34 protein-coding genes (2 of these 34 cut by a window edge) are annotated in these 57,671 nt (G+C 34.1%); 33 read left to right on the top strand and 1 reads right to left on the bottom strand.

The window, feature by feature from the left end:
- From AC2DZ0_RS08370 to AC2DZ0_RS08295, 16 genes are all read left to right on the top strand, one after another.
- Positions 1-126: the end of an AraC family transcriptional regulator gene (locus AC2DZ0_RS08370; protein WP_484489632.1), read on the top strand. It extends 747 nt beyond the left edge of the window; only the last 126 of its 873 coding nucleotides appear in the window; the start codon falls outside the window, past its left edge; the stop codon is at positions 124-126.
- Between the two features lie 26 nt (positions 127-152).
- Positions 153-1,535, top strand: coding sequence for an arylsulfatase (locus tag AC2DZ0_RS08365; protein WP_484641225.1), 1,383 nt, complete (start codon positions 153-155; stop codon positions 1,533-1,535).
- A 156-nt stretch (positions 1,536-1,691) separates the two neighbouring features.
- Entirely contained in the window at positions 1,692-3,500 is a 1,809-nt protein-coding gene (locus tag AC2DZ0_RS08360) for an alpha-1,3-galactosidase-related protein (RefSeq protein WP_484641224.1), read from the top strand.
- Positions 3,501-3,848: 348 nt separating this feature from the next.
- A complete protein-coding gene (locus tag AC2DZ0_RS08355; protein ID WP_484641223.1) occupies positions 3,849-5,363 on the top strand; it encodes a T9SS type A sorting domain-containing protein in 1,515 nt (504 codons plus the stop codon).
- 208 nt (positions 5,364-5,571) lie between these two features.
- The gene (locus AC2DZ0_RS08350) at positions 5,572-7,530 is read left to right on the top strand and encodes an FAD-dependent oxidoreductase (protein ID WP_484641222.1); all 1,959 of its coding nucleotides are present in this window, start codon (positions 5,572-5,574) and stop codon (positions 7,528-7,530) included.
- A complete protein-coding gene (locus tag AC2DZ0_RS08345) occupies positions 7,530-8,657 on the top strand; it encodes a hypothetical protein (RefSeq protein WP_484641221.1) in 1,128 nt (375 codons plus the stop codon). The genes AC2DZ0_RS08350 and AC2DZ0_RS08345 overlap by 1 nt, the downstream gene beginning before the upstream one ends.
- Positions 8,658-8,914: 257 nt before the next feature.
- On the top strand, positions 8,915-9,787 hold the full coding sequence (locus AC2DZ0_RS08340) for an AraC family transcriptional regulator (protein WP_484641220.1): 873 nt from the start codon (positions 8,915-8,917) through the stop codon (positions 9,785-9,787).
- Positions 9,788-9,903: 116 nt separating this feature from the next.
- Positions 9,904-10,224, top strand: a complete 321-nt coding sequence (locus AC2DZ0_RS08335) for a VOC family protein (protein WP_484641219.1) — start codon at positions 9,904-9,906, stop codon at positions 10,222-10,224.
- A gap of 147 nt (positions 10,225-10,371) precedes the next feature.
- Positions 10,372-10,725, top strand: coding sequence for a hypothetical protein (locus AC2DZ0_RS08330; RefSeq protein WP_484641218.1), 354 nt, complete (start codon positions 10,372-10,374; stop codon positions 10,723-10,725).
- Positions 10,726-10,906: 181 nt separating this feature from the next.
- Positions 10,907-14,146, top strand: a complete 3,240-nt coding sequence (locus AC2DZ0_RS08325) for a glycoside hydrolase family 2 TIM barrel-domain containing protein (RefSeq protein WP_484641217.1) — start codon at positions 10,907-10,909, stop codon at positions 14,144-14,146.
- A 110-nt stretch (positions 14,147-14,256) separates the two neighbouring features.
- Entirely contained in the window at positions 14,257-18,372 is a 4,116-nt protein-coding gene (locus tag AC2DZ0_RS08320; protein ID WP_484641216.1) for a hybrid sensor histidine kinase/response regulator transcription factor, read from the top strand.
- 359 nt (positions 18,373-18,731) lie between these two features.
- The gene (locus AC2DZ0_RS08315) at positions 18,732-19,589 is read left to right on the top strand and encodes a helix-turn-helix domain-containing protein (protein ID WP_484641215.1); all 858 of its coding nucleotides are present in this window, start codon (positions 18,732-18,734) and stop codon (positions 19,587-19,589) included.
- A gap of 260 nt (positions 19,590-19,849) precedes the next feature.
- The gene (locus AC2DZ0_RS08310) at positions 19,850-21,916 is read left to right on the top strand and encodes a glycoside hydrolase family 127 protein (RefSeq protein WP_484641214.1); all 2,067 of its coding nucleotides are present in this window, start codon (positions 19,850-19,852) and stop codon (positions 21,914-21,916) included.
- A 183-nt stretch (positions 21,917-22,099) separates the two neighbouring features.
- Positions 22,100-23,077: a family 16 glycosylhydrolase gene (locus AC2DZ0_RS08305; protein WP_484641213.1), complete on the top strand. Its 978-nt coding sequence runs from the start codon at positions 22,100-22,102 to the stop codon at positions 23,075-23,077.
- Between the two features lie 183 nt (positions 23,078-23,260).
- A complete protein-coding gene (locus AC2DZ0_RS08300; RefSeq protein WP_484641212.1) occupies positions 23,261-25,288 on the top strand; it encodes a glycoside hydrolase family 127 protein in 2,028 nt (675 codons plus the stop codon).
- A 143-nt stretch (positions 25,289-25,431) separates the two neighbouring features.
- Complete coding sequence (locus AC2DZ0_RS08295; RefSeq protein WP_484641211.1) at positions 25,432-26,925, top strand: sulfatase-like hydrolase/transferase; 1,494 nt, start codon at positions 25,432-25,434, stop codon at positions 26,923-26,925.
- A gap of 29 nt (positions 26,926-26,954) precedes the next feature.
- Here AC2DZ0_RS08295 and AC2DZ0_RS08290 read toward each other — a convergent pair whose 3' ends face one another.
- The gene (locus tag AC2DZ0_RS08290; RefSeq protein WP_484641210.1) at positions 26,955-28,493 is read right to left on the bottom strand and encodes a helix-turn-helix transcriptional regulator; all 1,539 of its coding nucleotides are present in this window, start codon (positions 28,491-28,493) and stop codon (positions 26,955-26,957) included.
- Between the two features lie 199 nt (positions 28,494-28,692).
- Between AC2DZ0_RS08290 and AC2DZ0_RS08285 the strand changes: the two genes are divergently transcribed.
- The 17 genes from AC2DZ0_RS08285 to AC2DZ0_RS08205 all read left to right on the top strand — a co-directional run.
- Positions 28,693-30,612, top strand: coding sequence for an FAD-dependent oxidoreductase (locus AC2DZ0_RS08285; protein ID WP_484641209.1), 1,920 nt, complete (start codon positions 28,693-28,695; stop codon positions 30,610-30,612).
- Positions 30,605-32,227, top strand: coding sequence for a sulfatase (locus AC2DZ0_RS08280; protein WP_484641208.1), 1,623 nt, complete (start codon positions 30,605-30,607; stop codon positions 32,225-32,227). The genes AC2DZ0_RS08285 and AC2DZ0_RS08280 overlap by 8 nt, the downstream gene beginning before the upstream one ends.
- A 381-nt stretch (positions 32,228-32,608) precedes the next feature.
- A complete protein-coding gene (locus AC2DZ0_RS08275; protein ID WP_484641207.1) occupies positions 32,609-35,716 on the top strand; it encodes a SusC/RagA family TonB-linked outer membrane protein in 3,108 nt (1,035 codons plus the stop codon).
- A gap of 14 nt (positions 35,717-35,730) precedes the next feature.
- Positions 35,731-37,491, top strand: a complete 1,761-nt coding sequence (locus AC2DZ0_RS08270; protein ID WP_484641206.1) for a RagB/SusD family nutrient uptake outer membrane protein — start codon at positions 35,731-35,733, stop codon at positions 37,489-37,491.
- 12 nt (positions 37,492-37,503) lie between these two features.
- On the top strand, positions 37,504-39,210 hold the full coding sequence (locus AC2DZ0_RS08265) for a SwmB domain-containing protein (RefSeq protein WP_484641205.1): 1,707 nt from the start codon (positions 37,504-37,506) through the stop codon (positions 39,208-39,210).
- 57 nt (positions 39,211-39,267) lie between these two features.
- Entirely contained in the window at positions 39,268-39,681 is a 414-nt protein-coding gene (locus tag AC2DZ0_RS08260) for a hypothetical protein (RefSeq protein ID WP_484489610.1), read from the top strand.
- 286 nt (positions 39,682-39,967) lie between these two features.
- Positions 39,968-41,128 carry a mandelate racemase/muconate lactonizing enzyme family protein gene (locus AC2DZ0_RS08255; RefSeq protein WP_484641204.1) on the top strand — a complete coding sequence of 387 codons (1,161 nt, stop codon included), beginning with the start codon at positions 39,968-39,970 and terminating at the stop codon, positions 41,126-41,128.
- 11 nt (positions 41,129-41,139) lie between these two features.
- Positions 41,140-42,594, top strand: a complete 1,455-nt coding sequence (locus AC2DZ0_RS08250) for an NAD-dependent succinate-semialdehyde dehydrogenase (protein WP_484641203.1) — start codon at positions 41,140-41,142, stop codon at positions 42,592-42,594.
- A gap of 2 nt (positions 42,595-42,596) precedes the next feature.
- On the top strand, positions 42,597-43,358 hold the full coding sequence (locus AC2DZ0_RS08245) for an HpcH/HpaI aldolase family protein (protein WP_484489607.1): 762 nt from the start codon (positions 42,597-42,599) through the stop codon (positions 43,356-43,358).
- Positions 43,359-43,390: 32 nt separating this feature from the next.
- A complete protein-coding gene (locus AC2DZ0_RS08240; protein WP_484641202.1) occupies positions 43,391-44,386 on the top strand; it encodes an L-rhamnose/proton symporter RhaT in 996 nt (331 codons plus the stop codon).
- Positions 44,387-44,539: 153 nt separating this feature from the next.
- Positions 44,540-46,297, top strand: coding sequence for a sulfatase-like hydrolase/transferase (locus AC2DZ0_RS08235; RefSeq protein WP_484641201.1), 1,758 nt, complete (start codon positions 44,540-44,542; stop codon positions 46,295-46,297).
- Positions 46,298-46,495: 198 nt separating this feature from the next.
- Positions 46,496-47,848, top strand: a complete 1,353-nt coding sequence (locus tag AC2DZ0_RS08230; protein WP_484641200.1) for a sulfatase — start codon at positions 46,496-46,498, stop codon at positions 47,846-47,848.
- A 4-nt stretch (positions 47,849-47,852) separates the two neighbouring features.
- A complete protein-coding gene (locus tag AC2DZ0_RS08225) occupies positions 47,853-49,253 on the top strand; it encodes an arylsulfatase (protein WP_484641199.1) in 1,401 nt (466 codons plus the stop codon).
- A 6-nt stretch (positions 49,254-49,259) separates the two neighbouring features.
- Complete coding sequence (locus AC2DZ0_RS08220) at positions 49,260-50,735, top strand: sulfatase family protein (protein WP_484641198.1); 1,476 nt, start codon at positions 49,260-49,262, stop codon at positions 50,733-50,735.
- A 182-nt stretch (positions 50,736-50,917) separates the two neighbouring features.
- A complete protein-coding gene (locus AC2DZ0_RS08215) occupies positions 50,918-53,266 on the top strand; it encodes a glycoside hydrolase family 2 protein (RefSeq protein ID WP_484641197.1) in 2,349 nt (782 codons plus the stop codon).
- A 9-nt stretch (positions 53,267-53,275) separates the two neighbouring features.
- A complete protein-coding gene (locus AC2DZ0_RS08210) occupies positions 53,276-56,305 on the top strand; it encodes a glycoside hydrolase family 2 TIM barrel-domain containing protein (RefSeq protein ID WP_484641195.1) in 3,030 nt (1,009 codons plus the stop codon).
- A gap of 34 nt (positions 56,306-56,339) precedes the next feature.
- Positions 56,340-57,671: the 5' portion of a carbon starvation CstA family protein gene (locus AC2DZ0_RS08205; RefSeq protein ID WP_484641194.1), read on the top strand. The gene runs 102 nt beyond the window's last position; only the first 1,332 of its 1,434 coding nucleotides appear in the window; its start codon is at positions 56,340-56,342; its stop codon lies off the right edge, out of view.

The raw sequence follows: 57,671 nt of genomic DNA, 5'->3' as shown, positions 1-57,671 counted from the left end.
ATTTCTGAAATAGCTATAGAGGTAGGGTTTCCATCGATCACAAATTTTAACAAGCAGTTCAAATTAGTACAAAATGAAACTCCAAAAATATATAGAGAGAGAATTGCGTACGAAAAAAAAATATAACGCATTTTTAAAAATAAATAAGATTAATGAATTTAAATTCTTCAAAAAAAATAATTTTCTTAACAGTACTACTAGTTTCTATATTGCTACAGTCGCAATCGAAAAAAACGAATGTGATTTATATATTGGCAGATGACCTTGGTATTGGGGATTTAGGAATATATGGTCAAAAATTATTAAAAACGCCAAATATTGATAGACTGGGTTATGAAGGAATTAAATTTACGGATCATTATTCCGGAAACGCAGTATGCAGTCCTTCTAGAGCAGTTTTAATGTCAGGGCAACATCCTGGTCATAACCATATTATTGGTAATTCTCCAAATGAGACCCCATTAAAACCGGAAATGACTGTGTTACCAGAGCTTTTTAAAAATGCGGGTTATGCGACGGGAGCCTTCGGGAAATGGGGATTGGGCTATACTTATTTAGATACAGAGGCCAACCCATTACAAAATGGATTTGATGAGTTTTATGGATGGAAAACACAATATGCAGCACATACCTACTATCCAACAAGCATGGTTCATAATGGGAAAAAGGTCATGATGAAACCTGGTACGTATGTTCACGATGAAATTATGAAAAATGCCTTCAGTTTTATAGAAAAGAACGCGAAGCATAATAAGCCTTTTTTCTGTTATATTCCTACAGCAATTCCTCATGCAGCGATGCATGCTCCGAAGGATTTACATAATAAATGGCGCAAAAAACTCCCTCAGTTTGAAGATAAAATAGGAGTGTATAGTGCGAAGGACGAGCCATGTCCAGATGTTGTAAATCCAGTTGCTGCCTTTGCGGCTATGGTAGAGCACTTGGATAATCAAGTGGGGGAAATAGTAAACATTTTGAAAAAAACAGGTCAGTTGGAAAACACGTTGATCATATTTACAAGTGATAATGGAGCTCATAATGTGGGAGGCCATGATCCAAAATTTTGGAATTCTACCGGGGTGTTTAGAGGAATGAAAAGAGATATGTATGAAGGTGGTATAAGAACCCCTATGTTGGCGTATTGGCCTGGCGTTATCAAGCCTGGTTCTGTAACAAATCTACCAAGTGCTTTTTGGGATGTTATGGCTACTGCGTCTGATATATTGGATGTAGAAGTTCCGGAGCAATGCGATGGGATTTCTTTTTTGCCAACTTTAAAGGGGGATATTAAAAATCAAAAACAACACGACTATTTATTTTGGAGAATCGAGTCTCATAAAATATACCATCAAGCCATAAGAATAGGGAATTGGAAAGGGGTTTTGAATACCTATAAAAAAACAAAGAAAACAACTGAAAGAAAAATGCCTCTAGAATTGTATGATTTGTCAAGTGATATTTCAGAAGAACATAACCTAGCAGGCCAAAATCCAACAATGGTGGGCAAAATGATGAAAATAATTACAGAAATGTAAGTTTAGGCAGAAAATGTACTAATAGTAACAGGTATTATACTTGAACCTACATGGAAGCAATTAAGAATGGGTTAATTTGTTTTTATTCGGAGGTAGTATTGATGTATTTTGATTCAGATAAAGCCTGTATTTTTATAAAACAAATAATTGAAGAAAATGAGACTTAAATTTTTAGCACATATATTTTTCTTACTGGGGTTGGTAGTAACTGCTGAGGCAAAAGAAATAATAAATATTAAGAATGAAAAGGGTGATATGACCCAAATTCTTAGAGATAAATTAAATGGTATTGTCGATAAGGAAGTAAAAATAATTTTTGAACAAGGAACTTATCTTTTTCTTCCTACCTATGCCATGGATAAATATTGCTTTATTACAAATCATGGAAATGGATTGAAAAAAATTATTTTCAGATTTGATGGGTTTGAATCCGTGGAAATTGAAGGAAATGGATCAAATTTTATGTTTCATGGTCAAGAAGCTCCCTTTCAATTTGAAAATTGTAAAAAGGTATCGGTTAGGGATTTAACTATTGACTGGGATGTGCCATTCTCTTTTCAAGGAGATGTGCTGCAAGTTGATAAAGATGCAGAATGGATTGATATCAAGCCTTATAAACAAGGTTTTTCTTGGAAGTTGATGAACGGAAGAATCATGTTTCCAAATATTGATGGTTTTCATTTTGAGGAATTAGGAAGTACATTGGAGTTTGATAAAAAAACAAAAGCAGTAGGCCATGGTGCTTGGGATTTCGGAAGTAGACCAAGATGGGTGGAAAAAAGACCGAATGGAGTTTTAAGAATTCACGAAAAAAGAAAGTTTTATCCTGCTGTAGGAACTGTGTTGCACTCAAAAGGAGGGCATGGACAGAATAGATATGCTCCTGCTTTTCAGGTAACTACTTCGTCTCATATAAACTTTGATAATATTACAATTCATCATGCTTTGGGAATGGGGTTTCTGTTTGAAAGAAGTGAACATATTTCCATTTTAAATTCTAAGATTGTATTGCCAGAAAATTCGGATCGAGTTGTTTCTACCATTGCAGATGCTACTCATTTTGCTAATTGTAAGGGGCAAATTCTAATAGAAAACTGTCGTTTTGAAAATATGTTGGATGATGGGACTAATGTACATGGGACTTATGTGAGTGTAGATCAAATAATCAATTCAAAAACGATTAGAGTAAAACTACAGCATTTTGAACAAATGGGCTTTGTATTCGCAGAAGCAAATGATGAAGTTTGGTTTATTCAAAACCCCGATCCTTCAAGAGGAATTGTAAACAAAGTAACAAAAGTAGCATACGTAAATGATAGATATTCTGATCTTACTTTTGAAAATGAAATACCTGAAAGTTTAGCTAAGGGAGATATTGTTGAGAATAAAACATGGAATCCTGAGTTTACGATGAGAGGATGTACGATAAGAAATCACAGAGCTAGAAATATTATTTTTAAAACTCCTCTTAAGGTGGTGATAGAAAATAATAATTTGTCCTCTATGATGTCTTCTATATTGTTAAGAGGAGAATCCTACTTTTGGTATGAATCAGGTGCGGTAGGAGATGTTTTGATCCAGAATAATAAATTTAAATACTGCGCTTATAGTGGGTCTGAGCATGCTGTACTGCGTGTTACCCCTAGGTTAGGAAGAACATTTGACCAGACAATTACGTACGATAAAAATATTAGATTTATAAATAATACTATTGAGAACTTTGACAACAGAGTTGTTTGGGCAGACAGAGCAGAAGGTTTGTTAATTGAAGGGAACACGATTACAAAAACAAAAGATGCTGAGGCTTTATATCCCGATGCTCCGGTTTTTGAATTTGAAAATTGTAAAGATGTAAAGGTTTATAAAAATAAGTATATAGGCAAAGCTAAAAATACTGAGATGGTGAAGGTAGATGCCGCATCTGAAGAAAATATTGTTGTCAAAAGGAATAAAGGGTTTAAATAAAATTACAAATTGTTGAAATTTGTAAGTTAATTAGTTTGTTAGATTAAGGACCTCACCATTTTGGTGAGGTTTTTTGTTTTTGGTAGACTGAGAACTACATGTTATATGTAAATGGTAATAAATTCAGGCTGTATGGTTAAGTATTCTTTTTTTACTACAGAGGACATGCCTTTTTGTTAAGGGGATTATATTTAACACATTCAATCCTACCTCTTATGATTAAAACGAATACATATCAATTTATTTTAGAAAGCAGAATTTTTGAAATCAAATTGAAAATAATTGGAGCCACCTAGCTGTGCAATTGTTTATAAGATTACAAGTACCAACCAACTTAAAAACCAAAGAATGATTAAACTAATTAAACCAAGTATTTTGGCTTTGTTTCTATGCGCAGGATTTATAGGGAAAAGTCAGAAAATAAAAGATTTTTATACCGAAACAAACCATCTAGGAGTTACCAAAGATTTTATTGAAGATTACGGGGCAACTCCGAATGATGGAAATGATGATAGTGCTGATTTACAGTCGGCTATTGAGGATATGAAGAAAGAACCCAATGGAGGAGTGATCAAAATTCCAGCGGGTAATTATGTATTATCTGGAATTGTAATGAAATCTAATGTGCATTTAGAAATAGATTCCAATGTGAAAATTTATCCAACGCCAAGAACAGATACCAAGAACTATTCAATTTTTGCTTTTGGAGGTGATTTTGGAACCGTTTTAAATACCAGTATTAGAGGTATTGGAGGCAAGTTTATAGTTGATTTACGAAATCTTCAAAATAAAAATGTAGCCGTTTTTAATTTTAAAAATGTTAAGAATTTTTACTTAGCCAAATTCAATGTACTGGATGATAACACAAAGTTTTCTGCCGTTACTTTTGGGTATTCTGAACATAATGGAAACTATTTTGTTCCACGTCATGGTGTTATCTTAAGTGGTAAAGTTTCAAATGCCCATTATGGTTATGGGTTGGTACAAATGCAAGCCGGAAAAAACATTTTATTAAAATATCTAAATGGTACTGGAGGAGTTACGCTAAGACTTGAAACAGGCTATGATAAAATGAACTTATTGCAAGTAGGTGGGCTTGATAGGATATACGGAAGAACTGTTAAATGTACGAATGGGAATGCTGCCGTAATGATTTCTCCGCATGCTATTCAGAATGGACATGTAGATGTGTCTGATGTCACTAGTGTAAGTTGTGGGTTTGCCGTGAGAGTAGGTGCTGGTTATACAAAATCTGACCAAGAAGCTGCCGGTTTGGTGCCTGGAATGTTTAAGAGTACTTCAGTGGTTAGTGATATTCATGCAACTTTTGGTACCAATGCACAATTAAAGGCGAAACATATTAAATACATGCCTTGCAATTTACTTGATGACATTGCCACTGAATACAATGTAGATGGAGAAAGTTATAAATCTCCTTCAGTGGCTGCAGTAATAGATGGTTCCAAAGGAACTGGGCCTGGGTATTTTAATATTAATATAGAAGAAGCAGATGTAACAGCTGTTGGATTTGCTAGTCAGCCTAAATTAATTTTACATGATGAAGATGCAGATCAGTGTTCAAACAATGCATCAAAAAATATTGAAAAAAGAACTGTAGAAGTTGATTCTGTAATAGAGGGAGTATACCCAAACCCGGCGAATGATAAGTTGTCCGTAGTTCTTTCTGAAGATTTTAAAGGGGGAGCATTGACGCTTGTAAATGCATTTGGAGCAATTGTGTATCAAAAAAATGTAGAGGTTAATACGGGTAAAAAGATTCTTATTGATGTGAGTTCACTGGCAAAAGGTGTCTATTATCTAAAATTAGGATATGGATATGCTCAAAAAATTATGATAGAATAAAATAAATAACAATTTGGTGCTTGTTAGAAAAAGTCTCCGATAAGGAGGCTTTTTTGCTTTTATGAATGGATTATGTACTGAAATATACATTTTATGGATTTACATATACAAATTAAGTTAGTTCCTTTCAGAACTTTGTGAATGTAGTTACTAATTATTCGGTGTTTCTTAGCGAATACCGTCAATCATAAAGATTCAATACAAAATTATGAAAAGAAGAAATTTTCTTAGAAATGTTGCTGGTGCTGCAGTAGCGACTAGTTTGTTGCCTATTGCGTGTAAATCTACTGACCAGGTTACAGGAAATTCTGCAGTAGGTTCTATTGGTGAAGGAAATGGTGGAGAGGAGCAATGGCATCAATTAGGAACAGGAAAAAAGGTTCCAACTCCTGTCCGTAAAAAGACCGTTGAGTATGACGTAGTGGTGATAGGAGCAGGGATGGCTGGAATTCCAGCTGCAGTAGCAGCTGCTAGAAATGGTGCAAAAACGGTTTTGGTGAATGACAGACCTATGTTAGGAGGAAATGCTTCAAGCGAAATAAGGGTAACAGTAAATGGAGTGAATAGATTATCCACGGGGTTAGCGGAACGCGAAACGGGGATTGTAGAAGAATTACTCTTAGAAAATAGACTTTTGAATGCACAGGAATCTTATCCTATGTGGGACCATATTGTTTATGATTATGTCACAAGAGAGCCAAATTTGACTGTAATGGTAAATACTTCTGCAATAGATGCAGAGATGGAAGGTGATAAAATTATTTCTGCTCGTTGTTGGCAGGTAACCACAGAAACAGAATTCACCTTAAAGGCAGATGTTTTTATTGATTGTTCAGGTGATGGTTTGATGGCGGCAAAAGCTGGTGCACTCTATAGAACGGGAAGAGAGGGAAAAGCAGAATTCAACGAGAAATATGCACCTGATGAGCCAGATGGGTGGCAAATGGGAGCTTCTATTTTGATGCAAGGAAGAGATTATGGAAGGCCTATGCCTTATACACCTCCTTCTTTTATGTTAGAATACAATGGAGATAGCACCAAACATAGAAAAATTAACAATTTTATAGATGGATATTGGTGGGTTGAATTAGGAGATGATTTTGATATTATTGATGTTCAAGATGTAAATCGCCATAAATTAATGGGGTATGCTCATGGGGTATGGAATTATATAAAAAATTCAGGGAAATTTCCTGAATCCGAAAATTATGCAATTGACTGGATCGGTTCTTTTCCAGGAAGAAGAGAGTCTAGAAGATTTATTGGAGATCATGTTTTGTCAGAAAGAGACTTAACCGAACATAAGCATTTTGAGGATGCGATTGGTTTTGGTGGTTGGTCTTTGGATGAACATAATCCAGGAGGAATTGAGGATTTGTCAAACGAGCCTAGTTTTTTTCATCAAAAATTTAAGACGGTATATCAAGTTCCTTTTAGATCACTTTATTCAAAAAATATTGCTAATTTGATGTTTGCGGGTAGAAATGCTAGTTTGACTCACATAGCTCTGTCTTCTACAAGAATTCAGGGAACCTGTGCTTTGATGGGGCAAGCTGTGGGAACAGCGGCTACTATTTGTGTTAAAAAAGGTGTTACACCAAGGGAAGTTGGGCAAAAATATATCAAAGAATTGCAAGAGCAATTGATGAGAGATGATGTTTATATTCCTAAGGTAGTTGCAAATGACCCTAATGATTTAGCAAAAAAAGCAAGTCAGATTTTCGGGTCCTCTACAAAAACAGGGGATGCCAAAAATGTGATTAATGGGATTTCAAGAGATATAGATGGTGAAATAAATCATTGGCAATCCGAAGGGTTAGGTGCTACTTTTCAAATGGAATGGGATGCTCCGATAAAGTTATCAAAGGTGGAAATTAAGTGTGATTCTAATTTGCATAAGAATATTACCATGAGAAAGCAACCTTTATCTGATCATCTTAGGAAAACATTTATTGATTATGTACCACCAGAATTAATGAAAGTTTTAGATGTAGAGGTAAGATTGGATGGATCTTGGGTTAAGGTAGCGGAAACTAAAAATAATATTGTACGTTTGATAAAGTTTGATTTTGAACAAGTGAAAACAACAGCTATTAGAATTAATTTAAAAGAGACCTATGGTCATCCGACGGCTAAATTATTTGAGGTGCGTTGTTACGAAGTTTAATGAAAAATAAAATAAACATATTAGTCGCTTTTTTGCTCCTTTTTAGTGTTACAGGAAAGGCAGTTGAAGGCAAGCTCCTTACAAATACAGAAATCACACATGTGATTTCTGTATTGCATCCAGGAATTAGTACTGAAAAACCTGTGGAGTGCAAGTTGATAGAATCTAAAAGTCCCTATTCGAATAATAGTAGTTTTTATATGGATGTAGAATCCGTTGTGTGCGGATCAAAAGAATGTAAAATTGTTACCGTTCGTGTTCATTGGGATGCATTAGGAGCCTATTCAAAAATAGAATTAAGAAATGGTGCCGAATTAGAAAAGAATGAAGGGAAACCTTTTTCTAAATCAGATTATGAAAAATTACAAACGATTTTAAAAGATAAAAGTTCACCTCTCCAAACATATTATAAATATGAATTAGTAAATAATTCTCATGCCAACGCTTTGGATGCTTTTTCAGGGGCAACGGTAGAAATAGATAAAACGGCTATTGTTGAAGGTGCGGTTTGGACTTGTTACACACTTTGGTATTGGGCAAATGGAGAAACCGTTTCTAAAATTAGAGAAATTACTGCAGAAAAATATTCCAACTCAAAACTAATAAGCTTATTAAAAGGCAGTAATAATGCGTACAAGAAATTTTCTATAGAAGAATTGGATAAAAGAAAGTTTTATTCAGTTGAAGCTCAAGAACAAGTTGTCATTGCCAGTTTAGTTTCTGATGCGTTAGGGAAAGAAGGGATTGCGTATTTTGAGAAATCAACCTCAGGAATTTATTATAAGGCTCTTGAGAAATTATATTATAATGATAATGAGAATTTAAGAAGAGCTGTCTTGAATTCAATGATAGAAACAAGATTTATTGCTCCGGTAGGGGTGTATGATCATTTTAGTGATAAAAATATTCTTTCTAATTCATATCAAGAGATTGATTTGTTTTTTACACTACTGCAAGCTAAAGATTATGTTTCTCAAAAAGTAATATCAAATTCAGTTGAATTATTGACGCATGATAATTTTATTATCGCAAGAAGGGCTTATTGGTATCTTAAAAATAAAAAATTATCAGAGTTAGAAAAGGAACGGCTGAATGTTTTTAAAGAGAGAAATTCTTATCGGTTATAGATTTGGAGTATAATATAACACTTCCAATTGGGTGTTTAATTTTGAATTAATTTTTTTCTGAATAGTTTTAGTTATGTTTCTTTAATTGTATTGGTATGATTGAGGTATTCATTTTGAAATTGAATGGCATCTTGTTTGGTGTTTGTAATCAGGTAACTAAAAAGTATTTTGGGTAAAATATTCCGTTCTTGGGGTAATTTTTATAAATAGATTTAGCTAAAAATAAGGTCTCTTTGTAGTAGACTAAGCTAAACTTTATGCAATTATTTTTAAAAAATTCAGAAGAAATCGTAAACCAGCGATTGAATGTAATTAAAAATGTTGTGCCATGCATTGACTCCTCTTGGCATTATCATTCTCAGTTTGAATTACTTTATGTAACTAAAAGCAGCGGGATTCGTTTTGTTGGTGAAAGTGTAGCCTCTTTTCATCCGGGTGATCTTGTGTTGGTGGGGGCTTATGTACCCCATTTATGGAGGAATGATATTTCATTTTATAAAAATAGGAATAGTTCTGAAGAGCAGGTTGAAACAACTGTTATTAAATTCAAAAAGGAATTTCTGAGTTCAGAAACTTTTAATCAGCCTGAATTTACCGAGGTAAAAGAATTACTAGAAGAATCAACTTTTGGAATTGTTTTTGGAAAGAAAGTAGCAGAAGAACTTCATGAAGCCTTAATGCAAATTGTAGATATGCCTAAGGCAAAACAAGCAATAAAATTAATGGATATTCTGTTAATTCTTGCAACTACTAGAGACAAACAGACCTTATCTGAGAAAGATATGAGGCAATTAACCACCAAGAAGGCGGATAAATTGGATGTGGTATTGAAATATATTTCAGATAACTATACAACTAATATTTCTTTGAAAGATGTGTCTGATTTAGCATGTATGACCCCAAATAGTTTTTGCAGATTTTTTAAAAAAATGACAAATAAATCTTTCACTCAGTTTTTGAATGAGGTTAGAGTGCGCAAAGCATTACGTTATTTGGTGCATCGAGAAAAATCCATTTCTGAGATTTGTTACTTAGTTGGGTATAACTCTATAAATAATTTTAACAAACAGTTCAAGCTAGCGATGGGGAGTACACCTAATGAGTATCGTTATTATAATATGGTGGATTAGATAGGGTAAAATAATGTAGTTCAAGGGTAAATTATATAAATGGTTGAGTAACATATTGTGCCAAATTTGTAAATAGAGCGTGACTGTTCATTAATTAAACTTAAAAATAAATTTAAATGGAATATAAATTTAGTCATATCGGTATACCAACAACAGAGGAAAAAAATTGGGACGGTTTTTATGAGCCTGGAAAAATTCATTATACTGATTTTAGTAAGGATGAATATGGTGTGGAATGGATAAAATTTGATGCAGATAGTCCAATGCCGGAAATGATGCAAAAATTGCCTCATGTTGCTTTTTTGGTTGATAATATTGAAGCTGCAATTGAAGGAAAAGAAATTTTGGTAGATACTTTCTCTCCAGGTGAAGGAGTGCGTGTGGCGTTTATTGTTCATAATGGTTCGCCTGTAGAATTTATGGAAGTAAAAGAGTAATATTTGGTTTGATTGGAATAGCACGCCTGCTTGGGTAGTTAAATTCGTTTTTTAATTTGGTTGGAATAAGCAGAATTTTAGATTAGTGCACAAGTAGGTTGCTATATTCATTAAAAAAGTTAATAGATAAAAGTAAAATAGAGTAGTATGAAGAAAATTATTTTAGTAGCAATTTTATTGTTTTCGGTAAAAGCAGCGGTTGCCCAAGGAAAGTATCAAATGAAAAAAATCAATCATTACGTAACTTCCGCAGCGGAGGAGTTTGGATTAAATGAAGCTGAAGAAAAAAGCTTGTTAGATGATAGAATCGCATATTTTAATGATTATATGGCAGTGGTTCAGAAAGCAAAAGCAGGTGATATTTCTACTGATGAAAAGAAATCACAGATCAATCAAGTTAACAAAGAGTTTAACAATAAATTAATCAAAGCAACAGGGAAAACGTATCCAGAGTTGGAGCCTTTCATGACAAGGATGAGAAAGGAGCTTAAAGAAATTTAAAAAAAAATATTTATTCAACGAGGGCATCCATAAAAAAAATATGGGTGCTTTTTTGATTTAAAGTGGTTGCTTTTCTTGGAGAAGTTAAAAATAGTTTACAATTAGATAAGTTAGTTATAGGAAAAATGTATTTTTTACGCTTTTTTTGTATACAGTGTCTTTATTAATTAAAAAAAGAAAAATGAAATTAAAATATCTATTACTAGGTTTTATGGGTGTCTTGTTTTTACAAGTAGCTCAGGCTCAAAATGATTGGGAGAATGGGTTTATGTTTGAACAAAACAAATTGAGAGCTCGTGTACCAAGTTATTCTTACTTGAACCATCAAGATGCTTTAGCCGGAAATAGGGATGTTTCTAGAGTTCAAAGTTTAAATGGAATTTGGAAATTTAATTTTGTTGAAAAATCAAGCGAAAGACCTGTAGATTTTATTGCAAACGATTTTGAAGGAGCAAATTGGAGTGATATGCCAGTACCTTCTAATTGGGAATTGCAAGGTTTTGGACAGCCAATATATTCTAATATAATTTATCCTTTTACTCCCGATATTGAAAACGGTGGGAAAAGAAACTTTAATTATATGGGGCCTCATCCTCCACAATTTCCATTTATTGAGAAGTATAGAGATAATCCTGTTGGGAGTTATTATAGAGACTTTACAGTACCTGCTGATTGGAAAAACCAATCCGTAATTCTACATTTTGGAGGTGTCTCTTCTGCTTTTTATGTATGGGTAAATGGTAAAAAAGTTGGGTACAGTCAGGGAAGTAGATTGGCCGCAGAATTTGATGTAACGGAGTATTTAAATGAAGGGAAAAACCGTGTTGCGGTGCAGGTGTTTCGTTGGAGTGATGGAAGTTATCTAGAAGATCAAGATATGTGGAGACTAAGTGGAATTCACAGAGAGGTGTTGTTGTTAGCACAACCTAAAATAGCTCTGAATGACTTTTTTGTAAGAACAAAGTTTGATGCTGAGTTAAACGATGCTAAAATTGAAGTACGTCCGCATATGTGGATGAAAGGAGACGAAGATGCTTTGAAAGGGTGGGAGCTTACAGCACAATTATACAACGCTCAAAATGAAAAGGTTTCTGGGGCTTCTATGACGGCTTCTATTGAAGATATTCATTACGAAAGATGGCCGCAAAGAGATATTACAAAGTTTGCATTTTTGGAGGCTAATATTAAGTCGCCTAATAAATGGTCTGTGGAAAAACCATATTTATATACCTTGGTTTTTGACGTAAAGGATCCTTCAGGGAAAATAGTAGAATCTAGAAGTCAGAAAGTTGGTTTTAGAAAAGTTAGTTTTAGTGATAAAAATGAATTATTGATTAATGGGAAGGTTGTTAAAATTATGGGGGTAAATCGCCATGATCACCACCCTGTTAGAGGAAAAGCCTTAACAAGAGAAGATCTAGAGGAAGATATCAAGGTGTTAAAAGCCTTTAATTTTAATGCCGTTAGAACCTCGCATTACCCAAATGATCCTTATTTTTATGAACTGTGTAACAAGTATGGTTTGTATGTTATGGATGAAGCGAATATAGAGACGCATCATTTAGGAAGCTATGCTCCACAGCAGCCAGAGTTTGCCATTCCAATTTTATCAAGAGTGATGAGAATGGTTGATAGAGATAAAAATAATCCATCAATTATTTCTTGGTCGTTAGGTAATGAAGCAGGAACAGGACCTGCCTTTGCCGCAGCTGCTTCATGGGTTAAAGATTATGATCCTTCGAGGTTTGTGCATTACGAAGGTGCTCAAGGAGATCCTACACATCCGGAATATAAAGAAGGAGAAGAAGGACAAAAATTATTTAGAGGACCTGCACATGCCAACCCAACAGATCCTAAGTATGTTGATGTGTTGAGTAGAATGTATCCTGAGGTGTATCAGTTGAAAGCCATGTCAGAGAGCAAATATATCAATAGACCAATTGTGATGTGTGAATATGCTCATGCAATGGGGAATTCTATTGGAGGTCTAGGCGAATATTGGGATTTAATCAATTCTAAGCCAAATTTAATCGGTGGGTTTATTTGGGATATGATTGACCAAGGATTAGAAGCCAAAGATAAAAACGGAAATATGTATTATGCCTATGGAGGTGATTTTGGCGATGTGCCAAATGCAGGAAACTTTTGTATCAATGGTGTTTTTGCACCAGACCATAAACCAAATCCGCATGCATGGGAGTGTAAGTATATTTTTCAACCGTTTAATTTTGCAGCTGCTGCAATTGAAACAGGAAAAATAAAAGCGATAAATCATTTAAATGATACTAATTTAAGTGCGTATGATGTAAAGTGGTCTGTTTCTGAAAACGGAAAACAAATTCAATCAGGTGTTTTAAAATCAACAGATGTTGCTGCAAATACTTCACAAGAATTAAAAATTCCTTTTAGAAGGATTAGATTTAAAGAAAATTCTGAATATTGGTTAGAAATTTCTGTTTTAGAAAAAGCGGATAATTTCTGGGCAAAGAAAGGTCATGTTGTAGCTAAAGAGCAATTATTAATTAGAGCGAAGAAAAATACAGTTGGAATAACTTCTTCTTCAAAATCTAAGTTAACGGTGAACAACTCTAATGAAAAAGTAGTTGTGAAAGGAAATAAGTTCTCGACAACGATTTCAAAAGAAACCGGAGATTTGATATCATTTATCATCGGAAAAAAAGAGCAAATAAAAAGTCCGTTAAGACCAGATTTTTATAGAGCTCCTGTAGATAATGATATTCGAGGGGCTAGTAGTAGAGACTTTAAGAAATCTAGAAACTATTGGAAAGGATTTGATAAAAAGTTAAAGGTTTCAGATGTAAAAGTAGTATCGGATAAAAACAATGAAACATCAATTGTGGTATCGAAAGAATATAAAGATGAGGTGAAGCTGACGATTACGTACAGAGTATTAAGTGATGCTAAAATTGAAGTATCTATGCAGATGGATGCTAAAGAATCTTTACCAAGTTTGATTAACTATGGAATGACTATGGGTGTACCTAAAACTTATAAGAATACTAAGTTTTACGGGAAAGGACCTTGGGAAAACTATATTGATAGGAAAAGAGGTACCATCGTGGATGAATTTACTTTTAGAACAGACGATTTATTTACGAATTATATATATCCGCAAGGAAATGGAAATAGATCGGACGTTCGTTGGTTGCAGCTTTCTGAGTCAAAAAAACCAGGAATAATTGTTACCGGAACGCCTGAGTTTGGCTTCTCAATATGGCCTTATAGTTCAGAGAATATTGAAAAAGCCAAACATCCATATGATTTGACTGAACAAGATTTTTATACACTTAATTTAAATTTAGTTCAAATGAGTGTTGGTGGAACTTTATCTGAAACCTTACCTCAGTTTGTAATTAAGACTGGTAAACATGATTTTACTTATGTATTAGAATTTAAATAAGATAAAAAAATAATTGATAAGCTGCTTTGTATGAGAATACAAAGCAGCTTTTTTATACATTCTATTTTGTTATAGTTGAAGGAAAAATAAAAATGTTGTAATATTATTCTATGTTTAGAAAATTCTGTTTTTGCGTTTTTTTATGTTTAGTTTCTATAAGTGTTTTCGCTGTTGAGAACAAACTTGAGCCTATTACACATATCTCTGTTCCTGATGGATTATCTGATAACAGCGTAACTTGTATGCTTGAAGATTCTAGCGGCTATATGTGGTTTGGTACTTTTAATGGACTTAATAGGTATGATGGTTACGAAATAAAAAAGTATAGAAATGCTACAGATAAAAAAATATTGGTCAGCAACAGGGTGCGATCTCTTTGTGAGGATTCTAAAGGTAGGATTTGGATCGGAACAGATAATGGAATTACGATCTATGATCCAAAATTGGAGAAATTTACAGCGTTATATTCTAATCAATTAAAGAATAAATTAGATAAAGGACCAGGTGTTTTAAAGGTCATTGAAGATAAAAAAAACAATAAAATCTATGCCATGACTTGGCAAGAGGGAATTCTTGTTTTTAATTCCGAGATGAGGTTTTTGGATAAATATATTATCCCAAAAAAAATGGAATTGGGAACGGTTCTGTTGTCAGATATGACCCTGTTGGATGATGAAAATTTATTGCTTACTTCAAATGTTGGATTGTTGCATTTTAATGCCAATAAGAATCAATATAAAATAATTGATAATCCTGTTTTTAAGGATGCGAGATCTGTTCAAGTGTTTGATAATGATAAGTTAATTTTCACCTTAGAGAATGGCGTAGCGGTATATTCTTATCATGTTTTAGACGATAGACTTTATTATTCTAGCCTGTTTTCGGGGTTTAAAAAGACGCGTTTTAATACAGCAAATGTGGATAAAGATGGTAATCTTTGGTTAGGGCATGTAGCAAACGGACTATATTTAGTGGATAATATTTTTAAACTGATTCACGGGAAAGGGACGGATACCGCAAGGTTTATAATTCCGTCGGAACATTGTCATATTACTTCCGTGTTAATCACAGAAAATAAAGGAACTTGGGTAGGGAGTTTTGATAGAGGGATTTTTAAATTTAAAACGGAAAAATCTCCTTTTAAACAAATGTCCATGGAAGGGGTAACTAGTGATGATGTAAATGCTTATCGAGTTATGAATATTACCGAGCTTGATGATGATCAGGCTTATGTAATTGCTAGAAATGGTAGAGTAGATTTAATAAATACTAGAACAGGAAAAAATAGTCCCTTTATTCAAAAGTTTAGAAAAATTAACAACAACAATGTTATTAAGATTTTTATAGATTCTAAAAAGAATACTTGGGTTTGGTATAGTGATAAGTCACTTTTTGTAATCGATGCAGACACGGATAAGGTTACTAAAATTGAAGAAAAAAAATTAGAAAATCTTATTTCATTTAAGTCCATAGAAGAGGATCAGTTTGGTGATATTTGGATTCATAGTGTCAATGCTGTTTTTAGATTGAAGTTTGATGAAAAGGGCGATTATAAAGGCTTTGAGGAACTTACGGAGAATTCCTTTTTTATCAAAGATAAACTCTATTATGTAAGGGACTTTTATGTAGATCCGATTTACAATTATTTATGGTTAGGAACTATTCATGATGGTTTGTATAGAGTAGAATTAGAAAAAAATAAGCCCTTAAAAGATTTAGTTATAACGCAATCTTTGTCCGATGTTTCCCTAGAAAATTCAATTCCTAGTAATTATGTAAGTGCCATTCAAAGAGGACCAGATAATATTCTTTGGATTGGTACCGTGGGTGGTGGAATTGCAAAAGTTTTAGAAAATGACAAAAAGTTGAAATTTCTTTCTTACACAGAAAAGGAGGGACTTTCTAATAACAATGTACAAGATATTTTTATTGATAAGAAAAACACTCTTTGGGTAGCTACGAACTATGGCTTGAATAAATTTGATCCAAAAAATGTAAATTTTGCCAAATTTTATAAAGAGGATGGATTACCCTTTGAAGAATTTCGAGACGTGAATGCTTTGTTTGCTAACGGTACTCTGTTACTATCTGGTTATAGAGATTATTTTTATTTTAAAAGTGAAGATTTAGAACTCTTTAAACCGCTCCCTCAATTAAGTTTTGGAAATTTAAAAATATTAAATAAGAAAATAAATCCAGAGGATGTTCTAGAGGATAGGATTGTATTAGAGTCTAGTATAGATGATATTGAGGAGTTGGTTTTAAAATACGATGAGAATATTTTTTCCATTGATTTAATTTCCTTGCATTTTTCGAATCCTAAAAAATATTACTTAAAATATCAATTACTTCCTAGTAATTCTGAATGGATTCAAGTACCGAGTGCTCAAAAAACAATCAATTATAGTAGTTTGCCTTCGGGTGAGTATAAATTAAAGGTGATGGCCTCTAATTCTCTAAATGAATGGACAAAACCGAAAGAATTGAAAATTACAATCCTTCAGCCTTGGTGGAATACAACCTTTGCCCGCATGGTATATATACTATTGATTGTGCTCGTCCTATATGGGATTGTAAATTATAGGCTCAGGTATATTCATTTAGAACATGATTTAGAAATTCAACAGTTTGAAAAGGATAAGGTAAATGAAATAAGTGCGGCTAAATTGAGGTATTTTTCTGATATCTCACATGAAATTAAAACGCCCTTAACTTTGATATCTGGACCTGTTTCTATATTGGCAGAAAAATTTAGCAAACAGACAGATATTTATGGTCATTTGGAAATGATTCAACGTCAAACTAAAAAAATTATTCAACTAGTAAATCAAGTGCACGATTTTCAGAAATCCGATGCCAATGCTTTAAAATTGAATAAATCCCATTTTTATGTACATGAATTGATGGAGGAGATTCAAAAGGATTATAGAATACATGTCATAAATCACAATAAAAAACTAGAAATAATTGCACCAGAAAAGCCAGTGTATGTTTTTGCTGATTATGACAAGCTAGAAAAAACCTTAAATAATTTATTAAGTAACTCTTTTAAATTTACAGAATCAGGTGATATTGTAACCATTCGTTATAAAAATGAAGGGAATATTTTGTCAGTTTCCGTTCAGGATTCGGGTAAAGGTATAGATGCAGAAGATTTACCATTTATTTTTGATCGTTTCTATCATTCCAATAAACAGAATAGTTTTGGAGTGGGAGGTTCAGGTATCGGATTGGCTTTCTCAAAACGTTTGGTAGAAATGCATTATGGAACCATTGCTGCAAAAAGTGAATTGACAGTAGGAACCGAGATTTCAATTTCAATGCCTATAGTAATTGAAGGTTTTGAGGAAGGGCAAATAGAAAAAGAAAAAGAACTATTATCTCTTGAGGAAAAGTATACACAAGAGAAATTTGTACCTACTCAAGATGAAATTGAAAATGTATCAGTAGCCTCAGAGTTAAGAGGAGCGAATTTGTTTTTAGCGGAAGACAACGATGATATGCGATTATTTATATCTAATGCACTAGGAGCTTATTTTAATATAACTTCTTTTAGCAATGGTAAAGCTTGTTTGGATGCATTGGATAATGAATGGCCCGACTTGATTATCAGTGATGTTTTGATGCCAGAAATGAATGGGTTTGAATTGTGTAGAAGTGTAAAAGCTGATATCAATACAAGTCATATTCCGATTGTATTATTAACGGCTTGTGCAGAAGTCGACGAGCAAGTTAAGGGATTGATGGAAGGGGCGGATAGCTATATAACCAAACCTTTTGATATGAAATTACTTATTTCAAAGATCGAATCAATTTTACAGAGTAGAAAGTTGTTAAGAGAAAGGTTCGAAGTTAATTTGCCTCTTACTCGAAAAAAAGATGAAATTGTAAGTACAGATGTTACTTTTTTAGAAAAGTTATATGCACTTATGGAAGAGAATCTTGATAATCAGGAAGTGGATATCAATTCCTTTGCTAAAGAATTGTTCTTAAGCAGAACGCATTTTTTTCAGAAAGTAAAAGCACTTACCGATCAAACACCTTATAGCTTGTTAAAAACCTATCGTTTGAAAAAGGCAGCCAGTATGTTAGTTCAGAAAAATATGTCTGTCAATGAGGTGTTTTTGTCTACAGGATTCAAAAATAGACCGCACTTTAATAAGGCTTTTAAAGAATACTTTAAGGTCTCTCCTTCCAATTATGTGTCAGAAAACGGGGTAAAATAGAGCTGTTTTTGTTAACAGAACATTATACCTCAGTACGGGAGTCTTTTCTTTTTTTGTCCAAATTTACCCTATGAAAGCAACATTTTACCTCGTTATAACGAGTTTTTACGTCTTATATCTGAGTGTTATTTCAATATAAGGTACTTTGAGATTGAAAAAAAAACCACATTAAACTTCTTCTGTATCCCAGGGTTTATATAGGGTTTTGATTGCTTTTGAACTAACAGTTAATGTAATTGTACTGATGTATAAGATATAATTTGGGTTCGTTGCTAAGTTTGTATATGTCTCTTGTGTGAAATTCTTTACATAAAGATAAAAAGAAACCAATTTTAACTTTCACTAAAACCTCTACAATTATGAAATTAGTTCTAAAAAATACAGATACGTTAGTAAATGATAGATTGGGTGTGACAAGAAAAGATGTTCCTTGTTTAGATGCCGCTTGGCATTATCATTCGCAATATGAGTTATTGTATATCACAAAAAGTACAGGTATTCGTTTTGTTGGAGATAGTGTGGAGCGTTTTGAAGCTGGTGATTTAGTATTAGTAGGTCCTTACTTACCTCATTTATGGAGAAATGATCCTTCATATTATACAGAAGGGGATTACAATAGCGTCAATACCATCGTAATTAAATTTAACAGTAATTTTTTGGGAGAAGGAGCTTTTGATAACCCTGAGTTTTCTGAAATAAAAAATTTATTAGCACAGTCTAAATATGGGGTTTCATTTAGCAAAAAAGTTAGTAAATCAATGCATAAAGACTTGATGTCAATGTATGATGCTACACGACCTGAGAAGTCTATTAAATTATTAGATATTCTGTATAAACTGTCTTTAACTAAACATAAAACAGTATTGTCTTCATCTGATATGCGACAATACACAACAAATAATTCAGATCGTATTGACACCGTTTTAAAATTTATTTCTGATAACTATTCTAGTTATATCACGTTAAATGATGTCGCGGATGTTGCCTGTATGACAACGAATTCTTTTTGTCGATTTTTTAAGAAAATGACAAACAAATCATTTACGAGATTTTTAAATGAAGTCCGAATTAGAAATGCGTCAAGGTTATTAGTTCAAGAAGATTTCCCTGTAAATGAGGTGTGTTATTTGGTGGGATATAAATCTGTAACCAATTTTAACAAGCAATTCAAACATGTTATGGGGTATACTCCAAAAGCATATAGAAGAGCTATCTAGTTTTTCTTATCGAACAAGTGGTATTTGTAAACTTCAAGTTGAAAGTGCGCGAATGATACATGGTGTATGTGTTTGATTTGTACAGTTCATTTTATATCAAAACATATATTTTTTTAACGAGGGTAAAATTATGCTTGTACGGGGTAAATTTTATAAATCATTTATTGTATTGTTCCGTTTAATTTGTGTTAGATAAATATGTGATTAACAAGGGTAACCGGTGATGTGGTTGCAAGAATCAAAAAATAAAATTCTAAAAAATGATTTTGAAAAACAAAACTCAAAAAATATCATTGCTAAAAGGAGCTGTTTTGTCTGCTGTAGCTATGGTATGCATGTCTTCTGCAAACGCCCAAAGCAAAGGGATTATTGATAATTCTAAAAGTGAGCATGTAAAGTTGAAAAGTATCAATATGGGTGACTGTCATTGGACGGAGGGATTTTGGGCTGAAAAGTTTAAAATTGCAGAGAAAACAATGATACCTTACATGCGTTCCGTTTTAACTGGAGATGTGGGCCATGCTTTAAATAATTTTAAGATTGCCGCTGGTTTACAAGAGGGGGAACATAAAGGAATGCGTTGGCATGATGGGGATTTTTATAAGTTTATGGAGTCTGAATGCTATCTATATTCTCAAAATGGTGATAAGAACCTATTAACTGAATTAGATGGTTATATTGAGATCATCAGAAAAGCACAAGCGAAAGACGGGTATTTGCAAACTCAGATTCAGTTAAATGATGATGTTGATCGTTACGAAAACAGAAAATATCATGAGATGTATAATTCTGGTCATTTAATGACGTCAGCTTGTATTCATTACAGAACTACAGGGCAAAGAAATTTCTTAGATATTGCTATTAAACATGCAGATTTACTACATACGCAGTTTTTACCAGATAATAAATTGTTAGGGCGTTTTGGTTTCAATCAAACTCAAATTATGGGACTGGTTGAAATGTATAGAACTACAAAAGACAAGAAATATTTAGAGTTAGCTGAGAAGTTTATCAACAACAGAGGTAAATACAAGGTTACTGAGGTTTCTACAACCATTGGATACCCAATTGGAGATATGGTACAAGAGCGTACTCCATTGAGAAAATCTAGTGAGGCGGTAGGTCACGCTGTATTGGCTTTATACTATTACGCAGGAGCGGCTGATGTATATGCTGAAACAGGAGAGCAGGCATTAGTAGATGCTTTAGATAGATTGTGGAACAATGTAACAGGTGAAAAAATGTATGTAACCGGTGCAGTTGGACAAACACATTATGGAGCTTCTACAAATAGAGATAAAATTGAAGAAGGATTTATTGATGGATATATGATGCCAAACATGACGGCCTATAACGAAACTTGTGCAAATGTTTGTAACTCTATGTTTAGTTATAGAATGTTAGGATTGCATGGAGAATCTAAGTATGCAGATATCATGGAGTTGGTATTGTACAATAGTGCTTTGTCTGGAATTAATTTAGAAGGTGATAAGTACTATTATGCAAATCCGTTGAGAGTAATCGAAGGTTCAAGAGATTACAAAAAAATGAATACGGAATACCCAACACGTCAACCTTATTTAGATTGTTTTTGTTGTCCTCCAAACTTAGTTAGAACTGTAGCTAAAGTTTCAGGATGGGCATATAGTTTAGCGCCAAATGGAGTTGCTGTAAACTTGTATGGAGGAAATACTTTGAATACTAAGTTGTTAGATGGTTCTAAAATTTCCTTAAAACAAGAAACAATGTATCCGTGGGAAGGTGCAGTAAAGTTAACGGTACAGAAAGCTAAAAGAAGTGCATTTGATGTAATGTTAAGAATTCCAAACTGGGCAGAAGGTACTAAGATTACTGTGAATGGAAAGGAAAGCGGTACAAAAGTAGTGGCAGGTGAGTTTGCTACAATCAATCGTAAGTGGAAAAAAGGAGATGTAGTTTCTATCGAATTTCCAATGGATATTACTTTTGTTGAAGGGCATTCTAGAATTGAAGAAGTACGTAATCAAGTTGCAATCAAAAGAGGTCCAGTTGTGTATTGTTTAGAATCTGCTGATTTACCTAAGGATGCGCATATTGTTGATGCATATATCAAAGGTGATACGGATGCTTTAACTGCTGAATACAAAGAAGATTTGTTAGGTGGAGTTACGGCTATTACAGGTGATATCTTGATTAGAAAAGGGAAGTCTGATAAGAATATGTATAACAAAGTTTCGAAACCAACTTTGGAGTCATATAAAACGATGTTTGTTCCTTATTATTCTTGGTCTAATAGAAATAAGGGAGTAGAAAGTGAAATGAGTGTATTCTTACCAGTGGTTTGGTAATGTAAATTAAAAAAAGAATTCAAATCGCTATGAGCATTATGTTGATAGCGATTTTTTTATTAATAAAGGAGAGGGTAATAAACCAAGAGTGTTTTGGTAATATCGACCTAATTTTAGTTAAATTAAAGCCTGAGAATTAGGACTTGTTTAATTTACTTTGTGTAATCCAGATAATTATAAATTATGATGTTAAATAGTTTTAAAAAGTGGTCTGTGTTGAGTATTGTTTTTATTGCAATTGCGTTGCAATCAATCAAAGCTCAAAAAGTGTATCCATTTTCCGATCCTGAAAATAAAGGAGGATGGAAATTAAATAAAGAGGCGAGTGATGAGTTTGAATCTCGTAGCTTGAATGAGAAAAGATGGTATGTTGTTGGGAAGTTTAAAAATGGAAAACCAGTTTATAAACACCCAGATAAACCCAATAAGAAGGTCTGGAAAGGAAGAGCTCCTTCGCAATTTTCTGGAGAAAATTATCGTTTAGAAGATGGGAAATTGATTTTGGAAACTAGGTGGGAACCAGACTTTCCTTTTAGTGACGAATTAAGTAAACCATGGGGGAAAAATAATACCAGAAGTAAGTTTGAAAATATTACTACTGCATGTTTGATAGGACGAAAGTTCTTTAAATATGGTTATATGGAAATTAAAAGTAAAGCGGCAGATGCAGAAATTACAAGTGCCTTTTGGGGTATAGGTAGCGGAACGGAATTAGATATTTTTGAACAATTCGGAAGTGGTAGAAACAAAAATAAACAACATTTAGATACAGAAATGTGGTGGTCCATTCATGATTGGAGTAGAGAAGGAAAAGGGAAGAGCGTTTATACCGAACATTTGGATTATGGATTTAGAGTTGCCGACGATTTTCATGTATACGGAATTGAATGGAATGAGAATGGAGTGAAGCTTTATGTAGATGGTAAATACAAAACAGGGGCAACTCGTGAACAAGTAGATGCTTATGCAGCAAAGAAAGGTTATCCAAATGGATGGGTCCTTGATGGTGAAATTAGCATATGGTTAGATCAAGAGACTTTTCCTTGGCATGGCGTTCCTGATTCTTTAGAAGATTTAGAGTTAAATAGTCCAGAAGGAAAAAAAGAGGATGGTGTTGTTGATTATGAGATAGAATATGTTCGTATTTGGCAAAAGAAATAAACATAGTTAAAGCCTTGAGAGAATTATCTTTTAAGGCTTTTTGCTGTCTAAAATTAAGGAATAACAGATAATGGGGAACGATAGTATCCTAGAAGACAAAAAATAATCCTTTAGAGACAAAACTTCCTTTAGTAATTTATTAATTAGAGTCGTAAATAGTAATAGTGTTTTAAAAAGAATAGAATGAAAAGTTATTTTAAAATTGTAGTATGTTTTGGATTGGCAGTAATGTCAAATTTGTCATTTGCACAAAGTAAAGGGATCATATCCAATAAAGATAGTAAATATGTAAAGCTGAAAAGTGTGAATATTGGCGACTGTCAATGGACCACTGGTTTCTGGGCAGATAAATTCAAAGTTGCCGAGGAAGTTATGGTGCCGCATATGGGAACTCTATTAACAGGTGATGTAGGACATGCTTTAAATAATTTTAAAATAGCTGCCGGATTAAAAGAAGGAAAACACAAGGGGATGAAATGGCATGATGGTGATTTCTATAAATGGATGGAGGCATCTTTATATATTTATGCGCAGAATAAAGATAAAAGAATTGTTGAGGAGCTTGATCAGTATATTGCAATTATAGCCAAAGCCCAAGCACCTGATGGCTATATTCATACCAAAGTTTCTACAGACGATTCAATGGAGCGTTTTGGAAATAGACAACACCATGAAATGTATAATTTCGGACATTTATATACAAGTGCTTGTATTCATAATAGAATTACTGGGCAAACAAACTTTTTAGATTTGGCCATAAAAAATGCTGATTTCCTGTATCAAAAATTTATGCCAGAACCTAAAGGGGATTTAAAACGTTTTGGATTTAATCAGACCCAAATTATGGGATTGGTAGAGTTGTATAGAACAACTAAAGATAAAAGATATTTAGACCTAGCGGAGTTGTTTATTAATTTAAGAGGACAGTCTAAGGTACAGCCAACTGCGGTTTCTGGATATAAATTTATTGGAGATATGGTGCAAGAACGAACACCACTTCGAAAAGCCACTTCTGCAGAAGGACATGCTGTATTGGCGCTTTATTTCTATGCGGGTGCCGCTGATGTAGCTGCAGAAACAGGTGAACAGGCATTAATTGATGCTTTGGATAGGCTTTGGGAAAGCGTAACGGATAAAAAAATGTATGTAACAGGCGCTGTGGGGCAAACGCATCACGGTGTTTCTAAGCATGTCGATATGGTTCATGAGGGGTTTATCAATGATTATATGATGCCTAATTTAACGGCCTACAACGAGACTTGTGCAAATGTTTGTAATTCAATGTTTAGTTATAGAATGCTTGGACTTCATGGGGAATCAAAATATGCAGATATCATGGAATTGGTGCTTTTTAACAGTGCCTTATCAGGAATAAGTGTAGAAGGGAAAGATTATTTTTATGCAAATCCACTGCGTGTAAGTCATAAAGGGTTTGATCCTGGTAATGATACTGAATTTGATGTTAGACAACCTTATATACCTTGTTTTTGTTGTCCACCAAACTTAGTGAGAACAATCGCAAAACTTTCAGGATGGGCTTATAGTTTGTCAGATAATGGTGTTGCAGTAAATCTTTATGGAGGAAATAAATTAAAAACTAAATTATTGGATGGCTCTAGAATAGAGCTGAAACAAGATACTGAGTATCCATGGAAAGGAGACGTGACCATTACTGTTGAAAGATGTAAAAGAGCTGCTTTTGATATGTTATTGAGAATTCCAGAATGGGCAAAAGGTTCTAAAGTACTCGTAAATGGAAAGTCTGTTGCTACTAGTGTTATTCCTGGTAACTTCGCCACAATTCATAGAAAATGGAGAAAGGGAGATGTAATAAGTTTACAAATGCCAATGGAAATAAAATTGTTAGAAGGGAACCCTTTGATTGAGGAGGTTAGAAATCAAGCAGCGGTAAAAAGAGGACCGGTAGTATATTGTGTTGAAACTCCAGACTTGCCGAAAAAGACGGATATATTAGATGTTTATTTACCAGTTAACTCTAATTTAAAAGCAAAATATGATCCAAACTTTTTAGGAGGAATTTCTACAATATCAGGTGAATTAAAGCTTAGAAAAGATAATGAACCTGGAATGTATAGAGAGATAGCAAAACCAACATGGGAAGCAACAAATGTACAACTAGTTCCCTATTTTGCTTGGGCAAATAGAGGTGCGAGTGAGATGTCAGTTTGGTTACCTATTTTGTGGGAATAATATTATTGAATTTCAGGAAAAAGACGTTGTATAAGTGCAACGTCTTTTTTTTTGTGATAAAATAGGAGAGGTATATGGGTAAATAGTGGAAATATTTAGAAGAATAATCACCTATATTTAAACTTTAATGTAAACAAGAAAAAATGAAATTATTTAAATCAATTCACCTTGTTGTTGCAGTAGTGGCTGCGTTGTCAGCCTGCAATTCTAATGCAACCGAAAACTCAAAAAAGGAGACACCTCCAAATATTCTGGTAATTCTATGTGATGACTTAGGTTATGCAGATGTTGGGTTTAATGGATCAACAGATATAATAACTCCCGAACTAGATAAACTTGCGGGAAATGGAACTATTTTTACGTCGGCTTATGTAGCGCATTCGTTTTGTGGACCAAGTAGAGCAGCTTTGATGACAGGTAGGTATCCGCATCAGATTGGGGCTCCATTTAATTTACACTCCAATTCGAGTGAGAATGATAAAGATAATATGGGAGTGACAACAAAAGAAGTGTTTATGCCTAAATCACTTCAAAAAGCAGGATACTACACTTCTGTTATTGGAAAATGGCATTTGGGAGCTTCTCCAAAATTTCACCCAAACAAAAGAGGGTTTGATAATTTTTATGGTTTCTTGGGCGGAGGTCATAACTATTTTCCTTCTAAGTATAGAAAAGTTTATGAAAATCAAAAGAAGCAGGGAGTAAAGGTAATTCGAGATTATGTATTGCCATTAGAACATAATGGAAAAGAAGTAAAGGAAACAGAATATATTACTGATGCCTTATCAAGAGAAGCCGTAAACACGATCCTAAATGCTAAGAATAAAAAACAACCTTTTTTTACCTATTTGGCATACAATGCACCGCATGTTCCATTGGAGGCAAAAGCAGAAGATATGGAAGTTTTTTCTTCTATTAAAGATAAAGATAGAAGAACCTATGCCGGAATGGTATATGCAGTTGATAGAGGGGTAGGTAAAATCGTGGCAGCGTTAAAAGAAACAAATCAATTAGAGAATACTATTATAGTTTTTCTTAGCGATAATGGTGGTAATTTTGATCATGGAGCCAACAATGCACCACTTAAAGGAACGAAAGGTGATACTTGGGAAGGTGGTTTTAGAGTTCCAATGTTTGTGCATTGGCCAGCTAAAATAAAAGGAGGAGAAGTGTATGATTATCCTGTTTCGGCATTGGATTTATATCCAAGTTTTTTAAATGCAGCTAATGTAAAATTTCCAAAAAATAAAATCTTAGCAGGTAAAGATATTTTACCTTCTGTGATAGCGGGCAAAGATGCTAGGCCAGATGAGATGATTTATGCGCTAAGGTATAGACATGGTTATTCTGATGTAGCAGGTAGAAAAGGGAGTTTAAAAGTTACTAGAATGGGTAATGAACCTTGGTTGATGTTTGATGTGGATAAAGATAAAGGTGAAAAGAAAAACTTGGGAAATAGGTATCCTGAACAAATGAGGGAAATGATTGCAGAAATAGAAGAATGGACACACTCGTTTATCAAACCAATGTGGTACTATTCTGCAAAAGATGAAGAATTATGGGAAGACGGCAGAATGCCTCAGTTTAAAGAGACATTTGAGGTAGAAATGTTGCAAAATGCAGCTTCAAAAAAATAAACAAAAGCCCAATTTTAATTGGGCTTTTTTTATATGGATGCCATGAATGTGGTTAAATTTATTTTTCTATCTAAGTCTATTTTTTTTCTCAATCTATGACGTGCAACATGCACGCTACCAAGTGAAATTCCAAGTAGATATGCCATTTCTTGTCCAGAAAAATTTAGTTTTATCAAGGCACATAATTTTAAATCTGCGGCACTTAAATTTGGAGCCTTTTTCTGTAAACGTTCATAAAACCCTTTGTTTTGCTCTATAAATCGATTGTTGAAGGAGTCCCATAGTTTATTAGATTGTTGCTCAATACTTAATAAGAGACCTTTTGATTTTCCCTCTTTGTCTATGGATTTAAGTTCTTTTTTAAGACTGTTTATGATGGATTCTTTTTCAATAAGTTGCAATACATTAGTGGTGAGTTCTTTGTTGTTAAGTGCTATTTTTTCTTCAGATTCTTGTTGTTTTCTTTTATGATTTAAAGATTTTTTTCTGAAATGCAATAGTACACCAATTAGCAAGGAACTAAACAGTAAAATTAGAATTAAAGATCTAAAAAGAATGATTTCTTGCTCCTTCTCCAAAATTTCCAATTGTTGTTGGTTTATTTTTTGCTTCGAAGTGAAAAGTTGTTCTCTGTACCTGTTTTTTATAGTCAAGAAATCTTTGTTTCTTACATTTCTTGTGTTGAGGTATCGATTGTCAATTGATCTTGAAATTTCTAAATTTTTATAGGCCAATTTATAATCTCCTTTTTTATCTAATAATTTTGCGTAAATCGTATGTAGGTAAGATTTGTAAAATGTGTTTTCTCCATATTTGTCTTTGATAGACGTAGCTTTTTGAAAGTATCTTTTTGCAGATTCAATGTCATTTATTTTATTGTATCTGGTTGCTAATGAGCCATATATAATAATTAAAAAGCTATGGTTCGGATTAGAAACTAGAACAGTATCTATGGAGTGTTTTAATACTTGTATCGATTCTTTGAATTTTCCTTGGGTTTTTAATACACTTGATTTTTTTTCTTGAAGAAATACATGAAAAAACTTATCTGTTGGTATGCTTGAAGCTAGCGTTTTACAGGTGTCAATGTATGCCAACATATTTTTTGTATCATCAATGTGCTGGTAGTATAATAATATATTAAAGTAAGATTTTAAAAATTCTGATCTTGGGGTGTGTTTTATTTTTTTGAACAAATCATTCGCTTTATGAAAATGTTCTCCACAGGCAGCATCTTGTTTAAACAAATATTGAATTTTTCCAAGTTCAGTATGTGCTCTAGCAATGTTTAGGGTGTCTTTTATGAATTCTGATAAAAATAATGCTTCTCCTGCATTGTAAAACGCGTCACTATACTGCTGCGTAATTCTATTTCTTTTACTTAAGGTTAAAATATTTTGTATTGCATAAACTGTATCTCCCTTTTGTAAACTTTTCCGATATTCAGATTTGAGTTCTTTAGGGTTTTTATCAAGTAAATATTTAGCTTCAGCATGATTCGTTAATTGTTGCGCATGTAAGGTTATTGATAAAAATAATAAAGTACATGTGAAAAATATAAATTTCAATTTATTCAATGTGTATGGTAGTTTAATGATTGAATAAAGATAGTAAAGTTAATCTGTAAAAATGCTCATAAATTAGCATGTTAAGTTTTTGTAATGGTTAAATAAGAGCTGTTTAGCTATGAGTATGTACATTTAACCATCTAGAGATATAGTTGAGTTTTTAGAGTAGTAGGACATTAATAATTAAAATATATGGCAGATGAAAAGAAGGGATTTTTTTAAAAAAGGAGCTAAAGGGGTATTAGCGGCTGGTTTGGTTCCAGTTGTAAATGCATGTGACATTACAAAAGATGTTACCTCTGAATCTTCTTTTTCAACGGAAGCTGAGTCTTCTACAAAAAAGGATATAAAACGAAGAAAAACACTTACCTATGATGTTGCCGTTTTGGGAGGGGGATTAGCTGGTATGTGTGCAGCTGTGTCTGCTGCAAGAAATGGTGCGAAAACCGTTATCATTCAGGATAGACCTGTTTTAGGAGGAAATGCCTCTAGCGAAATGAGGGTTCACGTAAATGGTGTAACTCATTTAAGACCTAATGGACTTCCAGAAAGAGAAACAGGGGTGATTGAAGAAATTCTTTTACATAACAGGTTTAGAAATCCACAAGAGGCATACCCTGTATTTGATCATGTTATGTATGATTATATCGTTCAGCAAGAAAATTTGGATCTCATGCTTAATACCCAAGCAAATGAGGCTATCATGGATGGGAATACTATTGTAGCGGCTGTTTGTTGGCAATTGACTACTGAGACTGAGTTTACTATAAATGCAAAGCAGTTTATTGATTGTTCTGGTGACGGAATGTTAGCTGCTTCTGCGGGTGCTGAATTTAGAACCGGGAGAGAGGCGGCTTCAGAGTTCAATGAAAAATATGCTCCAAAAGAAGCCGATGGCTGGCAGATGGGGGCTACCTTGTTAATGTCCTCAAAAGATATGGGGAGACCGATGCCTTATGAGGCACCGTCTTATGTGATAAAATATGATTATGAAAATGCACATCCGAAAAGGAAGATAAAAGGTTTTGAAGGTGGTATTTGGTGGGTTGAAGTTGGAAGTAAGGGAGATATAATTGCAGAGCAAGAAGAAAACCGTGAAAGGCTTATGGGACATTTACACGGTGTTTGGGATTATATTAAAAATTCAGGAAAGTTTCCAGAAGCTGATAATTATGCATTGGATTGGGTACAGTCTATACCTGGTAGAAGGGAGTCTCGTCGTTTTGTAGGTGATTTTATTTTATCTGAAAGAGATTTAACAGAGCATAGACATTTTGAAGATGCTGTGGCGTACGGAGGATGGTCATTAGATGAGCACAATTGGGGTGGTATTGAAAATATTACGCATCCACCTAGTTATTTTCATGCGCATTTTGAAAAGGTGTATGAAATACCGTACCGTAGTTTGTATTCAAAGAATATCTCGAACTTACTATTTGCTGGTAGAAATATCAGTCAAACACATATCGCATTGTCATCCTCAAGGGTCATGGGAACATGCGCGTTAATGGGACAAGCGGTAGGAACCGCGGCTAGTATATGTGTTAAGAAAAATGTATCCCCTAGAAAAGTAGCACAAGAGTATATAAATGAGTTGCAAGAACAGCTTTTAAGAGATGATGCTTTTATTCCAAATAGATATGCCAATGATAAAAAGGATTTAGCACAAAAGTCATCCGCATTATTTGGTTCAACTACAAAATCAGGTGATGCCAAGTTATTGATTAATGGGATTTCTAGAGATTTTGATGGGAAGATAAATCACTGGGAGTCGGAAAGTTTACCAGCTAACATTCAAATGGAATGGGAGATGCCGGTTTCTTTAAGCAAGGTAGAGTTGAAATGTGACACAAATCTTAAAAAAAATATCATGATGCGTAAAGATAGTCGTAATAATGAGACGTTTGCAAATCATGTACCTGTTGAATTATTGAAGAAGTTGGATATTGAGGCGAGGGTTGATGGTGAATGGAAAACAATAGGTGAAAATTCTAACAACAGGACTAGATTGATTAAATTTAATTTTGAGTCCGCTAAAGTAACGGCAATTCGTGTGAATATGCATGAAACGTATGGAGCAGATTCAGCTAAACTTTTTGAAATTAGATGTTATGCATAAAAAGAGACTTAGATTTATAGGGTTGGTTTGTTTGTTTCTTTTTCAAGTAGCACAAGCACAATTGAAACAAAAACCAAATATATTATTTATAGGTATTGACGATTTAAGACCTGAGCTGGGGTGTTATGGATCGGATATCGCTATTACTCCGAATTTAGACAAGTTGGCAAGTGAGGGGGTGCTTTTTAAAAGATCTTATTGCCAACAAGCAATTTGTGGACCATCTCGTGCAAGTTTGCTTACAGGGATAAGGCCACAGACTAGTGGTGTCTATCACAATTATATCAAATTTAGGGAAGCAAACCCAGAGGTAGTAACTTTACCTCAATTATTTTCTCAAAATGGCTATGAGACATTTTATTGTGGTAAAATATTTCATCACGGAGATAAGGATGATGCGTTATCTTGGAATCGTCAACCTGCTTTGGATTCTATGGAAATCAAGGGAATTGCTAAGCCTGCAGGGTTTAATACAATAAAAAATCAGAAAATAAAGAAGGCGTATAAAAAAGAGATGTTCGCAAAATATGGAAAAGTTGCGAAGTATGGATTGGCAAGCGGACCAGCCTATGAGTCTGCAGACGTACCGGATAACGCCTATGCGGATGGTTATAATACCGAATTAGCTATAGCTTCCATGAGGGAAGTTTTAAAAGAAGGAGAAAAGCCTTTTTTTTTAGGACTAGGTTTTCATAAACCACATTTGAATTGGACTTCTCCAAAAAAATATTGGGATTTATATGATCCTGAAAATATTCCGCTTACGGACGAAATTAAGGGACCTATTAATGGTGCTGAAATGGGGCTACATCCGTCTTTTGAATTAAGGGTACGTCATGGAATTCCAAAACAAGGTGAAATTGATGCAGAATTAGCTCGAACATTGAAACATGCTTATTTAGCCTGTGTAAGTTATGTAGATGCTCAGATAGGTAAAATGATGGAGGCATTAGAGGCGTCTGGACAAAGAGACAATACAATAGTTATTGTTTGGAGTGATCACGGATGGCATCTTGGAGATAAAGGAATTTGGGGGAAAGCAACAAATTATGAAGTTGCAACAAGAGTTCCATTGATTATTTCTTCACCAACGATCAAAAAAAAGAATATTGGGAGCCAAACAAATGCTTTAGTGGAGTTGGTAGATATGTATCCGACGCTCTGTGAATTGGCAAATATTTCAAAACCCACTCATTTAGAGGGTAAAAGTTTTGTTCCGCTATTAAATCATCCAAATAAAAAATGGAAAAAGGCGGCCTTTAGTCAATTTCCAACTCCTGCCTTACGTGAATGGGGTGCGTATCCATTACGACCAGCAATGAGAGAGACTTATTTTGGTGTTTTATTAGATGAAGTTGAAGAAAGAATAAAATTGCAACAAAAAGAAAAATGGGATAGAGATTTTTTTGAGAATGAATTAATGGGATATACAATGAGAACAGATCGCTATAGGTTGATTGTTTGGGAAGATAGTTCAAAACAAAATACGATACCTATTTATATAGAGCTTTATGACCATGAAGAGGATCCGAAAGAGTCTATTAATATTGCCGCAGAAAATCCCAAATTGGTAAAAAAACTTATGAAGCAGTATTATAAAAGTTTGATGAAATAATATTGTTTCATTTTGAGTTTTTATAAAAAGCACCTATTTTATGTAGGTGCTTTTTGTTTTTAAATACGAGATAATTCATCTAGGGTAAAATAGATTAACTAAAGGGTAAAAAAATGAGGTTTGAAAAGTTAAGCAACTGTTAATTTTACAGAGTTACTTTTTGTGTTCTAGTGAATTAAGAAGATCCTAGTGTTAAAATTCATATTTCGAATCAGATGATTATTGTAACCAACAACCTTTTAATAACTCAAAAAACCAGTGAAATCTATGAGTAAAACATGTTTTAGACTTGTAATGTATTTACCTCCTTGTGCGAAAGGTTGAGATGCTAAAAAAAATCTATAAATAAGTAAACTAATACCAATACTTAACAAAATGAAAATGAAACAAAAATTTAATATTAGAGGGAAATTGAGGCATTCGATTTTCTTCATTCTTTTGACTCTGAGTTTTACAATGTCAGCTCAAGGACAAGGAGAAAAGGTTCAAGGGGTTGTTACCGGAGCAGAGGATGGAAGTCCGATTCCAGGGGTTTCAGTTACTTTGGAACGTAATGGAAAAACCATTGGTGTGACAACTGATTTCGATGGTGAATATTCTATTGAAGCTCAACAAGGAGAGGTTTTGAAGTTTAGCTATATGGGGATGGCTGACCAAGAAGTTACAGTTAATGGGAATACGGTAAATACTGCCATGACAGCTGATGTGGATGAGTTAGAAGAGGTGATCGTTATTGGATATGGTGCCGTAAAGAAAAAGGAAGTTACCGGGGCTGTTGTAAGGGTGAAAGCGGAACAATTAGAAGAAATTAATACACCTGATTTAGGAATTGCTTTACAAGGTCAAGCAGCGGGTGTAAACGTTATTTCATCTGCAGATCCAGGAGGTCAATCGGAGATCTTGATTCGAGGTATTACCACGATCGGTGATAATACACCATTATATGTGGTAGACGGAATTGCTCAAGAAGGAGATCCTGGGATCAATCCTAGTGATATTGAAACAATCGATATCTTAAAGGATGCGTCTTCAACTGCAATTTATGGGTCTCGTGGTGCTGCCGGAGTAATATTGATTACAACAAAGCAAGGTAAGCCAGGTTCATTACGTGTTAGGTTGAATGCAAGTTATGCGGTTAATGTGTTGAATCCTTCTCAGCAATTGATGAACTCTGTAGATCAAACTTATTTCGATATTGTTTCTAGGAGAAATTCTGAAGGGGCTTTTGATGATGATGCAAATGGTTTTCTTAGAGTTCTCAGATCTCCATACAATTTGCAGAATGAAACTGATTTGAGTAAAACAATTTTTAGAGATAACACACCTACGCAAAATTACAATGCTAATATTTCTGGTGGTACAGATGATATTACATATAACGTAATGTTAGGATTGTTTAAGCAAGAAGGATTGTTGATCAATTCTGGTTTCGAGCGTTTTAATACAAGAGTAAATACATCGTACAAGAAAAATAAAATTAGTATTAATTCGAGTGTAGGTTTATCATACGAAGATAGAGATATACCTCAAGGTTGGTTGATTCAACAATCAATTCGATACAGTCCAACCCAAGATCCTGTTGAGCCAGGAGCAACAGATCCTGCATTGAATTTTGGAGGTTCGGATGCAAACAGACAAAGTTGGTTGGTAGAAACTATCAACACAACCAGAAAACAAAAAGGAGTGAGAACAAATGCTTCTGTTGCGTTGAATTATCAAATCACGGATGATTTATCAGTGCGAGGTACTGCGGCGGCAACATCTCATAATATTTATGAGAGTCAATTCAGACCATATAGACTGGTGGTCAATTTAGAAAATGGGAATGTAAGTAATCCTTCAAATAGTTTTGTGAGAAATGACGCTTCAAGAAGAACGTCTTTGTATTTAGAAGGGCTATTAACTTATAAAAAAGAATTTATAAAAGACCATAATGTAACATTTACATATGGTACTACGTATGAGAAATATATTTATGAAGGATTTTTTGCCCGTAGAGCAGGAGCAACAGATCCAGATATTGAAGTTTTGAATTCAGCAGTTTTGGCTATGGATGTCGGGAATCTTAATAATTATACTAATATTCTATTCGGGACTTTGGGTCGTATGCAATATGATTATAAAGGAAAGTATGTTTTCAGTTCTAGTTTCCGTTATGATGGAACTTCTAAATTTGAGTCAGGTAATAAATGGGCGATTTTCCCTTCTATGGCATTTGCATGGAATGTATCTGATGAAAACTTTTGGAACTCATTTAAAAATGTTGCGAATAGCTTTAAAGTTAGAGTTTCTAGCGGAACAGTGGGGAATCAAAGTGTACAAGCATATATTGGTCAAGGTGTAATTCAGCAAAATGTTGATGGTGCTTTTGCAGAGAGTAATGCTAGTGGGATTTCTGAGCAACTAGGTAGAGGTGCGGGACAAATAGCATATCCGAATGAAGATGTAAAATGGGAGACGACAAGACAATCGAATATTGGTTTTGATTTGGGAATGTTTAAAAACAAGTTTACTGTTACTGGAGAATACTATTATTCTGATAAAGAAGACATGTTATTCCCTGTTTTTATTCCTCCTTCAAATGGTGGTGGTGCGAATGCTCGTGTTATTTATAACGTTGGTAACATGACGAATCAAGGATTTGAATTGGCGATGGGCTTAAGAGGAAAGACTGGTAAAGTTAATTGGAGAATGAATGGAACATTTGCAACAAACAAAAATGAAATTACTAAAATAGATGGTCAAAGCGATTTCTTATTTACTGATGATTTTGGTTTAGTTCAAGGAGCTACCAATCAATCTCGTGTAACAGCGCACGCTGTAGGTCACGAAGCAGGTTCATTCTTCTTGTTAACTACGGACGGAATAGCTGATACAGAAGAGAAATTAGCTGAGTTTCAAAAGTTATTACCTTCTGCTAGAATGGGAGATGTAATATTTAAAGATAACAATGGAGATGGTGTAATTTCAGATTTAGATAGAGTTTATAGTGGAAGTGGATTACCTAAATACGAAATAGGTTATACTTTCAACGCAAACTGGAAAAGTTTTGATTTCTCTATGAACTGGTATGCTGCTTTAGGTCAGAAAATTATGAATGGAAGTAGAGCTACAGCTGTAGGTTACGGAAGACATAGAGATAATATATATCAATGGTCTGAGGCTAATCCAGTAACACCAATTTATGCTTGGAGAGGTGATACAACTAGGCATCTTAATAGTGTTGGTTATAGTGATTTATGGTTAGAAGATGGATCGTATTTGAGATTAAGAGCTATTTCACTTGGATATAGCTTGACTAAGAAAACAATTGAAAAACTAGGAGTTAATAGAGTGAGATTTTATGTAAGAGCACAAAACCCATTTACTTTTACTAATTATTCTGGTTACAATCCAGAAGTTGGAGGAGGGGTTTCTGCAAGAGGGTTAGATAAAGGTGTTACTCCAGTATCGGCTCAGTATTTACTTGGATTAAACTTTAACTTTTAAAACTTAGTTATATTATGAAAAATAGAATTATAAAAAGCATTATTTTCATCGTAGCAATGAGTTTTATGAGCTCTTGTAGTGATGATTTTATTACAGAGACAAATCCAACAGCAAGTTCAAATATAACTTATTGGAAAGATTTAGGAGCTACAGAAAAAGGATTGTATGCGGCATATCATACGCTACATCATCCGGCAACATTATCGATTATTCCTGAAACCTTACGTTCTGATTTGGGTTGGCCAGGTTTTGGTAGACCTGTTCCACAGGCTATTAGTCCTTTTTACAATCAAACATTTACTAACAGTACTAGAGAAATTATTGATAAATGGGAGGTAACTTACCAAGGGATTTTTAGAACAAATCAAGTAATTGAAGCTTTAAACAATTTGGATGAAAGTTTTCTTCAACAAGAAGAATGGACTTCTCAAATGGCACAGGCAAGATTTTTAAGAGGTATGTATCATTACTTTTTATACTCTACCTACAATAACGGAAGCATTATTATTAAAGATGCAGTGCCAAAAAACACTGATGAACTTTATAAAGGCTTGTCAGAGTCAGCAGAGGTGTTATCGTTTATACGTGAGGATTTGGAGTATGCATATGCAAATTTATATGCTAAAGGAGAATATCCTGGGTCTTATAATTTAGGTAAGGCTACTTCTGGAGCTGCGGCAACACTTTTAGGAAATACTTATTTACAAGAAAAGGATTATACGAAAGCTATGGTGTATTATTCTGATGTTATCAATAATCATGACTACCAATTAGAAGAAGATATTGATTTATTATTTACAACAGCTGGTGAGCATAATTCAGGATCCATTTTAGAGATAACATATAATAATACTCTTAAACCAGAGGCAAATCTATGGAACGGTGAAGCTGTATCGAATATTTTAGCTTTGTTTACAGGTGGAGTTCAAGGGCCATATGGTCCAGCTTGGTTGACTTATGAGTATGCGAACGAAACAATCGATATCAGAAGTGACAGAAACAAATACGAAGATGAAACTGGAACTACACTGTTTAGAAATGTTTCTCTTAGAGCTTCTGCGATGATGGCTGTTGTTCAAGATGAGCAAACATTGTATTATTTAGATGGTACCGTTACTCAAAATATGAGAATCAGTAAAAACGGTTGGGGGTTTGCTTGGTTTAAAAAACATACAAATCATGATATAGTAGCGGATGAAAATGACCTTCCTTATGGTACAAATCAATCCGGGAAAAATGTAGTTGTACATAGGTTAGCTGAGGTTATTATCAACCAAGCTGAATGTTTAGCTGAGACAGGAGATATTCCTGGAGCACTTGAAATGATAAATCGTTTAAGAAAAAGATGGGCATTAGAATTGTTAGGTCCTTCTAACGGTGATACTGAACATTTTTATGATGAACTAACGTATGATAGAGATTCTTTTATGGAGCATTTGATGTATAAAGAAAAACCTTTGGAGTTGTCTATGGAAGGACATGCAATTCGATTCTTGGATTTAAAGAGGTGGGGGGTAGTCGAAGAAAACTTCGCAAAATTAGCTGCTCAATCATTCTATTTACGTCATTATAGTTATACCCCTCCTGGGTCTAACCAATCCACTTGGAGATGGGATTCTGAGGTAGCTACTTCGCCACCATCAAATCCGGCGCATACATTTTCTAGAATTGATTACGAATACGATATTCCAAGTCAAAATTATAACGAAGAGTTACATGGAACTTATCCAATTCCATTAACTGAAATTAATTCAAATCCAAATATCTCAAATTAAAAAGCACTAATTATGAAAAAAATAGGAATATTAAGTTTTCTTGTTGGGTTACTTTTAGTGACTAGTTGTCAAGAAGAATATTTAGATTATAAAGCACCGGATGATTTGTCCGATGTGTCTTGGATCATTGGATTTAGTGATAGCCAAAATCCATACAATATTGCAATTGATACTCATATGTCTTTAGTGGATGTATCGCAAGGTACAATTGAACATGAATGGATTGTTGATGAAACTATGCATTATCTGAATGAGGGATTTACTAGGACTGACTCTTTGCCTTTGTTTATCAAAGAAGGAGTAGGAACTAATTCAACAGATAAAAAGGCGCATGTGCTTTTTACAGAAAAGGGAGAACACGGGATTCGTTTATTAAATAAATTTAAGGATTCAGTTACTTTTAATTCGAGTGAATTGCCATTAGGAGCGACGAAAGTTGGAGATTTTTGGGTAATCGATACTACGTTTACGTTTGATGTTTATGGCCATATTTTACCTGCGTTTTCGGTTTATAAAAGAGATGATTCAGGGAATGAGGAGTTAATATTGGAAGTAACTGAAGAAGATTTGATTTTGGAAAAAGATCAAAGTACATGGCCAGTAGAATCAATAGAATCAGGCGAAACTTTGATTTTTAAAGATAATACTGTTGAGGGTAGACCAACTTCAAGGAGTTGGACAATTAATAGAGGGATACCAGGTAATTCTAATCAAGCTGATATTGAAACTATTTTCTATAACTTAGGACAAGAGCCTGCAGGTAGTATTAGAGTAATCAGAAGTGGAGAAGGTATACCAGCTGGTAATCAAGAAAAGTTGATACCTTTAATGGTGAATGTTTTACCATCTTCTGCACCATTTGTATATGATGGTGTAATGGTTGAAAATGAGGACGAGACAATCAGATTCAGAGTAAATGGTCCGTTGAAGACTGTTGAAAATGAAGAAGCAAACTTTGTTGTAAATGTTCAAAATGGGGTTTTCAATGAAAACATAACTGTTACACAGGCTAAAATTAGTGATGATAATAATGTTTTTGTTGAATTAACATTACAAGATCCTATTTATAACTCTGATATGATTACAGTTGAATATAAAGGTGGTAATATAAAGTCTTTAGATGAAAGAACTTTAGCAGCATTTGATCCTGTGAGTGTAGTTACATACAGACCAAATGTTTTATCATCTTTCTGGGCTGGTTTTGAGACTAGACAAGGTGGTCAATCAAATGGATGGATGGGACCTGCAAGAACTTTCTGGATAGGAGGAGGAGTTAATAATGGCCCTGATGGAGATCCAATGTTCTCACAAAGTGGAGAACAGGCATTTGCAGGTGATAATTCTATGAAGTTTTCAATAGCAGAATTCACAGGAGGTACACCTAATAATTATCAATGCTTCACGTTTGGTTTGGGTATGCATGATAAACTTGATGGAGGAAGATATGTTATGTCTTTTAGAGTATTTGTGCCTGAATCGACTAATATTACAACATTTGAAACAAGGGATATTGCTGGCTTGGCTCAAACGTGGGATATATCTGGTGTTGAAAAAGGAAAATGGGTAAGAATTGAAAAATTGGTTGAGAATGTTCCATCTATACAGGATAGAACAAGAATGACTATTTTTATTGATAGAGGTGCTAATCCAGGAGCTACTGGTAGGCAAACGATGTATTTTGATGAATTTAATTTACAACCAATAGAAGAAAGACCATAATAATTTGGCTTGGTAGAAAGTGTTTTCTGCCAAGCCAATAATAAAACATTTATAAAGATGAAAAATATATTTAAATTTTTAGGGCTTGCAATTTTACTGTTTGTGACTAGCTGTGATAAAAGTGCAGAGTGGAAGCAACCGAACATTGCATTGGTACCAGTGTATTCTGTAAATGCAGTTGATAATTCAAGTTTCTTCGAACGCATTAATGTGTATAAAAAAGGAGATCTGATTATCGAACATATTTCAAGTTCAAAAGTAGAAAAATACGAAGCAACAGATTATTCTGATACATCTACCGATACAGATTATCTTATATCGGTAACTAAAAAAATAGAAGATTCCGAAGGGATGGTGTCTGAAAGTTTGTATGTAATTGCAGCTACAAAATCTACAGGTGTAGGTTCTCTTACAATAGATGGTGGGACTCCAATTTCAGTTGTAATAGCTGAAGAAGAAGTGTATAACTAATTGAAATGATTTGATTGAAAAGGGTGTTGTTTGCAAACAACACCCTTTTTTTGTGTAATAAACTCTCGTTGATTCGAGTTGTTAAAGCATGGATTTATAAATAAAAACAGCTAGGTTTTATCCTTAAAATTGGTAATATCGGTTCTTATTGGGGTAAATTTTGATAAAAGAGAAGGAGCTTCTTTCTTTAATTTTACCACAATATCGGCATATGTGTCAAGATTGTAATATATTAAATAACAAATTGGCTCTTTTGGTAAGAGTTGTTTGAAAAAAAATAAAGGGTATGATTATAGAAAAAATAGAAACTTTTGTTTTAAAAGATAAGCTTTCACAAAGTTTTTTCTTTTCGCAATGGGAATATTCAGAACGATGCATTTGTGTTGTAAAAGTAACTACCTCAGATGGTCAGCATGGTTGGGGAGAAGGATACGGTCCTGCAAATATTTTGGAGTCTGGTATTAAGTTTCTAGAGCCTACGGTAATTGGGGAGAATCCTTTGGAGAATGAAGTTATTTGGAATAAGATGTACCGTAAAACGCTTGATTTTGCAAGAAGGGGTGTGTTAATGGCTTCCATAAGTGCTTTAGATATTGCCATTTGGGATTTGAAAGGGAAGATTTTGAATTTACCAGTTTCTACGTTATTAGGAGGGGCACACAGAGATAAAATTCAACCTTACGCAACAGGGTTTTATTATATGGACCATGAAAATCCTTCTAGAGATTTTGAGAAAGAAGCCAAATTATATTTATCTCAGGGTTTTAAGGCTTTCAAAATGAAAGTTGGTTTAGGGATAGAGAAAGATGTAGAATGTGTAAAGTTATTGCGTGAATTGATAGGTCCGGAATCTAAACTGATGGTCGATTCAAATCATGCTTATACCTTAAGAGAGGCAGCGGAATTGTCCAGAAAAATCGAGAAATATGATATTGGATGGTTTGAAGAACCAATTTCTCCTGAGTTTTATGAGCAATATAATGAGTTAAAAACTAAGACTACAATTCCTATTGCCGGTGGTGAGTGTGAGTATACTAGATTTGGTTTCAATCAATTGATTAAGAATAAATCGGTAGATATTATTCAACCTGATATTTGTGCAAGTGGAGGACTAACAGAGGCCAAAAGAATTGGAGCATTGGCAAGTGCTAATGGAATTGATATTATTCCTCATACATGGGGAACCGCTATTGGTATTCATGTTGCATTGCATTTTATTTCTAATATTGAATCGATACCCGGTAGAATGTATCAACCTAATTTTTTAATGGAGTATGATCAAACTGAAAATGGTTTGAGAGAGAATCTTACGTTTCCATCGATAGAGATGAAAGAGGGTATGATTGAGGTACCGAAAAGACCAGGTTTAGGAATTGATGTGGATGAAGAGGTTCTAGAAAGGTACACATACAAGAAAAATGGAGTAATACTGAGTAGTATTTTATAAAAGTTAAAATGATGAAAACAGAAAAATTCGGATATAAAAAATTGTATATCGACGGTCAATTAGTCGATGCGTCAAGTGGAGAGAAGGATAATGTAATTTGTCCTGCTACGGGTGAGGTTATTGCTGAGGTTGCAAAAGCTGGTAAAGAGGATGCGGAAAAGGCTTTGTTGTCTGCAAAAAAAGGATTTAATTTTTGGAAGAAACTTTCTTTGAAAGAGAGAACTCAGTGGATGTTGAAATTAAGAGATGCTATTTTAGAAAGAGAGCATGAATTAAGAACAGCAATGGTTCATGAAATGGGTAAAACCTATGCTGGTTCTCAGGAAGATATTGATAGACTGACGGAGGCATTAGAATGGTATCCTAATGCTATGCAAAACTTAAGAGAAGAACAAATACCTGATCATGACAATACCCACATTCATAAAATGATTTCTCAGCCTGCTGGTGTTGCTGTTGCTTATTTAGCATGGAATTTTCCATTGTTAAATGTTGGGTATAAAATTGGACCTGCATTGGCATCGGGTTGTTCTTTGATTATTAAGCCTTCAGGCTTATCGCCTCTTTCATCTTATATCATTGGTGAAATTTTACACAGTATTGATTTTCCAGCGGGTGTAGTAAATATTTTAGCAGGACCAAGTAGTGAAGTTGCTACAACGATGACTACAAGTAAAATTCCTGCTGTACTAACTATGATTGGCTCTACGCAAACAGGTCAGAAAGTAATTGCTGATAGTACAACGTCTATTAAGAAATTAGGAATGGAATTAGGAGGGAACGCTCCATTTATCGTTTTTGAAGATGCAGATTTTGAAACTGCATTGAATCTTGCTGTTGGATTGAAATTTGGAAATTCAGGTCAAATTTGTGTAGCTGCTAACCGAATTTTTGTTCATAAAAATATCTATGATAAATTTATCAAAGCATACGCAAAACGTGCATCTGAAGTGAAAGTAGGATTTGGAATCAAAGAGAATGAAGATGTGTTTATGGGACCTTTAGCGGCTCCTGGAGCAAGAGAAAAAATGTTTGATTTGATTGAGGATGCAGTGAATAAGGGTGCCAAATTGGAGTTTGGAGGAGGTATTCCAAAAGGACTTCCTGAAGGAGGAAATTGGATAGAGCCAACAGTTTTATCTGGTGTTAATATGGATATGAAATTGTTTAATGAAGAAACATTTGGTCCTGTAGCTGGGGTGATGCCTTTTGATACAGATGATGAAGTTTTAGAATTAGCAAATGATACAGAGTTTGGTTTAGCGTCTTATATTTTTACAAATAATCATAAGAGAATTGAAAGGTTTTCAGAAGAGTTAGAGTTTGGAGAGGTACAAGTAAATGGTGTTAAATATGCTATCTATTTACCACATGGAGGATTTAAAAATAGCGGAATAGGACATGATTGTTCGCATTTGGCACTAGAAGATTATCTAGTTAAAAAACGTGTTACTACGGCATTATAATTATGAAAGAAAATATATTACAAAAGAAATTAGGTGCTGGAGAAACAGTTTTCGGTCCATTTTGTAAAATGCAAGACCCTGCAATCGTTGAAATTGCTGCTTTGAGTGATTTTGACTTTGTAATCATTGATATGGAACATGGACCTTATGGAATAGAGTCCACACAAAATATGATTCGTGCGGCGGAAGCTAGAGGAATTACCCCTGTGGTACGTGTTACTGAGAATTCGGAAACATTAATCTTACGAACTTTAGATATAGGAGCCAAATGCATTCAAGTACCTCAAATATGTACTAAAGAGGATGCCGATAAATTGGTAAAAGCAACTAAGTTTTATCCAAAAGGAGAAAGAGGAATGTGCCGCTATGTAAGAGCTGCCGAATATACAAATATCAATGGTGCTGATCATTTTGGAAAAGCAAATGATTCCATTACAACAATCATTCATATTGAAGGGATGGAAGGAATTGAAAATTTGACTGAAATTGTACAAGTAGATGGGATTGATGTTATCTTTTTAGGACCCTATGATTTATCACAGTCTTGTGGTGTACCTGGGCAAGTAGATCATCCAAGTGTTGTGAATGCAATGAAAGAAGCTGTTGAAACAGCGAAAAAATTCGGAAAGGCAGTGGGTACATTTACAGAGTCTCCAGAAAAAGCAAAAATGTGGAGCGATATAGGGGTACAATATATATCTTATGCTGTGGATGTAGGATTGGTGATGAATGCTTTTAAGGGTATCACAAGTCAACTTAAATAATAAACATAACTAAATAAACTTAAACAATAATTATGGAATCATCTATGTTTTTACCTTTTTTACTGGTAATAGTAGCAAGTGTGTTTCAAGGTTCTTTTGGACTTGGAATGAAATTTATGAACCCTTTGAAATGGGAAGCTTGGTGGCTTGTTCACTCAGTAGTAGCAATGATTTTGATTCCTACTGCATGGGCTTATTTTGTCACACCAGATTTGTTTAGTGTATTGACAGCTGCTCCATCAAATGTGATTATGACAGCAATGGCATTTGGTGCATTATGGGGAGTTGGTGGAATTTTATTTGGTAAAAGTGTTCCTTATATTGGGATTTCTTTAACTTATGGAATTGTTATGGGAGTTTGTTCTGCTGCAGGTGGATTGATTCCTCTGTTCTCTATGGATAACCCGAGTGCAATGCCAGAATTTCCGTTTATCATTGGAGGTGTAATTATTATGCTTGTGGGTGTTGGGATTACCGCATATGCAGGAGTTTTAAAAGATAAATTACAAGGTGATACAGGAGAAAAAATAAATTTAAAAGTTGGATTAATTATCGCTGTATTGAGTGGTTTCTTATCTGCCTACCTAGCTGTTGGATTTTCTGAAGGGAAGGCAATTGGTGAATTAGCTCGAAATGCTGGGTCTATCGCAAGAAACAGTAGTTTGGCCATATGGGTTGTAGTATTATGGGGTGGTTTTGCGATCAATGCTCTTTATGCTCTTTTTTTATTGTTTAAAAATAACACATGGGATTCCTTTGGAACATCAGACTCAGGTAAGGCATATGGATGGGCTATTGGTGCAGCATTTTTATGGTTTGGAGCTTTAGGTATTTACGGACAAGGTGCTACTCTAATGGGAAAATTAGGTGATGTGATTGCTTGGCCAATAATGTTAGGATTGTCGTTGATAGTTGGTAATGTTTGGTCTTATTTAAACAAAGAATGGGAAGGAGCAAAAAAGCCATTTAATATTATGTTGTTAGGAGTTCTCGTAATAATCATTGCAGTTGTTGTAATGGGGTATTAATAGTCTTTTTATAAAAGTATAAAAGCTGAAGTAATTACTTCAGCTTTTTTTTTGCTGTCAATTGGGTTAAGAAATGTAAATTTTGGAATAAATTAATCTATTTCTATTACTAACTTGCTTATAATTTTGTGAGGGTAATTATAAATTTTCATGATGAAATCTAATAGAAATATAAAAAAGTTAGTACATTTTTTTGTTGCTGTTTGCAGTATGGTGTTGTTCTATACACAAACATGTTATGCATCAAACCCTCCGCAAAGGCCTAATATTGTTTTTATACTTGCAGATGATTTGGGTTATGCAGACGTTGGTTTTAATGGTGCAATAGATGTAGCTACTCCTAACCTAGATAAACTTGTTTCCAATGGAATGATGTTCACTTCTGCGTACGTAGCACATTCTTTTTGCGGACCTAGTAGAGCGGGGTTGTTAACAGGGAGGTATCCACATGGTATTGGGTCGCAATTCAACTTGAAACAAGATTCAAAAAAAGGGATTGATACTAATGAAGTGTTTTTTAGCAAATTGCTTCAAAGTGCTAATTACCATACAGGCTTAATTGGAAAGTGGCATTTGGGTGAGGAAAACAAGTACCATCCGAATGAAAGAGGGTTTGATTATTTTTATGGTTTTTTAGGAGGAGGTCATAATTATTTTACATCAAAATATTTGGATGCTTATGCTAATGGTAATACATGGGATTATAACCGTCCATTGATAGAGAATAAGGAGCTTGCGGATGAACCACGAGATGTTTATCTGACGGATTGGTTCTCTAAAAAAGGAGTTGAATTTATTAAGGACTCAGAGGAGAATGATGATGAACCATTTTTGCTATTTATGTCTTATAATGCGCCACATAGTATTTTAGAAGCAAAGGAAGAGGATAAAAAAATATTGAAGTCAGAGCCGTATTCTTTTACATATAAAAATGATAGGAGACATATTTACGCGGCCATGGTATATGCTTTGGATAGAGGCGTAGGTGAGTTAGTAGAGGCTTTGAAAAAAAATGGAGAATATGAGAATACGTTAATCGTGTTTTTGAGCGATAATGGAGGTAGAACCGATAAAGTAGGGATGGCTACAAACACACCTTTGAGAGGAGGGAAAGGGGATACTTTCGAAGGCGGATTTCGAGTTCCTATGTTTATGCATTGGCCAAGCAAAATTCCGGCTGGTAAAATATATAATTATCCTGTTTCAGCTCTTGATTTTTATCCGATGTTTGCTGGTTTAGCGGGAACCAAAATCCCGAAAAACAAAGTGATTGATGGAATTGATATTTTAGATTATATTGTTGAAAATAAAAATGCAAGAAAAGGGAAATCCATTTTTGCAATGAGACATACAGCAACTAATAATAGAGTTGGAGTTAGAAAAGACCAATGGAAATTATATAGTTCAGGAAATGGCAAATGGAATTTGTACAATATTTCAAAAGATATAAGTGAAACAAAAAATTTAAGTAGCTCTCATAAAAAAGTTGTGGATGAGATGGTAAAAGAAGCTTATGAATGGTCAAAGACTCATATTCAGCCAGAGTTTTTTGATAATGGAAAATTAGAAAAAGCATGGAAGGCCAATTCGATGCCTAATTTTGTTAAAACATTTCCTGGTTTGGCAAATGTTTCGGATGTATGGGAAGATGAAGTAACTTCTGGTTATGTTTTTGAGGATCCAAAAAAGGAAAATGACTTCTTGGCTGGTTTTAATTCAGTTGTTGATTCTGAAGTGTCCGTAAACATATTTAATTCTGCAGGTAAATTAATTTTTGCCGAAGAAAATTTGGTTAGTCATGGAGACCACGAATTTAGATTTAGTTTACATTCTAAATTAAATCAAGGAGATTATTTGGTGCATTTGAAATCGGGTCAAAGTGAATTTACCAAAAGAATAGTGATTGAATAAGAAGAAAAACGATATATAAGTTGAATCAAGATATGGATGTAAGGGATGCTTTACGTCCATGTTTTTTTATGAATACAAAGGTATACTGTTGGGTTTGCATCAATATTTACTCTCCACAACATTTCGTATACCAACAGAAACAAAAAAATAATTAGAATGTCTGTATTTCGTATCAGGCATTATTAAAATGTAATTAAGATGAAAAAAAGTTTATTGATTTTAGGGTTGCTAATGGGAAGTTTTGTGATGAAAGCACAAGATAAACCCAATATCGTTTTGTTGTTTGTGGATGACTATGGTTGGAATGATATAGGCTATAGAAATGATTCTTTTAAAACACCAAATTTAGATCAATTAAAAACGGAAGGATTGGATTTTGAAAGAGCTTATATTCCAACTCCAACATGCAGTCCAAGTAGGTTGTCCTTACTTACGGGAAAAGAGGCTGTTCGTTTACAAATGGTAAGGCATATACATTTAGATCCTAAAAATCCAAATGCAAAATATGGATTATGGCCTAGCGATCCGGTTCAAATGCCTTCTTTAAATTATTTGCCACTTGAAGAGGTAACCTATGCTGAAAGATTAAAAGAATATGGATACTACAATATGTTTGTTGGTAAATGGCATCTAGGCCATGATGGGCGTTATCCAATTGATCAAGGTTTTGACAAAGAATTTGGAGTAACAGATCATGGACATCCGAAAAGTTATTATTTCCCGTTTTTTAAAGGTGGAGACCCAAGAGATTTTATGGCAGCTTATAAAAAGGGGGATTATCTAACGGATGTTTTGACAGATGGAGCAGTTGATTTTATAAAGGGTTATGATAAAAAAGACCCATTTATGTTGTCTTTTTGGTATTATTCTGTACATGGACCATCAGTCGGTAGAAAAGACTTGTTGAAAAAATATAAGGCACGAGGAATCACTGGTAAATACGCAGATCATCATGCCATGGTGGAAGCAATGGATGCTTCTGTTGGACGTGTAAGAAAAGCATTAGAAGAAAAAGGTATTGCAGATAATACAGTAATAATTGTTCTATCAGATCAAGGAGGTGCTTATTCAAATGCTCCATTAAGAGGAGGTAAAAAGGGAGGAGATACTTTAGCAGAAGGAGGAGCTAGAGTTCCATTTATGATTTATTATCCTGGTGTAACGAAACCTAATACGGTGTGCCATACTCCGGTACAATCTATCGATGTATATCCAACTTTAGTAGAGATAGCTTCTGGTAAGAAATGCAAAGACAAACAAATAAACGGGGTTAGTTTGATGCCAATCCTTAAAGGAAAAGATATCAAAAATAGAAATCTATTTGGTTTTAGAAGTTATGAAGATCAATATGCTTCTATTACTAATGGAGATTATAAAATGATTAAATATCATTCAGGGAAATACCAATTGTACAATGTAGTTGAGGATAGATCTGAAGAGAAAGATTTGATAGGAAAAGGATTGAAAATAGAGTCTAAATTAAAAAAGGATTTAGCAAAATGGGAAAAGAAGGCTGTGCCTGCTTTTGGCCCAGAACAATTAAAAGAATAGTAAAATGAAACTAACAAAAGTAGTATTAGCAGTTGCAGTTTTAATGGGGGTGATTTCTTGCGGAAAACAAGAGCCTCAAAAAAATGCTTCAAAAAAGAAATTAAAGAAACCAAATATTATTTTTTTATTGGCTGATGATTTAGGATATGGAGAATTAGGTTCCTATGGTCAGAAAGTGATAAAAACCCCTTTTTTAGATAAAATAGCTTCAGAAGGAATTCGGTTTACTGATTTTTATGCTGGTACTTCTGTTTGTTCTCCATCAAGAGCGGTGTTGATGACTGGGATGCATACAGGGCATGTTGGAATACGAGGAAATAAGGGGCAATATCCTAATAAATACGATCGTATTCCTTTAAAAAAGTCAGAAAAAACACTAGGTGAAATGTTGCAAAGTGCAGGTTATCAAACAGCAATGATTGGTAAGTGGCACCTTGGAATACCAGAGGATACTAGTACATGGGCAAAAGGAAGAGGGTTTGATTATGCCGTACAAGAACAATGGGGAGTGTCTGATAAAGGGATAGAGATTGATGAACGAGTTCATTGGGTAAATAACAATCAAGATTCTATTTTTTATAACTATAACAATTATAAATGTTTGGATGAATTTAGAACTAATTTTGCCCTAGATTATTTGGATACAAAAGCTGATGACAAGCCGTTTTTCTTATATATGTCTTATAGAATTCCACATGCTCATGAATTTTTCTTGAGTAAAAATGATTTATACAACGAATATTTAGAGGAGTGGCCAGAAATAGAAAGAAGGCATGCTGCAAGAATTACGATGTTAGATGATCAGATTAAAAGGATGTTTGATAAATTAAAAGAAAGTGGAGAATTAGAAAATACGTTAATTTTGATTTCTAGTGATAACGGACCTACAAATGAAAACCATCATAGCTATAAGTTTTTTAATAGTTCAGGAAGTCTAAAAGGATATAAACGAGATGTGTATGAAGGTGGTGTGAGAGTTCCTTTTATTGCTTACTGGCCAAGTAAAATAAAACCAGGAGTGAGCAATCATCCTTCAACTTTTTATGATATTATGCCAACTTTAGCTGAAATAGGGGAGGCAGAAATACCTAATAAAACTGATGGGATTTCTATTGCTCCGGAACTGCTAGGAGGTGTGCAAAAAAAGCATGATTTTTTATATTGGGAAATACAAGAAGGAAGATCAGTAAAAGGGTTCAGACAAGCTACAAGATTTGGGAAATGGAAGGCTGTTAGATATGCCGATAATTACCATACTGAACTTTATAATTTGGAAGAAGATTTGTTTGAGAAAGAAGATGTTTCTTCTAAATATCCAAAATTAGTGGCTAAAGCAAACGAAATATTAAAAAGAGAAAGTGTAAAAGATGAGCACTATCCATTTTCTGGTGGAGTTTTTAAATAAGATAAAATGAAAAAAATATTTTTTTTAACCCTAGTTTCTATTGTGTTAAATGGTGTTTATGCACAAAAGCAACCAAATATCATTTGGTTAATGGCTGAGGATATGAGTACAGATTTGGAATGCTACGGAATGCCAAATGTAAAAACACCTTATTTGAATAAAATGGCTAAAGAGGGAGTGTTATTTAACAATGCCTTTGTTACCAATCCTATTTGCTCTCCGAGTAGATCTTCTATGATGGTAGGGACACATCAAGTAAAAACAAATTCGCAACACCACAGAAGTAATAGAAATGAACCTTTAAATAAACAGTTTTTACCTTTTACAAAATTGTTGAGGGATGCTGGGTATACCTGTATTTTAGGACATGAAAAAGTCTATACCTATGGTCAAAAAATTGATGTAAATTTTAAGCACGAGGCTGTTGGTCCTTGGGATGGAAAGGAAAAGTTTGGTTTGTTTGATAAAAAGAATAATTTCTCTAAAGAAGATGAGCCATTCTTTGCGCAAATACAGTTAAAAGTAACGCATAGAGGCCCGTGGTGGACAGAAATTAGAGAGAAATCAAAACACCCGGTAAATGCGAAAACACTTAGTTTACCTCCTTATATGGCGGATCATCCGGCAATTAGATTGGATTGGGCAAAATATCTTGATCAAATTGAGTATATGGATGCCGAAGTTGGGATGATCTTCCAAGAGCTCGAGGATAAAGGTATGGCAGAGAATACGATTGTTATTTTTATTGGTGATAATGGAAGGTGCAATATTCGCGGAAAAGGCTATTTACAAGACCCTGGGTTAAGGATTCCTTTAATTATTTATAACCCAATGGAAACTAATAGAGGTGTGGTAAGTGATAAAGTAGTTGCTTCTACTGATATAACTGCAACGATTGTGGATTATGCAGGTGTCGAAGTGCCTGAATATATGACAGGACAGCCTATTTTTAAACAAGATTTTGATAGAGAATATGTTTATGGAGCTAGAGACTTATGGGATGAGATTTTAGAGGAGTCAAGGTCTATTACTTCTGCTGATTGGGCTTATATAAGAAATGATAAGCCGGAAATTCCCTACGATGCACATCAAGCTTATCTTGAGTTTTACAGACCTGCAGTTCATATCATGAGAGCTATGTATGCGAAGGGTGAGTTGAATGATTATCAAAAACCGTTTTTTGAGCCTCGAAAGCCGTTGGAAGAACTTTATGATATGAAAAATGATCCTTATCAATTAAATAATTTAGCAAACAATCCAGAATACAAAAAAGTATTGAAAAAGTTACGCAAGGAAACCAAACTATTTGATAAAAAAATGAAACCTGTTAGTGATGTATATGATCCCTTTATTATGAAAGGGCCCGCAGTATTAGAATGGTTAGAAAAAGAATTGCCATCTGAGTATGAAAGAATGAAAGCCGGAGAGGAGATTGGTTATAAAAGGATAACAGGCTTGTATAAAAAAGCTCATAAAAATTAAAAAAAAGAAGCATTAGAAATAATGCTTCTTTTTTTATTTACTTGATTTTAAATAGACTTAAGTATTTGTTTACGCAAACACACAATAATTAGACGTATAGGGACATGTTGCCTGTTTTAAAAGTGTTATTTTGATATAGATGGTTTTTTAACAAAGACTAATGAGAGATTAAAATATAAAGCATGAAACAATTCACAACCGTAATTTTAAGTTTATTTCTGATTTCTTTTCTTAATATATCTTGTGAGAAAAGTGAAATAAACAAAATAAAAATCAATTCAAATTGGAAATTCAAACTCTTAAAAGAATCTGAAGTTGCAGATGAAGAATTCTCTAAAAGGGACTTTGATGATTCTAACTGGAAATTGGTGAGTTTACCACATACGGCGCATATAGAACCGTTGGTGGTGAATGACCAATGGCAAGGAATCTGTTGGTATAGAAAAGAATTTAAACCTTCAAAAAGTACAGAGGATAAAAAAATATTTTTAGAATTAGAGGCAGCAATGAACCATTCCCAAATATGGGTAAATGGAGAGCAAGTTGCTGTGCATCAAGGAGGGTATTTACCCGTTGTTGTAGATGTTTCCAAATATATTATAGAAAACCAAAAAAATGTTGTTGCCATTCGTTTAAATAATAGAGATAATGCAATTACAGGACCGAAACCTTTGAAAAAACTGGATTTTAATATGTATGGTGGCTTGTATCGTAATGCGTATTTGAGTTTGAAAGAAAAGGTATACATATCGCATCCAGTGTTAGCAAATAAAGTTGCTGGAGGGGGTATATTTATTACTTTTCCAGTGGTCTCAGAATTGCAATCAACGGTGCAAATAAAAACACATATAATCAACGAAAAAAAAGAAACTCAGAATGTATATCTAATCCAGTCTGTATATTTCAAGGACCAACTCGTTTCACAATCGACTTCACAGGATAAAAAGATAGCTTCTAATGGTGATTTTGAATTTGTGGAAGATATTAAAATTGAAAAACCAAAATTATGGTCTCCTAAAAGTCCAAATTTATATCATTTAAAAACAGAGGTGTTTTCAAATGGCGTTGTTGTAGATTCTAAAACAACACGTTTTGGAATAAGGGAATTTACTTTTGATAAAGAAAATAAACTGTACATCAATGGCAAACGCACCTTCTTGAGAGGGGTAAATCGCCATCAAGAGTATCCTTTTGTGGGCTATGCTCTTTCTGATAATGCGCAGTATAGAGATGCAAAAAAAATTAAGGATGGTGGTTTTAACTATATTCGTTTGTCTCATTATCCTCAATCACCAGCTTTTATGGATGCTTGTGATGAATTAGGGTTAGTGGTAATAGATGCAATTTTAGGTTGGCAATATTATTTGGACAATGATATGTTTAGGAAATATTGCTACAATTCTGCAAGAGATTTAATTAGAAGAGATAGAAATAGACCTTGTGTTTTGGCTTGGGAAGTATCCTTGAATGAAACAAAAATGCCAATTTTCTTTATGGAAGCATTAGATAAAATTGTTCATGAGGAGTATCCAGGTGAAAATGTATACTCTTGTGGTTGGATGAATGATGTGTATGATATTTTCTTGCAAGCACGTCAGCACAGATTATTACATCATTATGATGAAATTCAACCAAAACCATATTCTGTATCAGAATATGGAGATTGGGAATATTATTCTTCTAATGCCGGCTTGAATCAAGACAAACTTTCTAAAACAAAACGTTTGGAAATGAGCAGCAGACAAGTACTCTCTTCTGGGGAGAAAAATTTATTGCAACAAGCCAATAATTTACAAGAATCTCATAATGACAATATGAACACAGCTGCCTATTCTGATAGTTATTGGGTAATGTATGATTACAACAGAGGATATCATGATGAAATTGAATATTCTGGAATTATGGATATTTTTAGATTGCCGAAATTTGGTTATTATTTTTACCAAAGTCAGAGAGATTTTGAATCTGGTGCGGTGTTAAAAATAGCTTCGTATTGGGATGAAAAATCTTCTACTGATGTTCGTGTGTTTAGTAATTGTGATGAAGTTGCATTGTATTTAAATAACGAACTGATTGCTAGACAAGTTCCAGATAAAAATAAAAACACAACGAATTTATCGCACCCTCCATTTACTTTTAAGTTAGAAAAATTTCGAGCTGGTGAATTAAGAGCAGTAGGGTATGTCGCAGGAAAAGAAATTAAATCTAGTATAGTGAATACACCTAAAAAAGCGAGTGCATTGCGCATTCGATTAGATAAAAGTGGCAAGGCACCTCAAGCAAATTCTAATGATGTGTTGTTTTTATATATAGATGTATTAGATGAAAATGGAACTATAGTGAATGATTATTTTTCTGAAATTTCTCTTGAATTAAAAGGTGATGCTGAAATTATGAATGTGAGTGAAATTCAAGTAGAGGGTGGTACGGCTTCTGTTTTATTGAGAATAGGTGCTAAGGCAGGGAAAATTAAAATTGATGCGGCAGTAAATGATTTAAAAGCTACATTTGATTTTAAAAGTTTGAATTAGAAAATAATTATGAGAAAAATAGTTTTTATTCTTTTATTTTTTTTGTCTCTAGGTCTAAAGGCAAGAGATATTATAAATTTTAATGAAGGTTGGAAATTTAGTCTTGGAGATATTAAAGGAGCAGAAAAAGCTTATTTTAAAGATGCCTCTTGGCGAGTGCTAGATTTACCCCATGACTGGAGTATTGAAGGAGAATATGATATCAATAATCCTATGGGCGGGCAGTGCGGTTATTTGCCTGCCGGTTTTGGTTGGTATAGAAAAACCATTAGAGTGCCTAAAGAATGGAAAGGGAAACATGTTGAAATTGCTTTTGACGGTGTTTACATGAATAGTACTGTTTGGGCAAATGGTCAACAGTTAGGCGTACGTCCTTATGGTTGGATTTCATTTTCGTATGATATTAGTGAGATCGCAAAAGATTCTGAAACCATTACCTTTGCAGTTCGTGTAGACAATGATAAGCAACCATCAGCCAGGTGGTATACAGGAAGTGGTATCTATGCAAATACTTGGATTAAAGTGAAAGAATTAATTCACATTCCAACTTCTGGGGTTTTTGTGAAAACAAAAGGAAATTCTATCTCTGTGGAGACTGAGTTATCGAATGTTAGTGATGAAAATCAGAGGCTTAAAATAGTATCATCCGTTTATGATGCAAATGGAAAACGTGTTGTAGAAGAAGATTATAAATTCAGACTCAAAAAACATGCATTAGATACAATTCATCAAGAGCTGATTATTGAGAACCCAAAAAAGTGGTCGGTTGAAATCCCTACTTTATATACACTCGTTAGTGAAGTTTATATTGGAAAAAGCTTAGTGGACAAGGTTGAAACTAAATTTGGTATGCGAGATATTGAATGGAAACCAAAAACAGGAATGTGGATCAATGGTAAAAATGTAAAGCTTCAAGGGGTTTGTAATCATCAAGATGCTGGGGCTTTAGGTGCCGCAGTACCTGATAAAATATTAAAATATAGAATACAGCAATTAAAAAATATGGGCTGTAATGCAATTCGAACAGCACATAATCCTCAAACACCACAATTTTATGATATGTGTGATGAAATGGGAATGCTTGTCATGGATGAGATTTTTGATGGGTGGATGAAAAAGGCGGCCAATGATTATGGTGCTGATGCTTTTCAGGATTGGTGGAAAAGGGATTTGTCAGATTGGATAAAAAGAGATAGAAATCATGCGTCAGTAGTCATTTATAGTGTAGGGAATGAAACACACGGTGAAGTAGGTGCGGATTTAGTTAAAACTTGCCACGAGTTGGACGCTACTAGACCTGTAACATCAGGGCATTCAGGATCAGAATATATGGATGTATTTGGGGTGAACGGAAGTAGTGAGAAAATGGGATGGTTTGATACTTTGGAATCCGATCGAGTTTTTATTGGTACTGAAAATACACATACTTGGCAGGTGCGTGGTTTTTATAGAACAAAAACTTGGTATAGAGATGGATATCCAAATAAACGGCAACAACCATACGAATATCCTGACTTAACAGAAAAAGAGGTTTTTTCTTATGATTGGACAGGGGCATCAGGAAAACAAAATTACAAGCAAATTTTCAATTCGAGTTACGACAATGCTATGGTTCGGTTGACTTCTAGACAAAATATTGAGCAATTAAGAGATATTCCTAATTATGCCGGGTCATTTAGGTGGACTGGGCATGATTATATTGGCGAAGCGACTTATGTGCATGGTGGCTGGCCTTTTAAATCTTTTATGGGGGGGGCAATAGATATGGCAAATTTTGAAAAAGATTTGTATTACCTATACCAAAGTCAATGGACCAAAACTCCTATGTTACATGTATTTCCTCATTGGACACATCCAACCATGAAACTGGGTACGGAAATTCCAATTTGGGCTTATACGAATTATGAAGAGCTAGAGTTGTTTTTAAATGATGTTTCTCTTGGTAGAAAAAAGCCAGGCAGTAAATGGAGTGAAATGGCTTGTCAATGGTTGGTTCCTTGGCAACCGGGTGAATTAAGAATAGTTGCCTATGAGGATGGGATAAATGTAAAAGAAAAGCGAATAAAAACAGCAAGTCATCCTTCAAAGATAGCCTTATCAATTGATGGAGAATCGCTTTCTAATGAAAAAAACGATGTAGTTCAAGTTAGAGTAACTACAACTGATGCAAATGGTAATTTTTATCCGTATGGAGAAAATAGAACCGCTTTTTCCGTGATTGGAAATGGGAAGATTCGCGCTCTAGATAATGGAAGTCCAATTGATGTAGAAAAGCATTATGAGGCAAAAGATAGGATTGCATTTTTTGGATTGACAAGAGCTTATGTGGAGTCTACCTCAAATATTGGTGGAATCACCTTATTAGCCAGTTCCATTTTAGGGGAAAAGAGACTGGTAAGTTCAAGTATGGTAAGTATTGATGTGCAAACTATTGGCTTACGTGGAGTGAAGGCAGAAGGAAAGTTAAAGGTGTATTATACAATAGATGGGTCAAGGCCAAATATGAAGTCTTTAGAGTATAACAAACCATTCCGAGTAGAAGTTGGAACTGTTGTTAAAGCAATTGTTGTATATGGAAGTACAGTTCAGTATTTAGAAGAAAGTTTTGGGAAAGAAGAAGGTTTTGTTTGGGATGCAAAGGCTTTAGCTGCGGTTCCTGGTGGAGATCAGGCTGAAGATGCGGCTTATAACGATGCTATTGTATCTTCTAAAGGAAAAGGATTTACAGGTAAGGGATATGTCGATTTTGGTAGAAATAGTGGTGGGTATATTGAATGGTATCAAGAAAATGATGGTAGTGAAGGAGAGTTTGAATTAGAAATTAGATATAGCGCCTTAAATAAAATAAGGAATGAATATAAAGTTTTACTAAGTATCAATGATCAAAGTAAGGAAATCAAGCTTCCCGCTACTGCAAAGTATAGAACTGAATGGGGTGTATTTAAGGTAAAGGTAAATTTAGGCAAAGGAGCAAATACCATTAGGATTACTGCTTTAGAGGATGATGGATTGTCTATTGATGCTTTGAAAGTAAATTGATATACTTGTACCTCGAAAAAGAAAAATAATTATTATGATTACATTATTTGTATGTATTGGTATCCTTATAGCAGGATATTTTGTTTATGGAAGATTCGTTGAGAAAACTTTTGGAGCAGATGGAGAAAGAGTAACACCTGCCATAAGTAAACAAGATGGAGTGGATTTTATCCCAATGAAACTGAGTAAGATATTTCTTATTCAATTTTTAAATATTGCTGGACTAGGACCCATTTTCGGAGCTATTGCAGGAGCGTTATGGGGGCCAGCGGCTTTCCTTTGGATTGTGTTTGGCTCTATTTTTGCGGGATCTGTACATGATTATTTCTCGGGAATGTTGTCAATGAGACATGGTGGACAAAGTATTCCGGAAATTGTGGGAAGGTATTTAGGTCAAGGAGTAAGGCATTTTATGCGTTATTTTTCGGTAGGACTGTTGATAATTGTAGGTGTCGTTTTTGTAAAAGGTCCTGCTTCCATACTTCAAGAACTGACGGGGTTTAACGTTACTATTTTAATATCAGGAATTTTTCTTTATTATATTTTAGCAACACTTATCCCTATTGATAAATTGATAGGGAAGATATATCCTATTTTTGGAATGTGTCTATTAGTAATGGCGGTCGGTTTGTTTTTTACTTTGATTTTTGGAGATTATACAGTTCCTGAATTGACATTAAATGCATTTACTAATATTCATGAAAATCCGGAGAAATATCCATTGTTTCCAATGCTTTTTGTTACTATTGCTTGTGGAGCTATTTCTGGTTTTCACTCTACTCAATCTCCTTTAATGGCGAGATGTATTTCTAATGAATTAGATGGGAAAAAAGTTTTTATGGGGGCAATGATTACAGAGGGTATTGTGGCTTTGATATGGGCTGCAGTTGCAATGGCTTTTTTTGGAGGAATAGAGCAATTGGCAGAAACGATGGCAGTGGAAGGACATAATGCAGCATGGGTTGTAAATATTATTTGTAATACGATGTTGGGGAAAATTGGTGGTATTTTGGCAATCTTTGGAGTTGTAGCTGCGCCAATTACTTCAGGGGATACAGCTTTTAGAAGTGCCAGGATAACGATTGCGGATTCTTTTAATATTGATCAAGGAAAATTAATTAAGAGATTATACGTTACCATTCCAATGTTTGTGATCGCTTTTGTATTGACAAAGGTGAATTTTGCAATTATTTGGCGATACTTCGGTTGGTCTAATCAGGTATTAGCTACTATCGTATTGTGGGCAGCAACGGTATACATGAAAGATAGAGGAAGTAAATTTATTTTTGTTTTAGTACCTGCTGCTTTTATGACTACCGTTATCATTTCTTATATTCTTGTAGCGCCAGAAGGTTTTGGACTGTCT

The organism is Flavicella sp. IMCC45668, from assembly GCF_057219105.1.
This window is presented reverse-complemented; position numbering and strand designations above follow the sequence as displayed.

What these genes read in the sequence shown, in the direction of transcription:
- AC2DZ0_RS08365 (WP_484641225.1), top strand. Translation starts at nt 153, where the DNA reads ATGAATTTAAATTCTTCAAAAAAAATAATTTTCTTAACAGTACTACTA.
- AC2DZ0_RS08360 (WP_484641224.1), top strand. Translation starts at nt 1,692, where the DNA reads ATGAGACTTAAATTTTTAGCACATATATTTTTCTTACTGGGGTTGGTA.
- AC2DZ0_RS08355 (WP_484641223.1), top strand. Translation starts at nt 3,849, where the DNA reads ATGATTAAACTAATTAAACCAAGTATTTTGGCTTTGTTTCTATGCGCA.
- AC2DZ0_RS08350 (WP_484641222.1), top strand. Translation starts at nt 5,572, where the DNA reads ATGAAAAGAAGAAATTTTCTTAGAAATGTTGCTGGTGCTGCAGTAGCG.
- AC2DZ0_RS08345 (WP_484641221.1), top strand. Translation starts at nt 7,530, where the DNA reads ATGAAAAATAAAATAAACATATTAGTCGCTTTTTTGCTCCTTTTTAGT.
- AC2DZ0_RS08340 (WP_484641220.1), top strand. Translation starts at nt 8,915, where the DNA reads ATGCAATTATTTTTAAAAAATTCAGAAGAAATCGTAAACCAGCGATTG.
- AC2DZ0_RS08335 (WP_484641219.1), top strand. Translation starts at nt 9,904, where the DNA reads ATGGAATATAAATTTAGTCATATCGGTATACCAACAACAGAGGAAAAA.
- AC2DZ0_RS08330 (WP_484641218.1), top strand. Translation starts at nt 10,372, where the DNA reads ATGAAGAAAATTATTTTAGTAGCAATTTTATTGTTTTCGGTAAAAGCA.
- AC2DZ0_RS08325 (WP_484641217.1), top strand. Translation starts at nt 10,907, where the DNA reads ATGAAATTAAAATATCTATTACTAGGTTTTATGGGTGTCTTGTTTTTA.
- AC2DZ0_RS08320 (WP_484641216.1), top strand. Translation starts at nt 14,257, where the DNA reads ATGTTTAGAAAATTCTGTTTTTGCGTTTTTTTATGTTTAGTTTCTATA.
- AC2DZ0_RS08315 (WP_484641215.1), top strand. Translation starts at nt 18,732, where the DNA reads ATGAAATTAGTTCTAAAAAATACAGATACGTTAGTAAATGATAGATTG.
- AC2DZ0_RS08310 (WP_484641214.1), top strand. Translation starts at nt 19,850, where the DNA reads ATGATTTTGAAAAACAAAACTCAAAAAATATCATTGCTAAAAGGAGCT.
- AC2DZ0_RS08305 (WP_484641213.1), top strand. Translation starts at nt 22,100, where the DNA reads ATGATGTTAAATAGTTTTAAAAAGTGGTCTGTGTTGAGTATTGTTTTT.
- AC2DZ0_RS08300 (WP_484641212.1), top strand. Translation starts at nt 23,261, where the DNA reads ATGAAAAGTTATTTTAAAATTGTAGTATGTTTTGGATTGGCAGTAATG.
- AC2DZ0_RS08295 (WP_484641211.1), top strand. Translation starts at nt 25,432, where the DNA reads ATGAAATTATTTAAATCAATTCACCTTGTTGTTGCAGTAGTGGCTGCG.
- AC2DZ0_RS08285 (WP_484641209.1), top strand. Translation starts at nt 28,693, where the DNA reads ATGAAAAGAAGGGATTTTTTTAAAAAAGGAGCTAAAGGGGTATTAGCG.
- AC2DZ0_RS08280 (WP_484641208.1), top strand. Translation starts at nt 30,605, where the DNA reads ATGCATAAAAAGAGACTTAGATTTATAGGGTTGGTTTGTTTGTTTCTT.
- AC2DZ0_RS08275 (WP_484641207.1), top strand. Translation starts at nt 32,609, where the DNA reads ATGAAACAAAAATTTAATATTAGAGGGAAATTGAGGCATTCGATTTTC.
- AC2DZ0_RS08270 (WP_484641206.1), top strand. Translation starts at nt 35,731, where the DNA reads ATGAAAAATAGAATTATAAAAAGCATTATTTTCATCGTAGCAATGAGT.
- AC2DZ0_RS08265 (WP_484641205.1), top strand. Translation starts at nt 37,504, where the DNA reads ATGAAAAAAATAGGAATATTAAGTTTTCTTGTTGGGTTACTTTTAGTG.
- AC2DZ0_RS08260 (WP_484489610.1), top strand. Translation starts at nt 39,268, where the DNA reads ATGAAAAATATATTTAAATTTTTAGGGCTTGCAATTTTACTGTTTGTG.
- AC2DZ0_RS08255 (WP_484641204.1), top strand. Translation starts at nt 39,968, where the DNA reads ATGATTATAGAAAAAATAGAAACTTTTGTTTTAAAAGATAAGCTTTCA.
- AC2DZ0_RS08250 (WP_484641203.1), top strand. Translation starts at nt 41,140, where the DNA reads ATGAAAACAGAAAAATTCGGATATAAAAAATTGTATATCGACGGTCAA.
- AC2DZ0_RS08245 (WP_484489607.1), top strand. Translation starts at nt 42,597, where the DNA reads ATGAAAGAAAATATATTACAAAAGAAATTAGGTGCTGGAGAAACAGTT.
- AC2DZ0_RS08240 (WP_484641202.1), top strand. Translation starts at nt 43,391, where the DNA reads ATGGAATCATCTATGTTTTTACCTTTTTTACTGGTAATAGTAGCAAGT.
- AC2DZ0_RS08235 (WP_484641201.1), top strand. Translation starts at nt 44,540, where the DNA reads ATGAAATCTAATAGAAATATAAAAAAGTTAGTACATTTTTTTGTTGCT.
- AC2DZ0_RS08230 (WP_484641200.1), top strand. Translation starts at nt 46,496, where the DNA reads ATGAAAAAAAGTTTATTGATTTTAGGGTTGCTAATGGGAAGTTTTGTG.
- AC2DZ0_RS08225 (WP_484641199.1), top strand. Translation starts at nt 47,853, where the DNA reads ATGAAACTAACAAAAGTAGTATTAGCAGTTGCAGTTTTAATGGGGGTG.
- AC2DZ0_RS08220 (WP_484641198.1), top strand. Translation starts at nt 49,260, where the DNA reads ATGAAAAAAATATTTTTTTTAACCCTAGTTTCTATTGTGTTAAATGGT.
- AC2DZ0_RS08215 (WP_484641197.1), top strand. Translation starts at nt 50,918, where the DNA reads ATGAAACAATTCACAACCGTAATTTTAAGTTTATTTCTGATTTCTTTT.
- AC2DZ0_RS08210 (WP_484641195.1), top strand. Translation starts at nt 53,276, where the DNA reads ATGAGAAAAATAGTTTTTATTCTTTTATTTTTTTTGTCTCTAGGTCTA.